Here is a 56492-nt window from a genome sequence, read left to right as displayed (position 1 = left end):
AAGACCGGCTAAGCTGAAGCTCCGCGCCGACCTAACAGCCACTCAAGAAGCCCCTCAGAGAAACAACCATGCTCACACGCCGCCACGTCCTCGCTTCCGCCCTCGCCGCACCCGCGATCGTGCGGTTTGGCATCGGAACCGCACATGCCGCGACCACGCTGAAGATTTCGCACCAATTCCCCGGCGGCACGATCGACAAGGGCGACTTCCGCGACCAGCTGTGCCGGATGTTCGCGGCCGAGGTCGCCAAGCGCTCGGGCGGCGATCTCACCGCCGAGGTCTATCCGAACTCGTCGCTGATCAAGACCAACGCCCAGTTCTCGGCGATGCGCAAGGGCGCGCTCGATCTCAGCCTCTATCCGATGCCCTATGCCGGCGGCGAATTGCCGGAGACCAATATCGGCCTGATGCCGGGTCTGGTCACGACCTACGACCAGGGCCTGCGCTGGAAGAAGGAGCCGGTCGGCAAGGCGCTCTCCGACTTCCTCGCCGACAAGGGCATTCTCTTGATCTCCTGGGTCTGGCAGGCCGGCGGCGTCGCCAGCCGCTCCAAGGCGATCGTGGCGCCCGAGGACGCCAAGGGCCTCAAGGTGCGCGGCGGCTCACGCGAGATGGACATGGTGCTGCAGACCGCCGGCGCCGCCGTGCTGTCGGTGCCCTCGAACGAGATCTACGCTGCGATGCAGACCGGCGCCTGCGATGCCGGCATCACCTCCTCCACCAGCCTGATCTCGTTCCGCCTCGAGGAGGTCGCGAAGTCGCTGACCTCGGGCGCCGGCGCCTCCTACTGGTTCATGCTGGAGCCGCTGATGATGTCGAAGGCGATCTTCGACAAGCTGCCGAAGAACCAGCAGGACATCATCCTCGCGGTCGGCGCCGAGCTCGAGGCGTTCGGCCGCAAGGGCGCGCAGGACGACGACGCCGAGGTCGCCAAGGTCTATGAGAAGGCCGGCGCCAAGGTCAGCGCGCTCGATGCCGCCACCGTCGGCAAGTGGCGCGACATCGCGCGCGACACCGCCTGGAAGGACTACGGCGCCAAGACGGCGACCGCTGCCAACCTGCTGAAGCTCGCAAGCGACGTCGCCGCATGATGCATGGTCCGGTCGCGGATCAGGCCGAAACCTCGAGCATGGCCACGGGCAATACGCCTGTGGCCCTGCTTGGGCGCGCGCTGTCCGTCTGCAACAACATCATCGTCGTGTTCGCAGCCCTCGCCTTGATCGCGGCCTGCGTGATCCTGAGCTACAGCGTGCTCGGCCGCGCCCTGTTCCACAGCCCGAACTACTGGCAGGACGAGGCCGCGGTGTTCCTGTTGGTCGGCGCCACCTTCATGACCTCGGCCTATGTCCAGAGCCAGCGTGGCCATGTCAGCATCGAGGCGTTCGTCGGCCTGCTCTCGGCCCGGGCCAACGGCATCAGGCTGTGGCTGGTCGATGTCGCGAGCTTCGCATTCTGCACCTTCTTCGCCTGGAAATCCTGGACCCTGGCGCACGAAGCCTATGTCGACGGCCAGGTGTCCAACTCGATGTGGTCGCCGCCGCTTGCCATCCCCTATGGGCTGATGGCGCTGGGCATGACGCTGCTCTGCGTGCAGCTGCTCTTGCAAATCCTCATTCCGCTGACAGGTGGCGCGCGCCGATGACCGTGTTTGGTATTGGCATCTCCTACGGACTTGCCACCCTGTTTGCGATGTTCTCCGGCATGCCGATCGCATTCGCGCTCGGTGCGGTCGCGGTCGTGTTCATGGCGATCTACATGCCGGCGGCCTCGCTCGATACGGTGACGCAGAACGTCTACGAGGAGATGGCCTCGATCACGCTGCTGTCGATCCCGCTGTTCATCCTGAAGGGCGCGGCGATCGGTAAATCGCGCGCCGGCCAGGATCTCTACTCGGCGCTGCACGCCTGGCTGCACCGCGTGCCCGGCGGCCTCGGCGTCGCCAACGTGTTCGCCTGCGCCCTGTTCGCGGCGATGGCCGGCTCTTCGCCTGCGACCTGCTCGGCGATCGGGTCGGCCGGCATTCCGGAGATGCGCAAGCGCGGCTATTCCGGTGGCTTTGCCGCGGGCATCATCGCCGCCGGCGGCACGCTCGGCATCCTGCTGCCGCCCTCGATCACGATGATCCTGTTCGCCGTCGCGGCCGAGAAATCGCTCGGGCGGCTGTTCCTCGCCGGCATCGGCCCCGGGCTGCTGCTGGTGTCGTTGTTCGGCTTCTACGCCGTGTTCCGCTTCCGCAAGGAATACGCGATGGCCAAGGCCGCCTATGAGGCGACCGGCAAGGACGCGGCGATCCTGCAGCGCGACGAGTTCACCATGGCCGAGCGATTCAGCGCGCTGCCGCGCGTGATCCCGTTCGTGCTGCTGCTGACCGGCGTGATGATCGCGCTCTATGGCGGCTACGCCACGCCGTCAGAGACCGCCGGCCTCGGCGGCCTGCTGGCGCTCGGGCTGATCGCCGTGATCTACAGCGTGTGGAAACCGAGCGACCTGTCGCCGATCCTGAAATCGACCATCCGCGAGTCCACCATGCTGATGCTGATCATCGGCATGTCGCTGCTCTATTCCTACGTGATGAGCTACCTGCACATCTCGCAGTCGGCCGCGGAAGCGATCGTCGCGATGCACTTGCCGCGCTGGGAGCTGCTATTTGCGATCCTCGTGATGGTGATCGTGCTCGGCTTCTTCCTGCCGCCGGTCTCGATCATCCTGATGACCGCGCCGATCATCCTGCCGCCGCTCCGCGCCGCCGAGTTCGACATCATCTGGTTCGGCGTCGTCATGACCATCGTGATGGAGATGGGCCTGATCCATCCGCCGGTCGGCCTCAACATCTTCGTCATCCGCAACGTCGCGCCCGACATCCCCCTGAGCGAGGTGATCTGGGGCACGCTGCCGTTCGTGCTGCTGATGATGTTCGCAGTGCTGATGCTGTGCTTCTTCCCGGAGATATCAACCTGGCTGCCGAACCTGGTGATGGGGCCGGACGGCGGGAGGTAAACCGTTTTCGGACGAACAAGGTAACGGTTCGCCTGAAGCAGCGCGTCAACCGGAGCTTCAGGCCGCCTCCTGCTCCCTCGCTGCCAGCGCCTTCTCGATCCGGCGGACCATCAACTCCGTCGGACGTCCCTCGCGCTGCAATCGGCGCAGCTCATTCCAGAGCCTGATGATTTCGCGGTCTCGCTCGGCGTCCATAGCGGCATTCTCCCGGGATACCCAATATGAACGAAACAAGAACAGAACTCAAGACCGCGCAACATGCGGTCGCGGGTGCTGGAACCAGGGCGACGCAGCGCGATTTGCTCCTTCATGAAAATGGCCAAAGCAATTCGCAAGCAGGCGCAGACCGCGGAACGGGTCGCAACCACGACGGCTGACGCCATCGTGGCCAACCAGATGCGCTCGCTTGCCCGCGCCTTCAGGAGCCAGGCCGATATCCTGAAAAAGAAAGAGAAGAAAAAGAAGAAGCAGTCTCGCCCGGGCTAGGGATAGCCGTCACCCGGCGTATCGACCTCGATGATATCGATCCGTGACACCGATTTGCTCTTCCGCAGCTCCTCGTAGGACGTCTCCGCGCTGAGGCAGAACAACGTCCTGCGGTCCGCGCCGCCGAGTGCACAGGCGAGCGCGCGGCGGCCCGGGAGTTCAATGCGCTCAAGCTCCGCGCCGTTGCGGTCGATCCGGACGAAGGCGTCCTCCGTGAACGAGGCGACCCAGACCGCCCCGTCGCGATCGAGGCAGATGCCGTCGGGATCGTTGACGCGACCGAACCGCCCCCGGAGACTCAACCCGCCGTCCGCGCCGATGTCGTAATCGGCAAGACCAGCGCCATCCATTTCCGCGACGACGAGCCGGCGGTGGTCGGAGGAGACGGCAATGCCGTTGGGAAACCGCAAGCCGTCGGCGACGACGCGGGCGCTGCCGTCGGGCATCACCAGGATGATCCGGCCGACCGCGCCGCGCCCCTCCGGCGGCGGCAGATTGAAGCCGAGATCGCCGACATAGGCACGTCCCTGCCCGTCGATGATCATGTCGTCGATCGTGCCGATCGCGACGTCGGAGAGGTCGGCATAGAGCGACAGCGCCCCATCGGAGAACCGCAGCAGCCGCTTCTTGAACATCGTCAGCACGACGATGTCGCCATTAGGCAGCACGCCGAGACCGCAGGGCGTGTCGTCGGTCACGACGGCATGCTCCTGCAACTCGCCCGATGTGCTGATGCTGAGCAGCGTCCGCGCCATGCAGTCGACGAACCAGAGCCGTCCTTGATGCCAGCGCGGGCCTTCGAAATAGCGGCCGCCATCGAGGATGGTTGTTGCCGCACTTCGATTCATGAGTCTTCCCCGTTCAGAATCTGATCCTGGCGGCTCGATCACTGCGGCGGTTCGTATCCGGCGAGCAACCTTACCAGCTCACTCTGTCGCGATGTGCCGGTCTTGCGGAACACGTTGTGAAGATGCGTCTTCACCGTCGCCTCCGTCAATCCCAGCAACTCGGCAAGCGCGCGCACGCCGCTCGCCTTCATCATGGCATCGAGCAGGCGAACCTCGCTCGCGGTGAGCTTGTAGAGCTTTGCCAGGGCCTCGAGCGGTGGCGGCGACGCCGGCGAGCTCCTGCGGACGAACACGGCGGCGATCGCGGAATGAACCGCTGCGCTACGTTGACGGTCGCCCGACGTCAGTGGCAGCACATGCGCAAACCATCGGCCATGCGGATCCGGCAGCAGCGGGATTGCCTGTGCCCGATCGCCTTGCATGCTATCGCCGACCTCGGCCGCCCCGAACAGATAACGAAGCCGCCTGTCGGCGTCCGCGTCCGTCGCAGCCAGCCCGCCGTTGCGCTCGCGGAGCAGCGTCTTCTCCGCCAACACCGATCGGCCGGCGTCGTTGGCAAAAACGATCCTTCCGCCGGTGCCTACAAGGAACACAGCGGAGTCGATCGTGTCGAGCGTTTCCGTGAGGACAGCGCTGGACGCCCTCGCCGTGTCGAACAACCTGGCGATCGAAACCGCCCGCTGGAAGTGTGGCACCACCAATGCGAACTTGCGCTGTACTTCGGCATCGGCGAAGCCGTCCTGATCATGCAGACGGACCGAGACGATCGAAGAATTGGTCGCTCCCTTTTCGAGGTTCGCCCCGAGAGCGTCGATCATCCTCTGCGGCTTCATCCATTCGTCATAGAAGCGGGTCTCAACCATCTCGTCGAACGGGACCATATCGTTGGATCGGTACACCTCGCCCACGTCGAAGAATGCCGCCGCTGGAAAGCAGGGATTGAGCGACAAATACGTCTCTAGATACAGCTTGGTGTAGTGCGCCTCTTCGTTGAACAGATGGAGCACCGCCGTGCGCTCCGTGGCGGTATCATGCCAGAACAGGGCTCCCGAGGAACCGCCAACGAACAGGCAGGCCCTCTCAAGAGCACGCGGCCAGAGGCCGGGATCCAATGAGGCGTCGTAAATGATGCCGATCACCTCTGAAAGAACTGCGGCTTCAGACGTCACGGCGTGGCTCTTATGACTTTCAAAACAAGCATGCGGGCATTCGCGCCTACACGTGGCTTATAGCGCGACGACGAAGGCGGTTGCGAGTCCATTTGCGCAGCAGCCCTTGCATTGTTCGGAGCAGCACAGCCCGCAACCGTTGCGTGTCGACGATGGGTGCAATCAGGCAACACCTGGCAGGCGAATCCGTAGATGCGATCCGATTTCAATCGAACGGTTGATGCGTCATCTGCAGTCCATCTCCACCATGATGCGCACAAGCTTGGTCGGAATGGGAACGATGGCATTCAAAAGACAGAAAAATATTGCGCGCAGAATGGCGAACAGGGAACCATCAAAGACGATGACGGCGATAGCCGCCACGACAATGCTATGTGCGACCAGTGTGATGGTGGGGTCACGTCCCGCCCAAGCGATTCATGCGGTCTGCTCTTTCGTGGATGGAGGCGAGCAAGACGTCCTCGTCGTCCAGGGCGACGACTGCTCTAGTCCATTCGATCCGTTTTTTGGCGGACCGCTGGCTCTCATAGATCCGGTTCACGCGGTGAAAGATGTGACGATCGACGGCACCACCACACTGGGCGGCGCGAGCAACATCAACGGCAACAGCACGTTCGCGGCCGGCTCGACGGCCACTTTCAACGGTGCCGCGGTGTTTAACGGCGGAGTGAAGCTGGCCAGCACGCTGAGCACGTCGGGCATCAGCAACACGGGCAACATCTCCACCGACACCCTGAGCACGACCGGGCTCGCCACGCTCAACTCACTCAGCGTAACCAACAACGCCAGCATCGGTGGCACTCTCAACGTGGCCGGACTTGCGACCTTCAATGGCGTCGTCAATCACGGCAACATCGCGACCGATACGCTGACGGCCACCACGTTGATCGCGGCACCGCTCGTCAATGCGACGACCTTGAACGCGACGACGGTGAACGCAACGACGATGAACGCAGCCACGGTAGCCGCGACCACCGTCAATGCAACCGACGTCAACGCAACCAACGTCAAGGCGACGACGGTCGCGGCCACGACGGTGAATGCATCGACCGTCAACGCAACCATGTCAAATATCGGCACGGCCAACGTGACCAGCGCCCTGCAGGTCGCCAGAGGCGCCGCCGTCAACATCGGCGGCAACAGGGTCCAGAATGTCGCGGCGCCGATCAGCGGAAGCGATGCAGCGAACAAGAGCTACGTCGATGCCAGCGTCGCCTCGCTTGGCGGACAGGTCGAACAGGCGCTGAGCGGCGTCAATACGCGGCTCGATGATATTGCGAGCCGCACCACCAAGGCCACCGCCGGCGTCGCGATGGCGTTTGCGATGGCCGGCGTCCCGACCGTGCTGCCGACCGAGCGCGTTGCCTTCACGATGAACTATGGCAACTTCCAGGGCCAGAACGGCGTTGCCATCAACGGGGCGGTCCGGCTCAACGACAACTTCCAGCTCACCGGCGGCGTCGGCTATTCGACCGCGCAAAGCCTTGTGGGTGCACGTGCCGGCCTGCGCGTCGGATGGTGAGGCTCGGTTCGGTCTGGCCGGTCGCGGGCGTCGCCGCGCTTGGCACGGGGCTAGTGGTGGCTGCGATGATGCCAACCGGTACCATCGCCCAGCCAGATCCGCCTGCTCCGGCTCCTACGCAACAGGCGGCGCCGATCAAGCCAGCGCCGGACAAGGCTTCCGCTGAGCGCACGCCGGCCAAGGTCCAGGTGCCGCTCGATCAGGCGCTGCTGCTGGTGCGCGCGACACTGCTGACGCTGAATGATGCCAACCGCTCCGGCAACTACGGTGTCCTGCGTGACCTCGCGTCACAGGATTTCCAGGCCCGTAACAGCTCGGCCGATCTGGCGCTGGTCTTCGCCGAAATGCGGCGAAGCAATTTGACCCTGTTCAGCGTGATGCTGCTGTCTCCGCAGCTCGCCGCTGCGCCGGAGATCGACGCCGAGGGGCGCCTGCGCATCTCCGGCTACGTGCCGACCAGTCCACAGCAGGTCAAATTCGATCTCGTCTACGAGTCCTCGTCGCGGCAGTGGAAGCTCCTCAACATCAATATCTCGACCACCCCCGCGCAGACGGCGAAGGCCGCCGACCAGGAACAGAAGCCGCAGGCGCGAAACCCAAAAGCTGTCTCACGACAGGTGGTGACACCGAAAGTTGCGCCCGCGAAGCCCTGATCGATAGGCCCGGGCCCGGAACCGTTCCTTCGGGATTGTCCGTAAAACCCCGGTTCCCGCGGGTTCCGCGTGTCACATTCCACATTTCGCCGTGTTTCCCTGTTGAGTTGCGGCAGCATTAACACTCGAGAATCGAGAGTAGTGATAATCTGCGGCGGTTGTGCCGCTGTATGACGCGTTCTGTTTGTGCCTCGTGGTTTCTCAGGGGGGACCAGGGAATGAACCGGTGCCTACGTCCGCTGGCGTGTTTCGCCACAGCTGCCGCGCTCGCGCTGCTTCCAGTCCAGGCGACCGCCAAGCCGCATCACCAGCATCAGGCCAAGAGCGGCGCCAAGAGCGGCCACGGTGACAAGAAGGCGCATGGCGCCAAGGCTAACTCCAAGGCTGCGCGCGAGAGCGGCTCCGGCAAGCGCCGGCACGCCAGACATGGCACCGACAAACGCAAATCCGCAAAGGCCAGATCAGCTCCGTCCAAATCGACCGAGACCAGCAAGGCGCCGGAACCGGAGAAGCCTGCCGGGCCGCAATTGTCGGGCGATCTTGCCAACGTCAGGGATGCAATCCTCGCCGCGCGCAGAGGCAAGACCAACGACGCGACCGATATCCAGGCGAAGATCACCGACCCGGTCGGGCGCAAGCTCGTCGAGTGGTACCTGCTGCGCCATTCGGAGTCGAATGCGCCGTTCAGCCGCTATGCGGCGTTCGTCTCGGCCAACCCGGATTGGCCGAGCGTCACGCTGCTCCGCAAACGGGCCGAAGCGCGGATGTGGCAGGAACGCAGCGATCCGGCCACAGTGCACGGCTTCACCCTCGATCAGCCAATCAGCGCCAAGGGCAAGTTCGCCCTCGCCCGTACGCTGCTCACTGAGGGCGACCGCGACGGCGCCACGCGGCTGGTGCGCGAGGCCTGGCGCTCGGAGGAACTGCTGGACCGTACCGAGAGCGACGCCTACGACGCATTCAAGGACCTGCTGACGCGCGACGACCATCGCGCGCGCATGGACAGGCGGATCGGCGCCAAGGATCTCGCCGGCGCCAGGCGTGCGGCCCAGCACCTCGGCAGCGATGAGCTCGCGATCGTGAAAGCCTGCGGCGCGGTCCGCGGGCAATCCAGCAAGGCGGAGGACACACTCAACGACGTGCCGGCGGACGCCCGCAGCGACCTCGGCTACACGCTGTGCCGCATCCAGTGGCTGCTCGCGAAGAACAGGATCGATGATGCGGCGCGCGTGACGATTGCGGCGGCGCCCGAGACGATGGCGCAGCAGGACACCGACCAATGGTGGCGCGAGCGCCGCATCCTTTCCCGCAAGCTGCTCGACCAGGGCGAGTACCAGGCGGCCTATGACGTGATCCGGGGCGCGGCGGCGCCGGACAATCCCTACTACCGGTCCGACATGCACTTCATGCGCGGCTGGATCGCGCTGCGCTATCTCGATGATGCCAAGACCGCGGCGGCGCATTTCGCACACATCGACGAAGGCCAGACCAACCCGACCGTGCTGGCGCGCGCCGCCTATTGGCGCGGCCGCGCTGCCGAGGCGCTCGGCAACTCCGCGGCGATGCGCGCCGACTACCAGGCCGCCGCGCGCTATCCGACCGCCTATTATGGTCAGTTGGCATTGGCCAAGCTCGGCCGCGATGGTGGCGTCGAGCTCCGCGCACCCTCGCCGGCGCCGGCGCCGGCAGCATGGCGGCCGATGAACGGGTTCGTGCCGCCGACATGCTCTATGCGATCGGCGAGCCCGACATCGTGCTCTACTTCGCAGCCGACCTCGCTGAGGAAAGCACCGACGTCGGGATGCTCGAGGCGCTCGGCGAACTCACCGGCCGTCACAACGATGCCCGAGCGATGCTGCAGATCGGCAAGATCGCGCTCGCGCGGGGCTTTGCCTTCGACCATTACGCCTTCCCGGTCATCGGCATCCCCAAGCACACCCCGATCGCGCCCGATATCGGACGCAGCATGACCTACTCGATCGCGCGCACCGAGAGCGCATTCGATCAGCGCGACAAGTCGGCGGCCAACGCCGTCGGCCTGATGCAGGTGACGCCCGAAGCCGGCCGCGACACCGCCAAGCGTTTCGGCGTCAGCTACGATTGGAGCAGGATGGTGTCCGATCCGGTCTACAACACCCAGATGGGCGCGGCCGAATTGAGTGCGCTGCTGGCGGAATACCGCGGCTGCCACATCATGACGTTTGCCGGCTACAACGCCGGCCGCGGCCGTGTCCGCGACTGGATCAAGGCCTATGGCGACCCGCGAGATCCAAAGGTCGATCCGGTCGACTGGGTGGAGCGGATTCCGATCTCGGAGACGCGCAACTACGTGCAGCGCGTGGTGGAGAATTTCGCCGTCTATCAGGCGCGGTTCGAGGACGCCGGCACGGCGGTCGTGGCAAGGAGCGGCGAGCACGTCGTGACGCAGGAGACCAACGCGGCGCCGGCGCAGTGAGATTCCAACGCGTGACGCCTGTCCCGCTGCGCGGCTAAAGCATATCCGCCGATACGCGAACCTCCTTGCGTGCAAAAAGCCACGACACACCTGCGACAAGGCAGGCGAATGCGATCCAGGCAATGATCGCGCGCGCCTCTCCCGGAGTGTCGATTCCGTAATGGTCGATGATAAGGACCGGAATCAGATACGCGGCCATGACGGTCCAAATGCTCCAGAACCCGGTTCGGGTCAGAACGAAATAGACCAGGCCGCCGTAAACGAATTGGCACGCCAGCGCAGCGGCCAGGACGATCAGGAACAGGCGAAGATGATCGGCCCAGTGCAAAACATGCACGCCTTCCGGGGGGGGGCGCCCAAGGCACCATCCAGCCTACAAAGGCGACCGCAAACGCGGTGCTGGACGCAAGCCACGCAAGCGCAAGATTCTTCATGAGCAATCCTCCTGCTCCGGAAGATCGACCGCCCTCACTCGACCTTCACATTGGCGGCCTTGATCATCGGCCACCACTTCGCGATTTCCGCCTTCTGCCAGGCGCCGAGTGCTTCCGGCTTCAGCTGGTCTTGCGGCGGCATCTGCAAGCCGAGATTTTCGAGCTGCTTCTTCACGGCGGGGTCACGCAGCGCCTGGATCGCAGCCGTGTTGAGCTTGGCCACGATCTCCTGCGGCGTGCCCTTCGGCACCCAGAGGCCGGACCACAGCGTCATGTGGAAGCCGGGCAGGCCAGCCTCATCGACCGTCGGGACTTCGGGCGCATTCGCGACCCGCTTGGAATCGGTGACGGCATAGGCACGGATGTTGCCGGCACGGACCTGGTTGATCGAGTTCGAGGTCTGATCGACGATGATGTCGATCTGGCCGGCGACGAGGTCGTTCAGCGCCGGCCCGGTGCCGCGATACGGCACGTATTGCAGCTTGATGCCGGAGACGTTCTCGAAATAGAGCCCGGCGATATGGCTGCCGCTGCCGGCGCCGGCGGTGCCTGCGGTCGGCGGCGCCGGCCGCGACTTCAACCACGCGAGCAACTCCTTCAGCGTCTTCGCCGGCACGTCGTTCTTGCTGACGATGATCATCGGATTGCTCGGCAGCAGCACGACCGGCTCGAGATCCTCGACGAGGTCGTAGCCGAGCTTGTAGATCGCGCCGTTCGCGACGTGGGTGCCGAGATGGCCGAACGAGACGGTGTAGCCGTCCGGCGCCGCGCGCACCGCGCGGCCGACGCCGATCGAACCGCCCGCACCGGTCACGTTCTCGATCAGGACCACCTCACCGAGCGACTGCTTCATCCGCTCGGCAAGAATGCGCGCCATGGCATCCGATGGACCGCCGGCAGCGAACGGCACGACGATGGTGATCGGGTGCGCGGGCCAGGTTTCCGCGTGTGCAGCGCCGACTAGCGTCACAAACGCGGCCAAAACAGCCCACAGGATTCGACGCATCATTCACTCCATCAAATGATACCGTCATTGCGAGGAGCGAAGCGACGAAGCAATCCATGGTTCAGCAAGCGGTGAGATGGATTGCTTCGCTGCGCTCGCAATGACGACTGCAACAACAGGTTAGAACTGCGAGAAGTCGATCGGCTTGTGCCGGTCGAGCGCGCGGGTCACCGGCGGCAGCGGGTATTTCAGGCCGCTGGCACAGTTGAACAGCATCACGCGGTCACCCTTCGAGACGCTGCCATCGGCAAGGCTCTCCTTGTAGGCCGCATAGGTCGCAGCGCCTTCGGGGCACAGCAACAACCCCTCCTCACGCGCGACCTCGTTGAGCGCGGCGCTGATCTTGTCGTCATCGACCGCGATCGCAAATCCCTTGCTCTCGCGCACCGCGCGCAGGATGAGGAAGTCGCCGATCGCCTGCGGCACGCGGATGCCGGAGGCGATGGTGTGGGCGTCCTCCCAGCGCGCCGCATGCTCGGTGCCGGCCTCGTAAGCGCGCACCATCGGCGCGCAGCCGGAGGCCTGCACCGCGACCATCCGCGGACGCTTCGAGCCGATGAAACCGATCTTTTCGAGCTCGTCGAACGCCTTCCACATGCCGATCAGGCCGGTGCCGCCGCCGGTCGGATAGAAGATCACGTCGGGCACGTCCCAGCCGAGCTGCTCGGCGAGCTCGAGGCCCATCGTCTTCTTGCCCTCGATCCGGTACGGCTCCTTCAGGGTCGAGGTATCGAACCAGCCGACCTTTGCCTTGCCCTCGCCGACGATCTTGCCGCAGTCGTCGATATAGCCGTTGACGCGATAGACGCTGGCGCCCTGCAGCTCGATCTCGCTGACATTCACCTCCGGCGTATCCGCCGGGCAGAAGATCGTGGTCTTGATGCCGCAGGAGGTCGCGTAGGCCGCGAGCGCCGCGCCCGCATTGCCGTTGGTCGGCATCGCCATGTGCTTGATGCCGAGCGCCTTGCCCATCGACACCGCCATCACGAGGCCGCGCGCCTTGAACGAGCCGGTCGGCAGCCGCCCCTCGTCCTTGACGATGATCTCACCGCCGCCGAGCTTGGCGCCGAGCCTCGGCAACCGGATCAGCGGCGTCGTGACTTCTCCAAGACTGACGATGTCCTGGCACTTGCGCACCGGCAGCAGCTCGCGGTAACGCCACAGGTCGGCCGGACGCTCGGCCAGCGCATCCTTGGTGAGCGCCTTCTTCACCCCCGCGAGGTCGTAGCGCACCAAGAGCGGCTTGCCGGCCTTGGAGAGATTGTGCACCTGGTCGGCCGCGTAATGATCGCCCTCCATCGCGCATTCGAGATGGGTCACGAAGGTCGGGCGTTCGATGGTGAGGTTGTCGTTGTCTTTCACGAGATTCTGTCCTTCTTGTTCTTCGTGATGTCTTCTCCGCCAGACCCGTCACCCTGAGGAGCGCGAAGCGCGTCTCGAAGGGCGACGAGCCCCGCTGCTCGATCCGGGCCGTGCATCCTTCGAGACGCTTGCTACGCAAGCTCCTCAGGATGACGGGACGGGAGTCAGATATTCAGCACGCGCCCGTAGGCGTCGAGCACCGCTTCCTTCATCATTTCCGACAGGGTCGGATGCGGGAACACGGTGTGCATCAACTCCTCTTCGGTGGTCTCCAGATTCATCGCCACGACATAGCCCTGGATCAGCTCGGTCACCTCGGCGCCGATCATGTGCGCGCCGAGCAGCTGCCCGGTCTTCTTGTCGAACACCACCTTGACGAGGCCCTGGTCCTCGCCGAGCGCGATCGCCTTGCCGTTGCCGACGAACGGGAAGCGGCCGACGCGGATTTCGCGGCCGCCTTCCTTGGCCTTGGCTTCCGTCAGGCCAACCGAGGCGACCTGCGGGTTGCAATAGGTGCAGCCCGGGATCATCAGCTTGTCCATCGGATGCGGATGCAGGCCCTTGATCGCCTCGATGCAGATCACGCCCTCATGCTCGGCCTTGTGCGCGAGCATCGGGGGACCTGCGACATCGCCGATCGCGTAGATGCCGGGGACGTTGGTCTTGCCGAGGCCGTCGATCACGATGCAGCCGCGGTCGGTCTTGACGCCGAGCTTTTCCAGCCCGAGGCCCTCGATGTTGCCGACCACGCCGACCGCCGAGATCACGCGCTCGAATTCCTTGGTCTGCGGCTGGCCCTTGCCGTCGTCGATGGTCGCGACCACGCTGTCGGCCTTCTTCTCGAGCTTGGTCACCTTGGTCGAGGACATGATCTTGATGCCCATCTTCTCGAAGCGCTTTCGCGCAAGACCGGCGATCTCGGCGTCCTCGACCGGGAGGATCTGCGGCAGCACCTCAACCACGGTGACGTCGGAGCCCATGGTGTGGAAGAACGAAGCGAACTCGATGCCGATCGCGCCGGAGCCGACCACCAGCAGCGATTTCGGCATCCGCTCCGGCACCATCGCCTCGAAATAGGTCCAGATCAGCTTCTTGTCGGGCTCGAGCCCGGGCAGCACGCGCGGCCGTGCACCGGTCGCAACGATGATGTGCTTGGCCTGGTAGGTGCCCTCGCCGCTCGCGCCCTTCGGCGCCTCGACCGCGGACTTCTTCACCGTGATCTTGCCGGGCGCGTCGATCGTGGCGTCGCCCCAGATCACCGTGACCTTGTTCTTCTTCATCAGGAAGCCGACGCCGTCATTGAGGCGTTTCGAGACGCCACGCGAGCGCTGCACGACCGCCTTCGGATCGAAGCTGACATTGTCCGCCGACAGCCCGTAATCCTTGGCGTGCTGCATGTAGTGATAGATCTCAGCCGAGCGCAGCAGCGCCTTGGTCGGAATGCAGCCCCAGTTCAGGCAGATGCCGCCGAGATAGGACTTCTCCACGATCGCGGTCTTGAAGCCGAGTTGCGCAGCGCGGATCGCGGTCACATAGCCGCCGGGGCCGGAGCCGATGATGATGACGTCAAAGGATGTGTCGGCCATGGCGGCTCCCGTTCAACTCAACGTGTGACGCCGCGCGCGCGGCTTCTTGCGATCAATGACCTGACCAGCCATTCGAGCCCGATCACCACAGCCATGATGGCCAGGGCCGTCAGCACGATCGGCTGGGCGATGTTCCGCGCCAGCTGTTCGCCGGCGAAGAACGCGGAGTGCAGGAAATCCAACCCGACCGGGTTGAGCACCAGCACGGCCGACAGCAGCAGCGAGATCCAGGGCCAGCGCGTGCGGGCCAAGCCGGCCATTCATCGGTACTCCTGCCATACCGCACCGAGAAATATGGTCCACACCAGCGCCAGCACACCGGCGCCGATCATCATCAACCGGAACTGGAACGTCGATATCAGGTCGCGGTTGACCGCGACGAGCAGCGCAACGGCGATGGCGGCGAGCAGAACGTACGGACCTGACATCGCGTACATGGCGGATGCCCGTCACACCATCATCATCACGGGGTTTTCGATCAGCTGCTTGAAGGCGCCGATCAGCTCGGCGCCGAGCGCGCCGTCGATCGCGCGGTGATCGCACGACAAGGTCACGCTCATGATGTTCGCGATCTCGATCTTGCCGCCGCGCACCACCGGGCGCTCCTCCGAGGTGCCGACCGCGAGGATCGAGGCGTGCGGCGGATTGATCACGGCGGTGAAGTGGTTGATGCCGTACATGCCGAGGTTGGAGACCGCGGTGGTGCCGCCCTGGTATTCCTCCGGCTTCAGCTTGCGGGCGCGGGCACGGGCGGCAAAATCCTTCATCTCGTTCGAGATGGTCGACAGCGTCTTGGTCTCGGCCTTGCGGATGATCGGCGTGATCAGGCCGCCCGGCATCGCCACCGCGACGCCGACGTCGGAATGCTTGTGCTTGAGCATGCCGCCCTCGGTCCAGCTGACGTTGCAGTTCGGGATCTTCTGCAGCGCGACCGCCATCGCCTTGATGACGAAGTCGTTGACCGAGATCTTGTAGAGCGGCTTCTTCTCCTTGTCCTTCGGCGCGGCGGCGTTGATCTCCTCGCGTGCGGCGAGCAGCTTGCCGATGTCGCAGTCGATGGTGAGGTAGAAGTGCGGGACGTTCTGCACCGAGGCGGTAAGACGCTGCGCGATGGTGCGGCGCATGCCGTCATGCGGCACGACTTCGTAAGAGCCCGGCTCGAACAGCGCCAGGATCTGCTTGTCCGACATCGACGGCGCGATGCTCGGCCCCGCCGCGGCGGGCGCAGCCGCCGGCGCCTTCAGCCCCTTGCCGGACTTGGCGTCGTCGACATCGCGCGCGATGACGCGGCCATGCGGACCGGTGCCGGCGATGCGGGAAAGATCGATGCCGGCTTCCTTTGCCAACCGGCGCGCCAAAGGCGAGGAAAACACGCGGGCATGGCCGTTGGCTTGCGCGGCGGGTGCCGCAGCAGGCTCTCGCGCCGGCGCTGCGGCCGGCGTCGGTGCAGCGGCAGGCGCGGCAGCGGCAGGTGCTGCCTGCGCGGCGGGCTTGGGGGCTTCGGCGGGCTTGCCAGCCGGAGCAGCGCCGGCTCCGGCGCTGGCTGCCGCCTTCACATCCTCGCCGTCGCCGGCCATGACCGCGATGACGTCGTTGACCGGCACGTCCTGCGTGCCCTCGGGCACCAGGATCTTGGCGATCGTGCCCTCGTCGACCGCCTCGACTTCCATCGTCGCCTTGTCGGTCTCGATTTCCGCGATCACGTCGCCGGACTTGACCTTGTCGCCCTCTTTCTTGAGCCACTTGGCGAGGTTGCCCTTTTCCATCGTCGGCGACAGCGCGGGCATGAGAATATTGATCGGCATTGTCAGTGACCTTGTTGCGACCGCGGTTTGGTTTGGCCCATGTCGGTCGGCCGGGCGATTTCGGCTTCGAACATCTCGACGATGCGCGCGAGCGCCTCGTCCTCGGTGTATTCGCTCTCGCGCGAATAGGCGCGCGCGGCGTGGCGGGCGATGTCGACGAGCATCAGCCCCCACATGTCCGGCTCCTCGAAGGCGCGCTGGAACGCGATCGACAGGCCGCCGTCGACCACAAAGGCGCGCAGCACCTCGACGGCGTCGTCGCGGCCCATCACGTCAGGCGGCAGCGGCTGCTCCTTGGGACCGGCCATCGGCGTTACCGGTAGGACACGGCCTTGGCGGCCGCGACCACCTCGGCGACGGAAGGCAGGGCAAGCTTTTCGAGATTGGCGGCATAGGGCATCGGCACATCCTTGCCGGAGACGCGCGTGACCGGCGCATCCAGATAGTCGAACGCATGCTCCATGATGCGCGCGGCAACCTCGGAGCCGACGCCGCTCTGCTGCCAGCCCTCCTCCACCGTGACCGCACGGCCGGTCTTCTTCACCGAGTTGATGATGGTCTCGGTGTCCATCGGACGGATGGTGCGCAGATCGATCACTTCGGCGTCGATACCTTCCTTGGCGAGCTCGTCTGCGGCCTTCAGCGCATACGACATGCCCATCGCCCAGGAGACGATGGTGACGTCCTTGCCGGCTCGCGCGATCCGCGCTTTGCCGATCGGCACGATGAAATCGGGCAGTTTCGGCACTTCGCCGGTGTGGCCGTACAGCACCTCGTTCTCGAGGAAGATCACCGGATTGGGATCGCGGATCGCGGCCTTGAGCAGACCCTTGTAATCGGCGGCCGAATACGGCGCGATCACCTTGAGACCCGGGATCTGCGAGTACCAGGCGGCGTAGTCCTGGCTGTGCTGGGCCGCGACGCGCGCGGCGGCGCCGTTCGGGCCGCGGAACACGATCGAGCAGCCCATCTGGCCGCCGGACATATAGAGCGTCTTGGCGGCTGAATTGATGATCTGGTCGATCGCCTGCATGGCGAAATTCCAGGTCATGAACTCGACGATCGGCTTCAGCCCGGCCATCGCCGCACCGACGCCGACGCCGGCAAAACCGTGCTCGGTGATCGGCGTATCGATCACGCGCCGCGCGCCGAATTCCTGCAACAGGCCCTGCGTCACCTTGTAGGCGCCCTGATACTCGGCAACCTCCTCGCCCATGATGAAGACGTCGCCATCGCGGCGCATCTCCTCGGCCATCGCATCGCGCAGCGCCTCGCGGATGGTCTGCGTGACCATCTCGGTGCCCGCGGGAATTTCCGGATCGGGCAGCGCCTCGCTGACCGGCGCGGCCGGCGCTTTAGCCGCCGGCTGCGGCGCTTCCGCCTTTGCATCTCCCCTGGCTTCGGCAGCAGGAGCCTCCGCGGCCTTCGGCTGCGGCGCCGCAGGCACCTTGGCGAGATCGGCGGCGCTTTCGCCATCGGCCAGGATGGTGGCGATCGGCGTGTTCACCGCGACATCGGCGGTGCCTTCCGGAATCAGGATCTTGCCGAGCGTGCCCTCGTCGGTTGCCTCGACCTCCATCGTCGCCTTGTCGGTCTCGATCTCGGCGATGACGTCACCGGACTTGATGGTCTCGCCTTCCTTTTTCAGCCATTTGGCGAGGTTGCCCTTCTCCATGGTGGGCGACAGCGCAGGCATCAGCACTTGAATGGGCATATCGGCTCCCGAAATCGGTCTTGAAATTCGTCTGCGCGGGGTGGGGTCAGCGGTAGATGTCGGTGTAGAGCTCGGACGGATCGGGCTCAGGATCGTGCTGCGCGAAGTCGGCGGCTTCGTTGACGATCTCGCGCACCTCGGCGTCGATCGCCTTCAGATCCTGCTCGCTCACGCCCGATGCCAGCAGCCGGTTGCGCACCTGCTCGATCGGGTCCTGGTCGTGACGAACCTTCTCGACTTCCTCGCGCGTACGGTACTTCGCGGGATCGGACATCGAGTGGCCGCGGTAGCGGTAGGTCTGCATCTCGAGGATCATCGGACCATTGCCGCCGCGGCACCATGCTGTGGCCTCATCGGCGGCGGCCTTGACCGCGCGCACGTCCATGCCGTCGACCTGCCTGCCGGGAATGTTGAAGGAGGCGCCGCGCTTGGAGAAATCCTGCTGCGCCGAAGCGCGCGACACCGAGGTGCCCATCGCGTAGCGATTGTTCTCGATCACGTAGATCACCGGCAGCTTCCACAGTTCGGCCATGTTGAAGCTTTCATAGACCTGGCCCTGGTTGGCCGCGCCGTCGCCGAAATAGGTCACGCTGACGTTATCGTTGCCGCGATAGTGATTGGCGAAGGCAAGGCCGGTGCCGAGCGAGACCTGTGCACCCACGATTCCGTGACCGCCGTAGAAATGCTTCTCCTTGCTGAACATGTGCATGGAGCCGCCCTTGCCGCGGGAATAGCCGCCGCGGCGTCCGGTCAATTCGGCCATCACCCCCTTGGCTTCCATGTCGCAGGCCAGCATGTGGCCGTGGTCGCGGTAGCCCGTTATGACCTCGTCGCCCTGCTTCAGCGCCATCTGCATGCCGACCACCACGGCTTCCTGGCCGATATAGAGATGGCAGAAGCCACCGATCGCACCCATGCCGTAGAGCTGACCGGCCTTCTCCTCGAAGCGCCGGATCAGGAGCATGTCCCGTAGTGCCTTGAACTCCTGCTCCTTGGAGAATTCGGGGGGAGAACCAGCCTTCTCCTGCCCTGATTCTTTTGCGACGGTTTTCTTGGGTGCGGCCATGGCAATTCCGGGTGAGAGAAGTCGGAGAAACCTCTCTAACCCAACTCAAATCGCCTTGGAAGGATTGCGTTGGCTCAATGGAATTTTGCTATGCCGCACTGCAGCGTGCCGCGACACTTTTGTGATAGCGCGCGAATGTTTTTGAAATTTGAGAACGCGTCAGTTCGACTTGTTGATCCGAACCAGATCACGCGGGTTGGCGTAGTCGAGCTGGAAGCGCGCGCGCTCGTCCAGCATGTCGGGATCGACCCGGTCCGACCGCAACAGCGACACCCGCTGCTCGCCCTCGGCGCGCTCCTTCTTCAATCGCGCGAGCTCCGAGGTCAGCGCGATGATTTCCTGGTCGAGCTCCTGCCGCGCGTTCAGACCGTATTTGCCGGTATAGGCGTTGACGCCGAAATAGCCGACCATCAGCGCCGCCAGCGTGTAGAGCGCGAGCCCGGTCAGAATCGATTTGAGGCGTGTGCGGGAAACCATGGCCGCGAAGATGCGGCCATGGGGTTAACGGAGTGCTAAACCAAAGCGTTTTCGAGCGAAGTGGATGCCGGTTCGCGTGAAGAAAACGCGTCAAACAAGGTCAGCCGTTCTGCTTTTCGATGAAGGCCGCGAAGGCGCTGAGATACTGCTGCAGCACGCCCTTGAGCGACTCCTTGGTCAGCTCGCCCTTGTCGTCGAAGGCATCGCCGACACCGTTGAGATAGGCTTCCGGCTGGCCGAGGATCGGACCGGAAATGCCCGGCAGGATGTTCTGCAGATGCTTCACCGCGCTGACGCCGCCGAGCGGCCCCGGCGAATTGCCGATGATGCCGATCGGCTTGCCGATAAACGAGCTCTTGCCGTAGGGTCGCGAGGCGACGTCGATCGCGTTCTTCAGCACGCCCGGGATCGAACGGTTGTATTCGGGGGTCACGAACAGCACGCCGTTCGAGTTCTGCAGCTTCTCGCGGAAGGCCAGCCAGTCCGCCGGCGGGGCGGCCTCGAGGTCCTGGTTGAAGAAGGAAATGCCCTCGAGGGTCGTCACGTCGAGCTTCAACGATGCCGGTGCGAGCTTGGCCAGCGCGTTGGCAATCTTGAGCGAGAAGCTCTGTTTGCGGATGCTGCCGACGATGGTGACGATGTTATAGGCCATAGCAATTTCCCCTCGGGTTGCGCGTGAAACGCGTGCACCCCACCTACCGGCGCGGCCAGAAAGATGCAAGTGCATGGATCGCCCAATTCCGGAAACGCAGCGTTCACGAAATTTGACCGAACGGCACTGAGACGGTCCTCGAGGGTTGGGGGCCACCGGAAAGAAAGCCCATCGGGCACGACCCGGAGGCCAATTGTCGACATGTTCCTCGAAACATACTGTGTGGCGATTCCCCGCACCATCCCAGCCGACCGAAGAGCGGGCAATGACAGAGCGCAAGACACGGGTTGCAATCCTGTTTGGCGGACGATCGGCCGAACATGACGTTTCGCGGGCGTCGGCGGCGAACGTGCTTCGCTCGCTCGATCCGGACCGCTATGAGGCCACGGCGATCGGCATCACCCGGGATGGCCGATGGATCGTTGCCGATGCGGGAAACGGCGCCGGTGCGGGTGGCGGCGCGCTGACCATTCCGGACCATGGGCCGCAACTTGCGCTGCTGCCGGGCGGACAGGGCCGCGTCGTGGTGCTTCAGGGACCGGCAGCGGCGCCGGCGGAATTGCCGGCGTTCGATGTCGTCTTCCCGGTCCTGCATGGCCCCAATGGCGAGGATGGCACGGTGCAGGGTGCGCTGGAGCTGTCCGACGTAGCCTATGTCGGCTCGCGCGTGATGGGCTCGGCGGCCGGAATGGACAAGGACGTCGCCAAGCGCCTGCTGCGCGAGGCGGGATTGCCGATCGTCCCCTTTGTCGCGATGTCGATCGCCGCCCCCGTCAGCTATGATGACGCGGTCAGCGCCCTCGGCTCGCAGGAGCTGTTCGTCAAGCCGGCCAACATGGGATCATCGGTCGGCGTGTCGAAGGCACGCAACGCGGCGGAGTTCGAGGCCGGCTGCAGACTGGCGTTCCGCTTCGACACCAAGATCCTGATCGAGCGCTGCATCGCGCCGATCCGGGAGGTCGAGTGCTCCGTGCTCGAGGATGCGGAGGGCCGCGTGCGTGCCTCGCAGCTCGGCGAGATCGTGCCGTCCGACAAGCACGGCTTCTACTCCTACGACGCGAAGTATCTCGATGCGGATGGCGCCCTGCTTCAGGTGCCCGCCGACGTCCCGCCTGCCGTGGCCGATCGCATCAGGGAGCTCGCGATCAAGACGTTCGCCGTGCTGGGTTGCGAAGGCATGGCGCGCATCGACTTCTTCCTGCACGGCGAGCAGGCGTTCGTGAACGAGGCGAACACCCTGCCCGGCTTCACCAACATCAGCATGTATCCGCGGCTGTGGGAGGCCAGCGGCCTGCCGCAATCCGAGCTGATGGACGTCCTGATCGGCCATGCCCTGGAACGTCATAAGCGCTCCAGGGCACTGGCATTCGAGCGCGAGTAACGCGCAACGGGCATTCGCAGCATCCGTAGCCCGGATGCAGCGAAGCGTAATCCGGAGCCACTCTCACTGCGGATGGACTGATCCCGGATTGCGCTCCGCTTCATCCGGGATACGGACTACGCTTGCTCCGTTACATGCCCTTGTTCGGATTGATCAGGAATTTCTCGCCGGTCGCGCGCTTGCCGTAGACGGCGATGTTGTCGAGCTGCAGGGTTTCCTGCAACGACACCACCTTGGTGTAGTGACTGGCGAAGGTGGTCTTCAACTCGGCAACCACCCGCTGGCGTAGCTTGTTGCCCGCCTCCGGACCGATCTTCATCAGGAACGGGAACAAGAGCCAGCCGCCGACGCCCCAGGCCATGCCGAAGCCGCGCGGCAACTCGATCGAGCGGGTGTCGAGGCTGCCGTAGACATAGACCTGCTTGTGCACATTCGAGCCGTAGCGGCTGTAGGCCTTGGCGGTCTTGTTGATCGCGGTCTCCATCGCGACCAGGATCTGGCCGGCGAGCTTGCCACCGCCGATCGCATCGAAGGCGATGGTCGCGCCGGTCTCGACCAGTGCGCCGGTGAGCTTGTCCATGAAGTCGGGCGCGCTGGAATCGACGATATGCTTGGCGCCGATCTTGTGCAGGATGTCGGCCTGCTCCTTGTTGCGCACGATGTTGACGAGGCCGATGCCGTCCTTGAGGCAGATCCTGTTCAGCATCTGACCGAGGTTCGACGCCGCCGCCGTGTGCACCAGCGCCTTGTGGCCCTCGCGACGCATCGTCTCGGTCATGCCGAGCGCGGTCAGCGGATTGACGAAGCAGGACGCGCCTTCCGCGGGCGTGGTGCCCTCGGGCAGCGGCAGGCATTCGTTGACACGCAGCGTGCGGTATTGCGCATACATCGCGCCACCGATCATCGCGACGGTCTTGCCCATCAGCGCTTTCGCCGCGTCCGACGAGCCGGTCCGGATCACGACGCCGGCGCCCTCATTGCCGACCGGCATCGACTCGTCGAGCCGAGCGGCGAGACCCGGCAACGCCGCTTCCGGCACGCGCGCGGTCACCACGGGCAATTCCTTGCTGCCGGAGACCTTGGCGGCCGACATGTCGGCCGGGCCGATCAAGAGCCCGAGGTCGGACGGATTGATCGGGGTCGCCTCGACCCGGACCACGACCTCGTCGGGACCGGGCTCGGGGGTCGGGACATTCACCAACGACAATTCCAGTTCGCCATCCTTCTTGAGCAGCGAACGCAGTTGCAGACCGTTCTTGCCGTCACTCATCCCGACCTCCCCTTTTGCGTTTTATTCAGTCCCGATCAATTGGGGCGCTAGGCCAGCGCCTTCAAGGCCGCCCTGCCGGCGTATTTCGCCTGGGTGCCGAGCTGCTGCTCGATCCGCAGCAGCTGGTTGTACTTGGCGGTACGGTCGGAGCGCGCCAGCGAGCCGGTCTTGATCTGCCCGCAATTGGTGGCGACCGCGAGGTCGGCGATCGTGGAGTCCTCGGTCTCGCCGGAGCGGTGCGACATCACGGCGGTGTAGCCGGCCTTGTAGGCCATCTCGATCGCCGCCAGCGTCTCGGTCAGCGTGCCGATCTGGTTGACCTTGACCAGGATCGAGTTGGCGCGACCGTGCTTGATGCCGTCGGCAAGCCGAGTGACGTTGGTGACGAACAGATCGTCACCGACCAGCTGGCACTTGTTGCCGATCGCATCCGTCAGCTCCTTCCAGCCGTCCATGTCGTCCTCCGACATGCCGTCCTCGATCGTCACGATCGGATAACGGCCGACGAGGTCGGCGAGATACTTCACCTGCTCCGAGCGCGAACGGGTCTTGTTCTCGCCGCCATAGACGTAGGAGCCTTCCTTGAAGAATTCGGTGGAGGCGCAGTCGAGGCCGAGCACGACGTCATCGCCCGCCTTGTAGCCGGCCTTGCCGATCGCGTTCATGACGAACTCGAGCGCGGCGTCGGCCGACGGCAGGTTCGGCGCGAACCCGCCCTCATCGCCGACATTGGTGTTGTGACCGGCCTTCTTCAATTCGCCGCGCAGCGTGTGAAAGATCTCCGAACCGCAGCGCAGTGCTTCGGCAAACGAAGTTGCGCCGACCGGCAGGATCATGAATTCCTGGAAGTCGATCGGGTTGTCGGCATGCACGCCGCCATTGATGATGTTCATCATCGGCACCGGCAGCGTCCGCGCCGAGGTGCCGCCGACATAGCGATACAGCGGCATGTCGAAGGATTCGGCGGCGGCCTTGGCGCAGGCCAGCGAAACGCCGAGGATGGCGTTGGCGCCAAGCCGGCTCTTGTTCGGGGTGCCGTCGAGCTCGATCATGATCTGGTCGATCGCGACCTGCTCCTCGACGGCCTGGTCGCTGAGCGCCTCGAAGATCTCGCCGTTGATGGCTGCAACCGCCTTCTCGACGCCCTTGCCGAGATAGCGCGACTTGTCGCCGTCACGGAGTTCCACCGCCTCATGGGCGCCGGTGGAGGCGCCCGACGGCACCGCCGCGCGACCGATCGACCCATCCTCCAGCACCACATCGACCTCGACGGTGGGGTTGCCGCGGCTGTCCAGGATTTCGCGGCCGATGATGTCGACGATGTCAGTCATGAAGTACCTCTTGTGGCAGTGAGGGGGTCGGATGGCGGTGCTTCTACCGCAATGCATCGAGGGGGAAAAGGCCGGGTGACGGGCGCCCCCGCATTGGATAAGAGGACGCCACGGAGACCCCTGATGGCAAAGAAATCCACCAAATCAACCACCTCCCCCGGCCTGCAACTCGGCCGTGCGGTGGAATGGCCCGACGCGCCGGAAAAGGCGCAGCTCGACCGCGTGCCCAACCCGCAGGCTGGTACCGATTATCTGGTGCGCTTCACGGTGCCGGAATTCACCTCGATCTGCCCGGTAACGGGCCAACCGGATTTCGCGCATCTGGTGATCGACTATGTGCCCGGCCGCTGGCTCTTGGAATCCAAATCGCTGAAACTGTTCGCCGCGAGCTTCCGCAACCATGGCGCCTTCCACGAGGATTGCACGGTCATGATCGGCAAGCGGATCTCGGACGAGATCAAGCCGAAATGGCTGCGCATCGGCGGCTATTGGTATCCACGCGGCGGCATCCCGATCGACGTGTTCTTCCAGACCGGCCGCTCGCCGAAGGGCCTCTGGGTTCCGGATCAGGGCGTCGCGACCTATCGTGGCAGGGGTTAGGTTGGGCGCTACCCACCTTCGCACTGAATTAGTCGGACAAGACGCCGTCTTTCCTAGATCCGTCATTTGGAGCAACGAAGAAGCTGCGCATCGATCCAAAGCCCCTAACCTCAACCGCCTGGCGCTCTTCGAACCTAAAGAAATCTCTCACCCGCCAATACGTCGCTTCAGATATGTGCACGCGGTTCGGCTCGCTAACCGACTCAAGCCGGCTCGCTAAGTTTACAGTGCGTCCCCAATAGTCGTAGGTCATCTTGTGGCGCCCAATCACGCCACCGATCGTAGATCCGGTATGGATCCCAACTCGAATTTGCAACGGATAGCCGGTCTTTTCTGCGACGCGCCTCACGATATCAATGGTATGCAAGGCGAATTCGACCATCGCCTTCGCGTGGTTTACCGAGCTGGCTGATTTCCCGGCAATGGCCATGTAGGCGTCACCGATTGTCTTGACCTTCTCGACTCCATATTGGTCAGCCGCTTCGTCGAATTCTGTAAAGATCATGTCCAGGATTTCGAGGACGTGCTTGGGGGCAAGGTGCTCTGTCAGAGTCGTGAATCCAACCAGGTCCGAAAACAGCAGTGTAACTTCGCCAAACGCTTCAGCACTCCTAGTAGCCTGATCAGCGACCAAATTCAGGGGGATGTAGGAGGACAAGAAACTAGAGAGCTTATTGCGCTCCTTCTCCTGCAGAATGTGCCGGGCGAACTCCTCACGCGCGAAGCGCTCGCGCCCATAACTCGTAAAGATGAGGATCAGAAAAATAAGAGTCAGGTTGAAAAGGTAAGAAGAAACTTCGGCGAACTCGATTTTCGTGAATGCGGAAACACCTCCTCCGTAGACTAGAATGATTATCGCGCCAACGGCACAAGACCAACCGACACTTATCGGAAACAAGCCAATACAGAAGACAAGGATCAACGCGAAATTGAGCGCGCTCGAACCTGAGGACAGATAATAGGGATTTCCCTCGCCGTACTCGAGAAGCTGTTTGATCGCAAGCAAGCTTGCCGCGGCGACAAAAAAGAGCAGGCAAAGATTTGGCCAGCGGCGAAACGCAGGCGTGAATGTTAGAGCGAAAAAGCCCAGCAAGATGGGGATGGCTACCATGAACCGGAAGCGCGTCAGTTCGACCGAGTTGGTGTTCGTGGCCGAATCCCAGACGCCGAATGCGCCCCAGAGCAATGCACTAAAAGCTATTGCATTTGCGGTGAACCGAGCGGTCCGCGCCTGACGATCACGCTGATATTCAAGCTCGAACGCAGCATCATCGAACCGCAAATCGAGCCAAACGGCTGCTTGAGCGAAACGACCAGCGATAAAACTCGCCATATTCCCTCGCAATATCAATGAAAGCCTACAAAATTGCTTCTCCGATATTCCGAAATCCGTCCTGGCTGGCAAACGTCAATCGAACCATTCCTGCTTATGCCCAGGCCAACAATGTCCAATGCCCCTGGACTATGACGCAAGCCGCTCAGCACAACAAGTCGGGGGGCAGGTCAGCTATCGGGCAAATGCCGTCGATTATTGGCGGGACTCGCGATTTCCACTTCGCTCCAGAAACCGGTGCCTGCGAACGCCCGATCTGGAGGATACGCTAAGGCTCTATGGCCGGTCGCGCGGCAGCATCCCGATCGATGTCTTCTTCCAGACCGGGGCCTGCCGAGGGCCCCTGGTGTCCGATCAAGGCCGTCGCGACGTATCGAGGACGAGGCCATACAGCCTCTGGCACATTCGCCGCGCCCGCTTGTCCTTCGAAGCCGACGTAGTTGGATGGCGTCGGCAAGAGAACAGGCTTCAATGCGCAATCTCAAAGTGCCGCTCCGGTTGACACCGCTGCTGTTCTACGGCCTTTCTGTCCCCATTGTTCGCTATGCCTATCCGATCGCCGCCAAGGCCTACAATGATCTATGTTCAAGCCAAGGCATGACCTTTGGTGAAGGATTGTCGGCCAGCCATCTCGGTATCGCGCTCGTCATTGTCTCACTTCCGCTATTCTTGGCCCGTGGCAACGCCTTGGTCCTGGCGAACCTCACCATAGGCTTGGTCACGATTTGCGGTGCCGGATCAGTTCTGCACACAGCGGCAAACACCCCTACGAATGCTTCACGCAAGCCGGAACCTATGAGGATCACACCTCAGGCCTCGATGGTCTCGAACTCTGGTTCAGTTTCGCCAGCTTGCTTTCTTACGCTTTGCTGGTGATTGATCTCGCGATCTGGAGCGTCAGAAAATTGATTGCATCCAACGGACGCGCAGAGAACCGACGCAATCCAACTCCATCTCCTGACAATACCGGGTTAGGCCCATCCCGCCATCGAGAGTGGTGAACTTGCGATCTCCGCTTTAGCAAGACCGCCTCGCGCCAAATGAATTCGTACGACACTGCGGCATATTCTTGAAACTTGTGAGGCAAGGTTCCGCGTAGCGGTTTGCGCCAGCGCGAAAGCGATTGAACAACAACAAGGATTCCTGACTCACGAAATGTTCCGCGAACCCCAGAAAATTTGCGCGGCCAATCGTCACATACGCGTCGTCGGTCAGGTGTCTTTTTGCGCTCCTCAACTCATCCTCAGGGAGCATCGAAATGGTTACGATCAGCGGAATGAAAACTTTCGCGTCGGGCACGGCGGTTGACGCAACAGCTCCGGACTCCATTACGACTGCGAACGGGACGATCTTCGTCGAATACGGCAATGGTGCAGACTCGACCGGCGCCGGCGGCTCAAGCACGATCGTGCAGTATGACAAGAACGGTAAAGTCGAACACAGCTATACGATCGCCGGATCGGTCGATGGTCTGAAGTACAATCCATACACCGGGGAGATCTGGGCGCTTCAGAACCAGGACGGAAACTCCACGCTCACGCTGATCGATCCCCTTACCCACAAGGTGACCGGCCCGTTGAGCTTCGCCGATCCATCCGCGACGCGCGGCTATGACGACGTCGTCTTCAAGGGCGACAAGGTGTTCCTGAGCTACACCAATCCGAACGGAGCCGGCGATCCGACGCTCGTCGAACTGCTCAACGGCGACCATCCGAGCGGGACATTGCTGACATCGACCATTCTGGCCGACGGTGCGACCGGCTTCAACACGGTCACGGGCGCCACCGAAGTGGTCCCGCAGTCCGATCCGGATTCACTCAAGCTCGCCCCCGACGGCGACCTGATCTTCACCGACGGCGCCGACGGTACCATCATCGATGTCCAGCATCCCGGGACGGCCAGTCAGGCGATCGCGTTCACGACGATCAAGGGCATTCCAGCCGGCTCCGTCGGCAATTCCGGCCTCGATGACGTAATCAAGCCCGGCGCGACGGCCGGCACGTTCTACCTGACCGATACGAAGACCGGGAACGTCTATTCGTTTCACGCGAGCGGCCTCAACACCAACGACTATTACGCGTCGGTTGCGAGCCTCGGCGGGTTCGGCCAGGTCGATCCGACGACCGGCGTCTTCACGCCGCTGGTCACGGGAGCGAACTTTTCCGCCGCGCACGGCCTGATCTTCGTTCCGGACAAGAATGCGCGCCCGATGGCGCATGTGGATTCGATCGCGACATTTGCCGCTCCCCCGAACGGGGTGACCGGACTGGATTCGATCACCATCGCGAACAAGTACGTGTTCGTCGAATACGGCAATGGCGTCGACTCGACCGGCGCCGTGCCGGGCGACAGCACGATCATCCAGTACGATCGCGCGGGACACTTCGTCCACGCTTATTCGATCGCAGGATCGGTCGATGGGCTGAAGTACAATCCCGAAACCGGAATGGTCTGGGCATTGCAGAACCAGGACGGCCGCTCGTCGCTGTCGCTGATCGATCCCAACACGCAGACGGTCACTGCGCATTTCGACTATGCCAACCCGTCGACCTCGCGCGGCTATGATGACGTGGTGTTCAAGGGCAACGAGGTGTTCCTCAGCTACACGAATCCGACCGGCAACGGTGATCCGACCATCGTGAAGCTCCTGAACGGCACGAACCCCAAGCCTGGCGACCTGCTCACCACCACTCCCGTGCTGCTGGACGGCGCCGTGGGTTACGATACCGTGACCGGCAAGATGGTGGTGGTGCCGCAGGCCGACCCGGATTCGCTGAAGCTCGCCGCGAACGGCGATCTGATCTTCTCCAGCGGCGACGACGGTGCGATCATCGATATCCAGAATCCGGGCACTTCCCACCAGGCCATCGCGTTCACTCCGATCCAGGGAATTCCCGCCGGCTCGGTGGGGAGCGCCGGTCTCGACGACGTCATCAAGCCGACCGCGACGTCGGGCACCTTCTACATTTCGGACGCAAAGGACGGCCACGTCCTGACGGTGCATGCGAGCGGCCTCAATCCCAACGACTACTATGCCTCGGTCGGTTCGCTCGGGGCGTTCGGCCAGGTCGACGAGAACACCGGTGTCTTCACCGCACTGGTGTCGAGCGAGAATGCACCAGGCTTCAGCTTCGGTTCGCCGCACGGCGTTGCGTTCGTCCCCGACAAGAACGCGGCGCCATTTCCCGAGATCAGTGCGGTCAAGACCTTCCAGGCCCCGCCCGACGGGGCGTCCCAGCCCGACTCCATCACAACCGCGCACGGCTCGACCTTTGTCGAATACGGCAATGGCGCCGATTCGACCGGCGCCGGAGGCTCCAGCACCATCGTGCAATACGACAAGCACGGCGACGTGGAATTCACATACTCGATCACGGGATCGGTCGATGGCCTGAAATACAATCCCACGACCGGTGATATCTGGGCACTCCAGAATCAAGACGGCAATCCCACCCTCACCTTGATCGATCCGGAGACGCATGCGGTCTCCGCGCCGCTCAGCTACGCCGATTCGAGTGCGAGCCGCGGCTATGACGACGTGGTGTTCAAGGGCGACAAGGTGTTCCTGAGCGAGACCAACCCCGTCAATTCCGGCGATGCAACCGTGGTCCAGCTCCTCAACGGCGATCATCCGTCTGGCGCGTTGACGACCAAGCCCATTCTTGAATTTGGCGCTACCGGTCTGGACACCGTGACCGGCAAGACCGAGGTCGTGCCGCAGAACGATCCGGATTCGTTGAAGCTCGCCCCGAACGGCGACCTGTTGCTGTCGAGCGGCGACGACGGGACCATCATCGACATCAAAAATCCCGGCACGACCCACCAATCGGTGTCGTTCACGCCGATTGCGGGCGTCGGCGCCAAGGCCGGTCTCGACGATGTCATTGAAACCGGTGCCAAGTCGGGTACGTTCACGTTGACCGATACGGCCACCGACAAAGTCTTCTCGTTTCACGCGACCGGCCTGAACCCCGACGATTACTACGCCTCGGTCGGCAGCCTGAAGGCGTTCGGCCAGGTCGACCCGACCACCGGTGCCTTCACGCCGCTGCTGTCGGCCGACAATGCGCCCGGCTTCGACTTCAGCTCTCCGCACGGCGTCAGCTTCACGCCCGACCCGTCTCCTGCGGCCGGTCATGTCGCGACATCGGCGCACGCCGATAGCTTCGTGTTTGCCGATGGCGGCAACAACGCTGGCGCCGCAGCCGGCACGCCCCAGCCGTTCTCATTGGAAGGCCCTTCACATGCAGAGCAGCTTGCGCAACTTGCTTCCGACGTCTCGCACAGCAGTTCGGATTGGCTGCATGAGACTGCAATGCAGTATGTGGCGATGGGGCACGATGCCTTCCATCTGACCTAGCGATCGCGCATTTCGGAACGGTGCTGCGGGGACGCGGACAGCTCCTCGCAGCCGCGCTCAGGAGCCGGCATGCGCGTCAGCGGGTGCACGCTGCTTGAGGAATCGGGCACAGATGAAGCCAAGTACGACCATCACGGCGGCGGCCGAGACCAGCGTCGCGGTCTTGCCGGCGTGTTGAAGACCAAAACCGTAGGCGATCGGGCCGACGGTCTGGCCCATGAAAAAGAAGAACGAGTGCAGCGACAGCGCGGTGGCGCGGGCTTCGACCGACAGTTCGCTGGCGAACACCTGCAGGCAGCCGTGGATCATGTAGAAGCCGAGGCCCATCACCAGCAAGCCCGCCATCTGCAATTTCCAGTGCGGGCCGAAGGCGACGCCGACCAGTTGAATCGCGACCAGCGTTGCACCGACGATCATCATGCCCCTCACCCCGATCAGCGGCAGCAGGCGGGCCACCGTTAGCGTGTAGAGCAGCCCGCCGATCGCAAAGCCTGCGATCACGATGCCCGCGATCGACAGCGAGGTCTCGCCGAGTTCGAACAGGAACGAGGCGATGAAGGGAAACAGCCCGAGCACGCAGCAGCCTTCGATGAAAACCGCCGAATAGCAGATCCGCGCGTTCGGGTTGGTGAAGATGGTGCGATAGCCGTGGCGCAGCGCCTTCAGGCTGGTGCGCGGCGGACGGTTCAGCGCAGCGCCGCGGAAGCCGGCCCCAACCGCCAGCGCGACGATGATCACAAGGCTGCCGAGCACTGCGAGCACGCCGCGCCAGCCGAGCAGATCGCCGATCAGCCCCGAAGCGGTCGCGCCGAGCAGATTGCCGGTCATCGAGCCCGCCAGCGTCCGTCCGATCGCGAGCTGCCGCTTGTCTGGGCCGACCAGATCGCTGGTCAGCGACAGCGCCACCGGAAACACGCCGCCGGAGCCGATGCCGGCGAGGATGCGGGTCACGAACAGCATCGGGAACGAGGTCGAGAGCGCGCCGAGGATGTTGGCGACGCCGAGCAGTCCGAGGCAAATCGTCATCAGCCGCGCCTTGCCGAATAAGTCGGCAGCGGCGCCGATCGCCGGCTGCACCGCGGCAAAGGTGAACGCGAACACTGCGGCAAAGCTCGCCGCGGTCGCGATGCTGACGCCGAAATCATCCGCGACATGCGGCAGCACCGGATCGAGCGCGCGCACCGACAGGCTCGCCGCGAAGGTCGCCAGCGTGATGACGTTGAGGGCCGGCGGCATGCCGCTGGTTGCGGTCATGTCGTCGTCACCCCGGTCAGGCTGCGGTCTTGGCCAGCGCGTCGAACTGCATCAGCCGCTTGACGAGGGATTCGAAGTCGCGCAGCGGCACCATGTTGGGGCCGTCGGACGGCGCGTGGTCCGGATCGGGATGGGTCTCGATGAACACGCCGGCGACGCCGACCGCGACCGCCGCGCGCGCCAGCACCGGCACGAATTCGCGTTCGCCGCCCGAGGACGTGCCCTTGCCGCCGGGCTGCTGCACCGAATGGGTGGCATCGAAGATCACCGGTGCGCCGGTGGTGCGCGCAAGGATCGGCAGCGCGCGCATGTCGGAAACCAGCGTGTTGTAGCCGAACGACGCACCGCGCTCGGTGACCAGCACATTGGCATTGCCGGCGCCGGTGAACTTGCTGACCACATTCGCCATGTCCCACGGCGCCAGGAACTGACCCTTCTTGACGTTGACGACCTTGCCGGTCGCCGCCGCCGCCAGCAAGAGATCGGTCTGCCGGCACAGGAAGGCCGGGATCTGCAGCACGTCGACCGCCTGCGCCGCCTCGGCGCACTGGTCGGGTTCATGCACGTCGGTCAGCACGGGCAACCCGAGCGACGACCGAATCTCGGCGAAGATCGGCAGCGCCTGCTTCAGCCCGATGCCGCGTGCGGCCGATGCGCTGGTGCGGTTCGCCTTGTCGAACGAGGTCTTGTACACCAGGCCGATCTTGAGCCGCGCCGCGATCTCCTTCAGCGCGGACGCCACTTCAAGCGCATGCGCGCGGCTCTCGAGCTGGCAGGGACCGGCGATGATCGAGATGGGCAAGGCGTTGCCAAATTTGGCCGATCCGACGGCAACGATCGGCGCGGCGGCTAGCGCGGAAACCTGATTGGTCAAAATGCTGCATCCTTTCGCCGGCGACCATGCAATCCCGCGCCGGAGGGATCAAGCCATCCGGCACGATGAGGGGGTTGCGCTGACGCCGTGGGTGCGCCGTGCTATCACAATCCTGCCCCAACCGCCCCTATAGACTGGCGCGGAACAGATTCCCATGAGGAACGACATGCGCCCTTCGCTTGTGATCGTAGCCGCGGCCGCCTCGGCGATGCCGGGCCTCGCCTATGCCCAGGCCAGCAGCCAGCCCGGGGTCGTCACCAGCGGCGCCAACGGCGTCACGGTCAACGGCAAGCCCGCCGCGCGCAGCGGCGACACCACCAGCAATGGCGGCCCGCTCGTTGAAGGCGTGCCCAATGTCCTGATCAACGGCAAGCCGGCGGTGGTCATGGGCGACCGCACGCATTGCGGCGGCAAGACGACCTCCGGCAGCCACGGCGTCTTCATCAACGGCAAGCCGATGGTGACCCAGGGCGATCAGACCTCAGGCTGCCCGCAACAGTAGCGCTGCGGCGTTTCGCCAGCGGCCAAAATATCGAAAACAACCCCATGCAAAGGAGCTGGCGGCCAGCGGCGTTCGACAAGGCAGCTTGACCCGTCGGGCAAATCAGGGATATATTTCCAATATTCCGAAATCGCGCAACCGCGCCTCGCCCACCAGGCCGCCGCATATGGCGTACGCGATCACGTTTGCCCTGAAGCGACGAAGCAATCCAACGCGCGCATATGCGGTGCCAATGGATTGCTTCGCGGAGCCTGTCATCGGGCGCGCATTCGCGCGCCCCGTTGGCTCGCAACGATGGCAGCCCGCACTACTTGACCGCTGAGAACGACGTCGGCACCAGAAGCTGGTTTTCGATGGTGAGAACGATCTGGCCGTCCTCCTCGGACTTGGCGCGCCCGGCGATCCATTCCGGATCGGTCGTGAACGCGGTCCATTTCTTCTCGCGCTCGGCGAGCGATTCCCAGGCCAGCAGGTAGGTCAGGTCCTGGTTGGATTCACCGACCAGCGTCGTGAAGAAGCCGGCCTGCCTGATGCCGTGCTTGTCCCACAGCTTCAGCGTGATGGTCTCGAAGCGCTTGAGCAGCGCCGGCAGCCGGCCCGGCAGGCAACGATAGACGCGGGTCTCGTAGATCATTGGCAGTCCTCCCGATTTGTTGTGCGGGCCGTTATAGCCAGCGGGTTCCGGACTGTCTTGAGGGGGCCACAACATGGCACCCCTGCTCGCATGGGGCGGCCATTACCGCAATGTTGTTGCAATGTTACTTGCCCTAATACCGGACGTTCGGGATCTGGATCCAAGAGCACATGCGGATATTGCTGGTTGAGGACGAGGCCGAGATGGCGGCGGCGTTGGCGCAGGCGCTGAAGGGCTACGACATGGTGGTCGACCATGTGCCGAGCCTCGCCGAGGCCGAGGAGGCGATTTCCGCCGACGTCCACGGCGCAGTGCTGCTCGACCGCCAACTTCCCGACGGCGACGGCCTCACGCTGATCCCGAAGCTGCGCGCCAAGGCCGACGGCGTTCCGATCATCGTGCTGACCGCGCGCGGCGACCTCGCCGACCGCATCACCGGGCTCGACAGCGGCGCCGACGACTATCTGGCCAAGCCGTTCGCGGTCGAGGAGCTGTTGGCGCGGCTGCGTGCCGTGCTGCGCCGTCCCGCCGGCCTGCAGCTCGAGATCATCAAGGCCGGCCGCATGGCGTTCGATTGCAGCCATCGCGAGGCCAGCGTCAATGGCCGCCCGCTCGACCTGCCGCGCCGCGAGCTTCTGGTGCTGGAGACGCTGCTGCGCCGCCTCGGCCGCACCGTGCTGCGCGCGACCCTCGAGGAAGCCGTGTACAATTTCGAGGACGAGATCCAGTCGAACGCGCTCGACGCCCATGTGTCGCGGCTGCGGCGCAAGCTGGCCGATACCGACGCCGGCGTCGAGATCCACAGCATCCGCGGCGTCGGCTACCTGCTCAAACAGGTGTCATGAGCGAATCCGCCGATCACTATTGCCTGCGCTCGCAACTGAGCTGGCGGCTGGTCGCGCTGCAGGCGCTGCTGCTTGCCATGCTGATCGTTTGCCTGATCAGCGCATTGTGCGTCACCGGCTTCCTGATCGTCCCGCGCGATGAGGATCACGTCATTTCCATCGTGCAGAACGCGGTCGCGCGTGATGGGCAGGGCGATTTGGTGTTGCGCTCGACGGCTGAACTCAAGCAGCTTCGCGAGACCACGCCGGACCTCTGGTTCCTGGTGCGCGACCGGCAAGGCCATTCGTTATCGGAAGGCGCAGTGCCGTCCGAATTTGCTCGGATCGGTGATGCACTCGACCAGATCAGCCAGGCCAGGCTCGGCTGGCAGATGTTCGAGGACGATCCGCGCAAGCCGCCGGCGCGGCTGAAACGCGTCAATTCCGACGCCGGCCCGGTGCAGGTGCTCACAGCCACGCAAGGGCCGACGTCGAGCGTCAAGACAGCACTCGCCACGACGCTGGCGTTCCTTGCCGTTGCCCTGCCCGGCCTGCTCCTGATGGCGTGCGCGACGTTCATCGCAACGCCGATGGTGGTGAAGCGCGCTTTCGCCGGCCTCGACACCGCAGCCGATCAGGCGCGCCGGATCGATTTCCGCCAGCGCGGCAGCCGGCTGTCGGCCGACCACCTGCCGCTCGAGGTCGCGCCGCTGGTGACCGCCGTCAACGATGCGCTGACGCGGCTCGATGACGGCTATTCGCGCCACCAGCGCTTCGTCGCGGACGCCGCCCACGAATTGCGCACCCCGATCGCGATCCTCAACACGCGGCTGGAGTCGCTGCCCGCGGGCCCTGAGAAAACCCGCCTCCTCGAGGACTCCGCACGGCTTGCGACGCTCGCCGAGCAGCTGCTCGACATTCAGCGCTTCGACCAGTGCCGCAATCCCTTTGGACGCGTCGATCTCGTCGCGGTCGCGCGCAGCGTCGCCGCTGATCTCGCACCGCTCGCGATTGCGGGCGGTTACGAATTGTCGCTCGATAGCGCCGCCGACCACGTCGAAACGCTGGGCGACCGCGCCGCGCTGGAGCGTGCGCTGACCAATCTCGTGCAGAACGCCATCCAGCATGGCGGCCGCCGCGGCACCATCACCATCCATGTCGGCAGCGCCGCGACGGTCGATGTGACCGACGAAGGCGACGGCATTCCGAAGCATGAGCGCACGCGGATCTTCGATCCGTTCTACCGGCTCGCACCGCTTGACCGCGGCGCCGGCCTTGGTCTGAACATGGTACGCGAGATCGCTAGGCTGCATGGCGGTCACGTCTCCGTGCTCGACGGACCGAAGGGCGGCGCGTGCTTCCGTCTTACATTGCCGCCGGCACCCTTCGCATCGTAACTCGCAATGTTCTCGCAATGCAGCTCCCGCAAACAAGGCGTCACGCTTCGCCGATGAGTCGAAGCGCCGCGACACTTTGCTGGGAATCCCAATGTCACATGATCTCCTTTCTTTCTTCACGGCATGGATGGCCGCCCCCGGCCGCGTCGGCGCGATCGCGCCTTCGGGTGCTGCGCTCGCCGAACTGATCACGCGCGACATCAGCGCCAACACCGGTCCGGTGCTGGAGCTCGGTCCTGGAACGGGCGCCTTCACCTACCAGCTGCTGAAGCGCGGCGTGCGTCAGCAGGATCTGACGCTGATCGAATACGGCTCGGATTTCATGCGGCTGTTGCAGCTGCGCTTTCCCGGCGCGCGCGTGCTGTGGATGGATGCCGCGCGGCTGGCCTCGGAACGGCTGTATGACGGCGCGCCGGTCGGCGCCGTGGTCAGCGGACTGCCGCTGCTCAACATGTCGCCGCGCAAGGTGATCTCGATCGTCGGCGGCGCATTCAGCTACATGCGTCCCGGCGGCGCGTTCTACCAATTCACCTATGGGATGCGCTGCCCGATACGGCGGCCGATCCTCGACCGGCTCGGCCTGCGCGCCACGCTGGTCGATCGCGCCATCCTCAACGTGCCGCCCGCCGCCGTCTACCGGCTGACGCGGCGACCGCAGTACAAGCTGCTGACGCGTGACGTCACACCGGCGGCCGGCACCAACGTTTCACCGATCAAGAACGAACGCCAGGCGAGCGAGGACTGCGCCGTGTAACGGCGCAGCTGACCGCCGTTACATCAGGCGGCTCTGCTTCGCCGCCGCCTCGATGAAGGACGCGAACAGCGGATGCGGCTCGAACGGCCGCGACTTCAGTTCGGGATGGAACTGGACACCGATGAACCAGGGATGGTCCTCGTACTCGACGATCTCGGGCAGCACGCCGTCGGGCGACATGCCGGAGAAACGCAGGCCGTGCTGCTCGAGCCGATCCTTGTAGGCGGTGTTGACCTCGTAGCGGTGACGGTGCCGCTCGGAAATCTCGGTCGCGCCGCCATAGACCTGCGAGACGCGGCTGCCGCGGTTGAGCGCCGCGGGATAGGCGCCGAGCCGCATCGTGCCGCCGAGGTCGCCGGTCTGCGAGCGCTTCTCGAGCTCGTTGCCGCGCAGCCATTCGGTCATCAGGCCGACCAGCGGCTCCTCCGTCGGGCCGAATTCGGTCGAATTGGCGTTCTCGATGCCGACCAGATTGCGCGCCGCCTCGATGACAGCCATCTGCATGCCGAAGCAGATGCCGAAATACGGCACGTCGCGCTCGCGCGCGAACTGCGCCGCGCGGATCTTGCCCTCGGCGCCACGCTGGCCGAAGCCGCCGGGCACCAGGATGCCGTTGACGTGCTCGAGGAACGGCGCCGGGTCCTCGTTCTCGAACACCTCGCTCTCGATCCAGTCGAGATTGACCTTCACCTTGTTGGCGATGCCGCCATGCGAGAGCGCCTCGATCAGCGATTTGTAGGCGTCCTTCATGCCGGTGTACTTGCCGACGATCGCGATCGTCACGGCGCCTTCCGGATTGCGGACGCGCTCGTTGATCACGTGCCAGCTCTGCAGCGCCGGCGGAATCTTCGCCGTGATGCCGAACGCGGCCAGCACCTCGTCGTCGAGGCCGGCGGCGTGATAGGCCTCGGGCACCGCGTAGATGTTGTCGACGTCGCGCGCCTCGATCACGGCGCTCTCGCGCACGTTACAGAACAGGCCGAGCTTGCGCCGCTCTTCCTTGGGGATTTCGCGGTCGGTGCGGCACAGCAGGATGTCCGGCTGGATGCCGATCGAGCGCAGCTCCTTCACCGAGTGCTGCGTCGGTTTTGTCTTGAGTTCGCCGGCACTTGGAATGTACGGCAAAAGCGTCAGATGAATGTAGACGGCGTGATCGCGCGGCAGCTCGTTCTTGAGCTGGCGGATCGCCTCGAAGAACGGCAGGCCCTCGATGTCGCCGACCGTGCCGCCGATCTCGACCAGCACGAAATCGTACTCGTCATTGCCCGACAGCACGAATTCCTTGATCGCGTTGGTGACGTGCGGGACCACCTGGATGGTGGCGCCGAGATAGTCGCCGCGGCGCTCCTTGGTGATGATGTCCTGATAGATGCGCCCGGTCGTGATGTTGTCGGCCTTGGTGGCCGGACGACCGGTGAAACGCTCGTAATGGCCGAGATCGAGATCGGTCTCGGCGCCGTCGTCGGTCACGAACACTTCGCCGTGCTGATACGGCGACATCGTTCCGGGATCGAGGTTGAGATAGGGATCGAGTTTACGAAGGCGGACCTTGTAGCCCCTAGCCTGCAGCAAAGCGCCGAGCGCCGCTGAAGCCAGACCCTTGCCGAGCGAGGAGACCACGCCGCCGGTGATGAATATGTACCGCGCCATGGGACTTTACCTTTAAGCCGACTCCACCGATTCGCAAAACGAATCGGCTGTTCCCGGCAAACAAACCACCGGGCTGTGGGTTACGTTAAATTACGAGCGATTTCAGACTATTGATGGGTATTCCTGATGCAGGATGCCAGCGGTGCATCCTGCATGGCCACCCTGCTTTATTGCGACCGAGGCGCCTGCGGGCCGCTCGGGGCCTGCTGGCCCTGCTGCTCGTCGGTCTTCTTCAGCGAATCGAGGATGCCGCCGGAGGTCGGGGGCGTCAGCGGCGCGCCGCCGGCCGGCTGGGTCTGCGCCGGTGCGCCGGTGCCGATGATCGAGCTCGGCTTGCGGTCGTAGCCCGCGTACCAGGACAGAAACAGGCTGGTCAGGAAAAAGCCGGCCGCGAGGATCGCGGTGGTCCGCGACAGCAGATTCGCGGTGCCGCGGCTCGACATGAAGCCGGCGCCGCCGCCCATGCCGAGGCCGCCGCCTTCGGATTTCTGCAGCAACACGGCGCCGATCATGACGGCGACGATCATGAGATGAATGATGATAACGACAGTCTGCATCGCAAGCCTTCCGTCACAAGCCGCCAAGCGGCCAGACAAACGGCGCTATCGGCTTTGCGGGTTTTCGTGAAGTCGCGCCCTGTTACACGATTGCACCGGGCATTGTCACCCCCGAGATAGTCGCATCGGCTGACATCACAAGCGATGCCGATCGCGCTTCCTCGGGGCCTTGATCGCAACCGCTACATTCTATTATAATTGACGTATGGATACTTTAGTGGACGATCTGAGCCAACGCCTGGCGCAACGGATCAGGCTCGAACGCGACGGCCGGGGCTGGTCGCTGGCCGAGCTTGCCGAACGCGCCGGCGTCTCGAAGGCAACCATCAGCAAGATCGAGCGCGCCGAAGTCAGTCCCACCGCGGTCGTGCTGGTGCGCCTCGCTTCGGCCTTCGACCTCACACTGGCCGGCCTGATGCTGCGCGCCGAGGGCCATGGTGAGCAGCTGTCGCGCGCCGCCACGCAGCCGCTCTGGCGCGATCCGGAAACCGGCTATCTGCGCCGCCAGGTGTTCAGCCGTCCCGATCATCCGGTCGAGCTGGTGCGGGTCGAGCTGCCGCCGAAGCAATCCGTGACCCTGCCCGCCTCGTCCTACGCCCATATCCGCCAGCTGGTCTGGGTGCTGAGCGGCAGCCTCGTCATCACCGAAGGCGGCGCACGCAATGTGCTAGCGGCCGGCGATTGCCTCGGCTTCGGTCCGCCGGCGAAACCACCTTTGCCAATGAGAGCAACGCCGGATGCACCTACGTGGTCGCCCTGGCCCGGAGCTGATGCATGTCGCAGTTTTCCATCAAGCCGCTCGCCGACGCGCCCGGGATTCGCGGCGCGCTCGGCGAATTGTTGATAGAGACCGTCGCCAGCGGCGGCTCGGTGAGCTTCATGCATCCGCTGGCGCCGGAGGATGCTGATGCATTCTGGAAGGATTCGCTCGGCGCTGCGGCGCGCAGCGAGCGAGTAGTGCTCGGCGCGTTCGACGGCAATGATCTGATCGGCACCGTGACGCTGCAATTGAAACTGCCGCCGAACCAGCCGCATCGCGCGGAAATCGCAAAAATGATGACGCGCGTCGCCCATCGCCACCGCGGCGTGGCGACCGCCTTGCTGCGTGCCGCCGAGCAGATTGCGATCACGCATGGGCGCACGCTGCTGGTGCTCGACACCGCCGAAGAGGAAGGCGCCGGGCCGCTTTACGAGCGGCTGGGCTTTCAGCTCACCGGCCTCATCCCGGATTACGCGCTGAAGCCGCATGGCGGCCTCACCGGGACGATGATCTACTGGAAGCGGATTGGGGCGGCAGCGGCCTGACTTGCAACTGCCAATCCCGTCATCCTGAGGTGCAAGCCTTGCGGCGCACTTGCGCCGCGGGGCGAGCCTCGAAGGATGCACGGCCACCAGCCGGGCCGTCGACCCTTCGAGACGCGCGCGTTGCGCGCTCCTCAGGGTGACGGTGTGAAACTGGGCGACGCTGCCTAGCAGCCCGCGGCGATCGCCAGGAAGTCCGACGCCTTCAGGCTGGCGCCGCCGACCAGCGCGCCGTTGACATTGGCGACGGCCATCAGCTCGGCGGCGTTCGACGGCTTCACCGAGCCGCCATAGAGGATCCTGATCTTGTTTCCCTCGCCCTTGAAGCGATCGGTGAGCTGTCCCCGGATAAACCTGTGAACTTCCTCGACATCCCCGGCTGTCGGGGTCAGGCCGGTGCCGATCGCCCAGACCGGCTCATAGGCCACCACCAGATTGGCCGCGGTCGAGCCGTCGGGCAGCGAGCCCGCAAGCTGGGTGCCGCAGATATCGAGCGTCTTGCGGGCGTCGCGCTGCTCGCGCGTCTCGCCGATGCAGACGATCGCGGTCAGTCCGGCGCGCCAGACGGCCTCCGCCTTCTGCCGAATCAAGGCGTCGGTCTCGCCATGGTCGGCGCGCCGCTCGGAGTGGCCGACGATGATGGCGACCGCGCCGAGATCCTTGAACATCTCCGCCGAGAGGTCGCCGGTATGGGCGCCCGAAGCCTTCGGATGGCAGTCCTGGGCGCCGACGGCGACCTTCGAGCCGCGCGCCTTGTCGGCAAAGGCCCCGACCAATGTCGCCGGCGGACAGACCAGGAGATCGGCCTTCCCGGCGACGTCGCCGGCGCCGGCCAGCATCGCGTCGAACTCGGCAAAAGAGGATTTCAGGCCGTTCATTTTCCAGTTGCCGGCGATCAGCGGCCGGATGGCGTCGGTCATGTCGGATTTCCCATCATTCAAGCGTCCCCTGCGCTATCAGAGCCGGGCGGCGACTTCCAGAGCGCGGCTTCGTGCCTGCTGACCGCTTCAATCCGCCCCGTTACCCATGGTTGCGGGGGGGCTTCGGCCACTTTATAAGCGTTTTCAATTCGGTGACGCCCTGCTGCCGGACAAAAAGTCCCGACTTTTGGTCCCATTTGGGCACGACCCGGTTCCCCTCCTGTAAAACAAGTTGGACCCATGCTTCGAGGAATGCGGAAAGCCTCATCAAACTGGCTCGGCAAGACGATTATGGCCGTGGTGATGGGCGTTTTGATCGTCAGTTTCGGAATTTGGGGCATTGCCGACATTTTCAAGGGGTTTGGCCAGTCGACCTTCGCCAAGGTTGGCGGGACCGAGATTTCGGCCGAGCAGTTCCGCCAGATCTATACCGACCGCCTGCAGCAGCTTGGCCGCCAGTTCGGCCGTCCACTGACGCCGGACCAGGCCCACGCCTTCGGGATTGATCGCCAGGTGCTGCAGCAGACGCTCGCCGAGGCCGCGCTCGATGAAGAAGCACGCCGCATGGGCCTCAACCAGTCCGATGCCGAGGTGCTGCGCACGATCTACAACGATCCGAACTTCAAGGGCCTCAATGGCCAGTTCGATCCGCAGCGCTTCCAGTCCGTGATCCGCAACTTCGGCTACACCGAGGGCCGCTACATCGCCGAGCAGCGCCGCGTCGGCCTGCGGCGGCAGATCGCCGGCACCATCTCGTCCGGGATCGAGCCGACCAAATCGATGGTCGAGGCGCTGACCCGTTTCCAGAACGAGCAGCGCTCGATCGATTACGTCACGCTCGGCGCCGCGCAGGCCGGCACCATCGATCCGCCCTCGCCCGAGGCGCTCGCCGCCTATTTCGAGGACCACAAGGTTCAGTTCCGGGCGCCCGAATACCGCAAGATCTCTTTCGTCGCGATCACGCCGGAGGAAATCGGCAAATGGGAAACGGTGTCCGACGAGGATGCCAAGAAGCTCTTCGAGGAGCGCAAGGACCGGCTCAGCACGCCCGAGAAGCGTGAGGTCTCGCAGATCGTGTTTCCGGACGCCGGCGAGGCGCAGGCCGCCCGCGCACGCATCGCCTCCGGCACTTCGTTCGACGACATCGCCAAGGAGCGCAAGCTCAATCCTGCCGACGTCAATCTCGGCCTGGTCGCAAAGTCGGCGATCCTCGATCCGGCCGTCGGCGATGCCGCTTTCTCCCTCCCCTCGGGCGAAGTCAGCCAGCCGGTCCAGGGCCGCTTCGGCATCGCGCTGGTCAAGGTCGACAAGATCGAACCCGGCGTGACTCCGACCTATGAAAGCATGGCGCAGCAGGTGAAGAACGAGATCGCGTCCGAACGCGCCCGCACCAAGGTCGCCGAGCTGCGCGACAAGATGGAAGACGAGCGCGGCGGCGGTTCCAGCGTGATCGACGCGGCACAGAAGCTGAAACTGAACGCCGTCACGATCGACGCGGTAGATCGCTCGGGCCGCCTGCCGAACGGCCAGGTCGCGTCAAGCATCCCGCGCGGCCTCGACGTGGTGTCGCAGGCCTTCAACAGCGACGTCGGCGTCGACAACGACCCGATCCAGTTCAACAACGGCTATGTCTGGTACGACGTGCTCGGCATCACGCCGTCGCGCGAGCGCACCCTCGACGAGGTCCGCGACCAGGTCGAGGCGAAGTGGCGCGAGGACCAGATCTCCGCCAAGCTGCGCGCCAAGGCGACCGAGATGGTCCAGAAGCTCGACAGCGGCGCCAAGCTCGCCGACGAGGCGGCCGCTGCCGGCGTCAAGGTCGAGACCGCCGCGAATTTCAACCGCGAGGCCTCCCTGCCCGGCGTGCCGGCCGGCGTGATCGCCGCCGCGTTCCGCACCGCCAAGGATGGCGACGGGCAGACATCGACCGCCGGCGGCAGCCAGTGGGTCGTGTTCCGCGTCACCAATGTGACGGTGCCGCCGGTCGACTTCGCCTCCGACGCAGCCAAGCAGCTCACCGAGGCGCTGCGGCGCTCGATGAGCGACGAGCAGGTCGCACAGTATGTCAGCAGGATCGAGTCCGACATCGGCGTGACCGTCAACCAGGCAGCCTTCGCACAGGTGACAGGCGCAAATAATTGAGCATGATCCGGACAGCGCGACGGCGCGCTGTCCGCAGATCAAGCTCCAACGACAGACCCTGGGCCAGCGAATGGACGACCTGAAATCGATCATCGGAAAAGTCGCTACCGGCGCCACGCTGACGCGTGAAGAAGCGGCGTCCGCCTTCGACAGCATGATGTCGGGCGAAGCCACGCCCTCGCAGATGGGCGGGCTGTTGATGGCGCTGCGGGTGCGCGGCGAGACCGTCGAGGAGATCACCGGCGCCGTCACCGCGATGCGCGGCAAGATGCTGCCGGTGAAGGCGCCGGCCGAGGCCGTCGATATCGTCGGCACCGGCGGCGACGGCTCCGGCTCGGTCAACGTCTCGACCTGCGCGGCGTTCATCGTGGCCGGCGCCGGCGTGCCCGTCGCCAAGCACGGCAACCGCGCGCTGTCGTCGCGTTCGGGCGCTGCCGACGTCCTGGCCTCGCTGGGCGTCAAGCTCGATCTGACCCCGGCGCAGGTCGGACGCTGCGTCGCGGAGGCCGGCATCGGCTTCATGTTCGCGCCCGCGCATCATCCGGCGATGAAGAATGTCGGCCCGACCCGGGTCGAGCTCGCCACCCGCACCATCTTCAACCTGCTCGGACCGCTGTCGAATCCGGCCGGCGTCAAGCGGCAGATGGTCGGCGTATTCTCGCGGCAGTGGGTGCAGCCGCTGGCGCAGGTGCTGAAGAATCTCGGCTCGGACAAGGTCTGGGTGGTGCACGGCTCCGATGGCCTCGACGAGATCACCCTCACCGGTCCGACCTTCGTCGCAACGCTGGAGAACGGCGAGATCAGGACGTCAGAGGTGACGCCCGAGGAGGCCGGCCTTGGCCGCGTCGACGGCGAGGCGCTGAAGGGCGGCGATGCCGACGCCAATGCGATCGCGCTCTCCAGCGTGCTCCAGGGCAAGCCGAGCGCCTATCGCGACGTCGCCCTGCTCAACGCCGCCGCGGCGCTGATCGTGGCCGGCCGCGCCAAGGATCTCAAGGAAGGGGTTGCGATCGGCACCCAGTCGCTCGACAGCGGCGCGGCCGCTGCGCGGCTCAAGCATCTGATCGCGGTGTCCAACGGCTGAGAGTACAGAGATGTCCGACATCCTGACCAAGATCGAGGCTTACAAGCGCGGGGAGATCGCCGCTGCGAAGCGCGCGCGCCCGCTCGCTGACGTCGAGGCCCAGGCGAAATCGGCCTCGGCCCCGCGCGGCTTCGTCCGCGCGCTCAAAGACAAGCATGCACGCGGCGACTATGCGCTGATCGCGGAAGTGAAGAAGGCCTCGCCCTCGAAGGGACTGATCCGGGCCGATTTTGATCCGCCCGTGCTCGCGAAGGCCTATGAGGCCGGCGGCGCGGCGTGCCTGTCAGTGCTGACGGACGCGCCCTCGTTCCAGGGCCATCTCGACTTCATGGTCGCGGCCCGCGCGGCGACCAACCTGCCGGTGCTGCGCAAGGACTTCATGTTCGACACCTACCAGGTGGCGGAGGCGCGCGCCCATGGCGCCGACTGCATCCTGATCATCATGGCCGCGCTCGATGACGCGGCGGCGAAGGAGATCGAGGACGCCGCGCTGTCGTATGGCATGGACGTGCTGATCGAGATCCACGACCGCACCGAGCTCGACCGTGCGCTGAAACTTCGCTCGCCGATGATCGGCGTCAACAACCGCAATCTGCGCACCTTCGAGACCACGCTCGCGACCAGCGAGGCGCTGGCACCGCTGATCCCGCGCGACCGCCTGATGGTCGGCGAGAGCGGTATCTTCACGCCTGACGATCTCGCCCGCCTCGAGCGGGTCGGGATGTCGACCTTCCTGGTCGGCGAAAGCCTGATGCGCCAGCAGGACGTCACTGCGGCGACACGCGCGCTGCTGACGCGGCAGGCCTCGCCGCGCGCCACCGCAACGCGCTGACGCGATGGCGCGGAAGTCCAAAGCCAAGAAGACCCAGACCGAGCCGGCCGCTCCGGCACCGCCCTCACCCATATCGACGCCAAGGGCGACGCGCGCATGGTCGACGTCTCGGCGAAGCCGGCGACCGAACGGACCGCGGTCGCCGAAGGCCGCGTCCTGATGAGCAAGGCCACGCTGGCGCTGATCGAGTCGGGGCAAGCCAAGAAGGGCGACGTGCTGGCGACCGCGCGGATCGCCGGCATCATGGCGGCGAAACGGACCTCGGAGTTGATCCCGCTCTGCCATCCGCTGGCGCTGACCAAGGTCACGATCGATATCGTAACCGACCGCAAGCTGCCCGGCTGCATCGTCCGCGCCAGCGTCAAGGTAACCGGGCCGACCGGCGTCGAGATGGAGGCGCTGACCGCGGTTTCGGTCGCGTGCCTGACGATCTACGACATGATCAAGGCGGTCGAGCGCGGCGTGCGCATCGAAGGCATTCATCTGATCGAGAAGATCGGCGGCAAGTCCGGGCACTATCGCGCCGGCGATTGATCGCAACGGGCGCGCATCGCGGGACTGACAGCTTCAGCTGATCTACCTGTCGGCCGGACGAGTCTCTATCCCCGTCATCCTGAGGAGCGCGAAGCGCGTCTCGAAGGATGCATGGCCCGGCTGCTGGCCGTCGATCCTTCGAGACTCGCTCCGCTCGCACCTCAGGATGACGGTGACAGAGCCGAGCGCAGTCCAACCGCCAATGCCCGCAACCATTCGTTAACCAACCTCGCTAACCGGTGCTCCATTTCGTTTGGATACGACTTTCGCGGGGCCGGAGGTGCGCGAAACCTACTTCCGGGTGAAACGCCTGGAAGCGATAGCGACACATGAATCCAAACGGCAGCGCCTCGTTCAACATCACCTCGGTGATCGGCAGCGGTCCGATCCGCTGGCTGATCCTCGGCGGCGCCGTGCTGATGGCCGCGATCGCGATCGGCGCCACCCTGATGGCCGAGAATTTTCGCGAGCGCGCCCTGCACAACAGCGAGCGCGAGCTGGAGAACACCGTGCTGCTGCTGGCGCGGCATTTCGACCAGCAGCTCGACGATCTCGAAGTGGTCCAGCGCGACCTGATCGCGTTCATGCACGACAACGGGATCGCGACGGTTGAGAACTACAAACGCCGGATGTCGTCCGCCGACATCCATGCGATGCTGAAGTCCAAGATGGATGCGCTGTCCAATGTCGGCAACCTCAACGTGTTCGACGCCGACGGCGTGCTGATCAACAGCTCGGGCGCCTGGCCGCTGCCGCAGGTCAGCATCGCCGATCGCAGCTATTTCCAGATCTTCAAGTCGAGCCCCTACTCGCCCGACATGCAGGTCGCGCCGGTGGTCAGCCGCGTCAACGGCAGCTGGACCAACGTCATCGTCCGCAAGGTCACCGGCCCGCACGGCGAATTCCTCGGCGTGGTCGGCCGCGGCATCGAGCCGGCGACTTTCGAGAAATTCTTCTCCACGGTCGCACTTGGCGAAGGCGCCGCGATCGCGATGCACCATCGCGACGGCACGCTACTGGCGCGCTATTCCCATGTCGAGGAGCTGATCGGGAAGAACTTCCGCAACGGTCCCGCCCAGCAGCAGCAGGTGTTCGAGCTGCCGCAGAGCACCGCGCGGCTGACCAGCCCGGTCGACGGCAAGGACCGCCTGGTGTCGTCGCGGGCGCTGACCAAATTCCCGATCGTCGTGGTCGCCACGACCACCACGGAAGCGGCGCTCGCCAACTGGCGCGAGCAGATCGGCATGCTGATCGCGGTGACCGCCGCATCCGTGCTGGCGATCGCGATCCTGCTGACGCTGGTGGTGCGCAAGATGGTGCAGCAGCATCGCGCCCAGCAGCAGCGCCTGACGCTGGAGAAGCTCCGGCTCGACACCGCCGTCAACAACATGACGCAGGGGCTGTTGCTGTTCGATGCCGCGCAGCGGCTGGTGATCTGCAACAAGCGCTATATCGAGATGTACGGATTGTCCGCCGACGTCATCCAGCCCGGCTGCAGCTTCCGCGACGTCATCGTGCATCGCCACCTGACCGGCTCGTTCCAGGGCGACGTCGAACGCTACGTCAACCTCGTGCTGCGCGACGTCGGCGTCCGCAACACCATGGTGATCGCAACGCCCGACGGACGCTCGATCCAGGTCGTCAACGAGCCGCTGGCCGACGGCGGCTGGCTTGCGACCCATGAGGACGTCACCGAGCGCCGCCGCACTGAGGAGCGCATCACGCATCTTGCCCACTACGACGCGCTGACCGACTTGCCGAACCGCGCGCTGTTCCACGAGGAGATCAAGCGCGAGCTGACGCATGTCACGCCCGACAGCCAGCTCGCGGTGCTCTATATCGACATCGACGAGTTCAAGGGCGTCAACGACTCGCTCGGCCAAATGGTCGGCGATGAACTGCTCAAAATCGTCGCGCGAACGCTGAGCGGCGTGATCGGCGACGGCGATTTCGTGGCGCGGCTCGGCGGCGACGAATTCGCGATCGTGCAGACCGACGTGAAGAGCGAGCTCGAGGTCAGCGACCTCGTCGCGCGCATCTACGAGGTGATCCGCTCGCCCTATCAATGCCTCGGCCACCAGGTCACGACCGACGCCAGCATCGGCATCGCGCTGGCGCCGAAGGACGGCACCGATCTCGACCAGATCATGAAGAACGCCGACCTGGCGATGTATGCGGCGAAGTCGGCCGGCCGGCGCGTCGCGCGCTTCTTCGAGCCGGCGATGGACGCCGACGCCCGCGCCCGCCGCGAGCTCGAGATGGAGCTGCGGCGGACCATCGCCGCGGGCAGCGGCCTCGAAGTGTATTACCAGCCCTGCGTCGACCTGCGCAGCAACGAGATCACCGGCTGCGAGGCGCTGGTGCGCTGGCGCCATCCCGTGCGCGGCATGATCTCGCCGGCCGAGTTCGTGCCGATCGCCGAGGAGACCGGCCTGATCAACCAGCTCGGCGAATGGGTGCTGATGACGGCCTGCAAGGAGGCCGTGAACTGGCCCGATCACATCAGGCTCGCGGTCAACGTCTCGCCGGTCCAGTTCCGCAGCGGCACGCTGGCGCTGAAGGTGATCGCAGCGCTCGCAGCATCCGGCCTGTCAGCCGGCCGGCTCGAGCTCGAGATCACCGAGGCCGTGCTGATCCGCGACGATGAGACCGCGCTGGCCGCACTGCACCAGCTCCGCGCCATCGGCATCCGGATCGCGCTCGACGATTTCGGCACCGGCTATTCGTCGCTGAGCTATCTGAAGCGCTTCCCGTTCGACAAGATCAAGATCGACCGCTGCTTCGTCACCGACATCGCCGACCCGCAAGGCTCGGCCGGCATCGTCGAGGCCGTCGTCAACATCGCGGCCGAGCGCAGCATGACGACGACGGCGGAAGGCGTCGAGACCGCGCAGCAGCAGCAATTGCTGCGCGAGCTCGGCTGTTCGGAGATGCAGGGCTATCTGTTCAGCGCGCCGAAGCCGGCCGCCCAGATCCGCGAGCTGCTGGCGGAACATCGCCGCGGCCCGGCTGCGGGCATGGGCGCCACGCGCCGGCGCAAGCCTGTCGCCGGCGCGGCGTAAGCTTTTTGGGAGACGTGGTGTAGCCCGGATGAAGCGAAGCGCAATCCGGGGACTTTGCAGCCCCGATGGACCGCTCCCGGATTTCGCGGAGCCTGTCATCGGGCGCGCGTTCGCGCGACCCGTTGGCTCCATCCGGGCTACGGGGGGGGCTCAAGCTCTAGTTCGGCACCGGCCGCTTCTGCGCGGCCTTGGTGTCGGCATTCTTGGCGTCGGCATTCACCGTGACGCCGCGCAGCTGGTTGAACGCTGCCGCCAGCGCCTTGTCGTTCTTCTCGTCCGGCGGCACGTAGGATTGCGAGCCGGTCTGCTCGGCGCCCTCGGCGGAGAGATGGCCGCGCATCGACGCCTCGCCCTTGATCTCGGAGCGGGTCTTGAACTCGTCCGGCACGTCCTGCAGCACCTCGATGTCGGGCTTGATGCCAAGCGCCTGGATCGAATGGCCTGACGGCGTGAAATAGCGCGCCGTGGTCAGCGCCAGCGCGCCATTGCCGGCGCCGAGCGGAATGATGGTCTGCACCGAGCCCTTGCCGAACGAGCGGGTGCCGATCAGCGTCGCGCGCTTGTGGTCGTGCAGCGCGCCGGCCACGATCTCCGAGGCCGAGGCCGAACCGCCATTGATCAGCACGACGAGCGGCTTGCCCTTGGTCATGTCGCCGCCATGGGCGGTGAAACGCTGGGTCTCTTCCGGATTGCGGCCGCGGGTCGAGACCACCTCGCCGCGCTGCATCAGCGTCGAGGTGACCGAGACCGCCTGGTCGAGCAAGCCGCCCGGATTGTTGCGGAGGTCGACGACGTAGCCGGCGAGCTTGTCCTGCGGGATTTCCTTCTGGATCTCGCCGATCGCCTTGCGCAGGCCCTCGGTGGTCTGCTCGTTGAACGAGGTGATGCGGACATAGCCGATGTCGCCGCCCTCGACGTGATACTTCACCGGGCGGACGCGGATGATCTCGCGGGTGATCGACACCTCGATCGGCTTGTCGGCGTCCTTGCGGACGATCTTCAGCCGGATCGAGCTGTTGGGTGCGCCCTTCATCTTGTTGACGGCCTGGTCGAGCGTCAGGCCCTGGATCGAATCATCATCGATCGAGGTGATCACGTCGCCCGACATGATGCCGGCGCGCGAGGCCGGCGTGTCGTCGATCGGCGCCACCACCTTGACGAAGCCGTCCTCCATCGTGACCTCGATGCCGAGCCCACCGAACTCGCCATGCGTGGTCTCCTGCATCTCCGCCCAGCCCTTCTCGTTCATGTAGCGGGAGTGCGGATCGAGCGAGGAGATCATGCCGTTGATCGCGCCCTCGACGAGCTTGGAGTCCTCGGGCTTCTCGACGTAGTCGGTCTTGACCTTCTCGAACACCTCGCCGAACAGATTGAGCTGCGAATAGGTGTTGTCGGAATGCGCGGCGGCATTGGCGACGGCGAACAGATGCGCCCCCTGCGGCGAGGCCACGAGCAGGGTGAGACACGCTCCCGCAACCGTCCCGAGGAAGAAGCCAACATGTTTGCGCATTATCCGTGATCCCTTCGCTAGCGGCCGGCAACGTTTCGCAACATACGGCCCACCTCACCCCGACGCGGGGCACCACACAACGGCTTTTTGGTCGGATCAAGGCCGCCCCGCCACCGGACCATTACGGTCCTGTCACGATGCCTCGGTCAGCGCCAAATCAACAACTTAGTCAGCCCCCAGTCAGCCTCAAGTCAGCTCCCGGTCGGCCTCTGGCCCAGCCTCCCGCAACCCGTTCTGCCAGGTCGACGGCCGGGTCCCGAACCCGCGCTTGGCCCGGGTGCCCAACCAATAGCCAAACTGCGGAGGAACATTGCGAAATGGCCCTTCAACCCCGAGTTTCAATGCCGCATCCATCGGCCAGTTGGGGTTATTGAGGATTTCACGGCCGACCGCGATCAAATCTGCTTGTTTATCACGCAGGATCTGCTCGGCCTGGTCACCATGGATGATCAGGCCGACCGCCATGGTCATGATATCGGCATGGGCGCGGACATATTCCGCCATCGGCACCTGATAGTTGTATTTGATCTCCTTGCCGAGGATCGGCGCCATCTCGCTGATTCCGCCCGACGAGCAGTCGATCACATCGACACCCCTGGGCTTCAGGATCGCCGCCAGCCGGGCGCTCTGCTCCGGACCCCAGCCGGCATTGTCCTCGACCGAGAGCCGCACGAACAGCGGCTTGTGATCCGGCCAGTGCGCGCGCACCGCCTCGGTCACCTCGATCAGGAAGCGCATCCGGTTGGCTTCCGAGCCGCCATATTCGTCGCTGCGCTGGTTGGAGCGCCCGGAGAGGAATTCGTGCACGAGATAGCCGTGGGCGCCGTGCAATTCGAGCACCTCGAAGCCGGCCTCGTGCGCGCGCCGCGCCGCCTGCCCCCAGGCCGCGACGAGGTCCTTCACCTCGTGCGTTTCCAGCGCCCGCGGCACCGGCCAGCGCTCGCTATGGGCGATCGCGCTCGGCGCAACCGGCGTCCAGGCATCCCAATCCTCGATCTCGGCGCTGCGTTCGAGCGGACGGTCGCCCTCCCAGGGGCGGCTCGCCCGCGCCTTGCGGCCGGAATGACCGAGCTGGATGCCGGCGACCGCGTTCTGCTGCTTGATGAAGCCCGCGACACGGCTGAGCGGCGCGATGAACTTGTCGTCCCAGATGCCGAGATCGCCGATGGTGCCGCAGCCGCGGCGCTCGACCTTGGTCGATTCGACGATCACGAGACCGGCGCCGCCGGCGGCGAATTTGCCGGCATTCATCAAATGCCAGTCGGTCGGAAAGCCCTTCTCTGCCGAATACTGGTGCATCGGCGGCACCACGATGCGGTTCTTCAGCGTGACGCCGCGGATGGTCATCGGCGAAAACAGCAGCATGTCGGACATCGCTTCCTCGCAGAACGTCGTTACCCGGCGCGCCGGGCCGATCTTGGTTTTCCCAGCGACGATATACGCGCCGCGCGATGGCCGATAGAGGCACGCCGTGGCCACGCGCGTTCGTCGAAATTGTCTGTTCCACCGCATCGAAACTATCGCGCGCGGAGGAAATCATGATCGCCGTGCGCGTTGTCTCTGGCAACCCGAAGGAGGAAACTCATGAGGACCAGCACAATCGCGTTGTTCATCGCCGGTGTCGTGGCAACCGGCCCGATGATCACGGGACAGGCGACCGCCCAGAACCTGCAAAACGAGGCCGACAAGGGCGCCAAGACCCGTAACTCCGGCGAATCCGGCTATGTCGGCAGTCAGGACAGACCCGGCGCGGCCGCAACGGCTCCGGGACGCCCTGATACCGCCGCAGGGTCCACGGATGCCGCGACGTCTCCCAGTGCGCAAAATTCCGGAACCGGGATCAGCGGCGCGCCGGGCAACAAGAACGGACCGGCAGCAAAGCAGGGCACCGTGGGTTCGAACTCGCAAAACCAGCATGTCCGGGAGCAGGATCCGTCAAACATCAAGGGACTGCCCGGCAACAAGAGCGGTCCGCCTGAAAAGCGCTAGCATTGCGCCATTGCTGACCGGATACGCGTGAAGCGGGACAGGGTCGGCGGAACGCGCCGGACCGGATCGGCGCAGTCTCGCAACGCGCTGCTGATCGGAGCTGCTGTCATCTATTGAGCGGGTTTCCGGTTCGCCGACACGTCCGTCGGGCAATTCGCGCCGCATGCAATCGCTTTCTTCTGGTCGCCGACGCGCCACACCAGAAGCGCGACCAGGACAATGATGGTGATGGTGAGCTTGGCCAATGTGTCGTGATTCAATTTCAGCTCCGAACAACAATCGGCATAACCGGGAAAATCAGTGGCACGCAGAATATGGTCCCGGAGGCCTTTGAAGGCGGGTACCGGACCCGAATTCTAATCGGATTGATCGACGTCATCATGATACGAGCGCGGCGCGACCTGCAACCTTCTCGGCCTGCATGGCAGCACGGCACAGCCGCGGATGGTTGGAACATTCGCCGCCGTGTGCCGTTCAGTCGCCGTGCTCTGAATCATTGCCCCAGAGGCACACAACACCTCCTGCGGCCCCAGTCGTCACGCTGGGGCCGTAAAATCTTCGAGTTCCACGCCCCCCTGAGAGCATGGTAGACGGAGTGCGCAGTGATCTTGCGGGAACCGCGCGTCAATGACGTGACGTCAAGGCGCCGATCCCTAGCCCAAATGGGCTATCCGCATGACCAACGTCAGATCCGCGCGAGGCTGGCCGCGCCCGCGGCGATCGCGTCGTTGAAGCTCGTGTCCCAGAATTTTCCGACCTCGGCGCGCGCGTCGAGCACGCCGAGCTTGAGGAAGGTGTCGGCGACCTTCTGGTGGGTGTTCGGCACGTCAGGCGTCACGCCGGCGAGCGAGAAGTCGTCGCTGCGGCGCGCGAACTGGTCGAGAATGTCCTGCAACGGCAGATGAGTCTCCGCCACCTGCGCGGCCGCATAGACCGGAAAATTCTTGTTGGCGAACGCATAGGCGCGCTGGATCCGCAACAAGAGGTCGCTCACCGCCGCGTGGCGCAGCGGATCATCGACCGCCCTGGGGTTGGCGTAGATCGGGAAATTGCCCGAGAGATAACCGACGCCGGTCTTGAGCAGGCGCGCGCCCTGCTTGGCGATGGCGAGCTGCCCGTTGTAGCCGTAGATCGCCCAGGCATCGAGCTTGCCGGAGGCGAACGCCGTGTAACCGTCAGACGGTGTCAGGTTGATGGCCTCGATATCGCCGAACGCAAAGCCTGCTTCCTCGAGCTGCTTGGCCAGGAAATAATGCGCCGTCGTCGCGCGCACATAGCCGACGCGTTTTCCCTTGAGGTCGGCGATCGAATGGATCGGCGCATCCTTCGCCGCCACCGTGACCTGGATGTTGAGATCCTCATGGGTGACGGCGATGAAGCGCACCTTGGCATTCTGGCGCGCGGCGAACATCGCCGGAATCTCGCTGCCTGATCCGATGTCGAGCGCGTCGCCGTTCAGCGCCTCGATATGGAGCACGCCATTGTTGAGCTCCTTCCATTCGATCCTGTACGGCGTCTTGTCCTCGCCGGCTGCCTGCAGCAGCGGCCGCCAGCCGCCCTTGTAATACGCGACGCGCAGCGTGACACCGCCGAGATCGGCGCCCGCCCCCGCCCCTGTTTGGGCGCGCACACCGCCAGCGACCAGACTTCCGGCGAGCACGCCAAGCGCAGAACGTCGAGAGAGGGAAAATGGCGCGGTCAACGGCCTGCTCCTGATCAGCAATCACAACGCTGCAAGCTTAGGAGAAAATTCGCCGATGTATATGAGACGCTATTTCGTTTTTCGCAGCGCGCACGAAAAGCCGTTCCAAGGATTGATGGCTTGGCGCGGTGATCCGTTTTCCGGTCGCGTCATTGGCCAAACGTAGAACCAGGCTGCACCCGCGTCGCACAGTGCGCAGGATGGGTAGAGCGGAGCGAAACCCATCACTCATCCCGCGGCCCGAATGATGGGTATCGCTTCGCTCCACCCATCCTACTCCGCGCTACTTCGCGACCTCATACACATCAGGATCGTAGCTCGAGCTCGGATTCTTGAACGCACTCCGCAGCGCCGGCGACATCGGGACGTTGTAATTGATGCCCTTCGGCGGGGTCGGCGCTTCCAGCCACTTCTTGTACATCACCTCGATCTCGGGGCTCTTGTAGAGCTCCGCCGTGGCGCGGTCGGCGAGCGCCTTGAACGGCGCGTCCTCCCGGCGCAGCATGACGCCGAACGGCTCCGCTTTCGAGAACGCCTCCTCGCTGATCATGTAGAGCGCCGGCTCCTTCGATCGCGCAATCGCGACCGCGAGCTGGACGTCGTCGAGCGCGTAGGCCTGGGCGCGATCGGTGTCCAGCATCAGGAAGGCCTCGGCCTGGTCCTTGGCCGGCAGAACGTTGATGCCGAGCTTGCGCTCGGTATTGACCTTGACGAGCTGCGTGAGGTTCACCGAGCCGGCAACGGCAGTGACCGATTTCCCCTTGAGGTCATCGATCGTGTTGATCCCGAGGGATTTCTTGGCGGCAAAACGCGTCGCGCTCAGGAAGTGCGTGTTGGTGAAGGTCACCTGCTTCTGGCGATCCGCGCTGTTGGTGGTCGCCGAACAGTGCAGATCGATCGTGCCGTTGACCATCAGGGGGATGCGGTTCGACGAGGTGACGGGAAGGTAGTCGACCGCGATGTCCGGCATGCCGAGCTCCTGCTTCACGGCATCGACGATCCTGAGGCAGATATCGAGCGCAAAGCCGATCGGGCGCGCGTTGTCGTCGAGATAGCTGAAGGGAACGGACGCTTCCTGAAAGCCGAGCGTGACCTTCCTGGTCTCCTTGATCTTCTGCAGCGTGCCCGACAACTCCTCGGCTGCCACGGGGCTCGCGGCGAGCGTGAGAGCGAAAAGGACGGCGGGCAAGCGCATCGGCGGCTCCTGTGCGGTGATCAGACGGCGTTGATAACCCACGCACAGGCCCGGCGATAGACGACGACGTGTCTAACAGCTATCGCGCTTTGCTATAGTCCGTCTGCCGTTCGCCGAACGCTGTCGCCGGCAGGGCTAGCGCTGCGCCCCACCCTCGAGCAGGCGGTCGCCGATCAGATGGATCGCGCCGCGGGTCCAGGAATAGTCGGCGCCCATCCGCAGCCCGCTATCGCCGCGTGAGACGACTGCGCCGCTGCGGGCGTCGCGCACCTGGAAGCCGACGGTGTATTCGGTCCGGCTGACCCGCCTGATCACGCCGATCAGCGATTGATCGGCGCCGAGCTGTTGCGCGACCGCGGCCTCGCAGCCGTTGCAGTCGCGCAGTGCGCGCGCCTTGACAGGCTCCGCGGTCGCGCCGGTGGTATCGACCAGGCGATAGCGGCCCGACTGCGCAAGCCGGTCACGCACGCCGCTGGTCACATCGGCCAGATAGGCCGCATCGGAGCCGGCAAGACCGGACGCGGGTGCCGCGGAATTATCCTCGAGCTCGAACTCGAACACCGCAAGCCCGATCGGCGCTGCGGCCGTGGCCTGTGCCGGCGCCAGCGCGGCCGCAAGGGCAGCGCGCACCTCGCGCGACACGAACATCCGCGCGTGGTCCCACGCCTCGTCATTGTCGCCCCGAAACGTGTAGAGCTTTTCGTACAGGACACGGCTCGCGCCGACGTCGATCACCGCGACCTTGGCCCATTGGATCAGCGTGCTCATCTTCTGCACGCCGCCGACCACCTTGATCTGCGCCTCGCCTGCGGGCGCGCCGACGGGACCAGGCGATAGCGCGGCTCTGCGGCCACATCAGCGCGCAGCGCGGCCATGAATGCATCGAGCCGCTTCTGATGCGCGGCGGTCTGATCGATCACCTCGCCCGAGGTGTCGAGATAGCTGAAATCGTCGATGCTGACGCCGAGCGAGGATGCCTGCGCGGCGGCGGCTTCGGCGCGAGGCGGACAAGGTCCGGCCAGGAGGCCGGTCAACGCGAGGGCGTACAAGACGAGGCGGGACTGGCGCATGATCCGGGCCTTTCAGGTGCTGGTGCTGGCGGGTCGACCGCAGGTCTAGGGCGGCCACCTCCGCACCGCAGCGGAGCGTCTCCCGGCCGGTGCCGGGAAAATTTCACGACCGCGGTTCGCACCCACCGCGGCGCTTCTCGACCCGTCCATTCTGCCGTTTAATGCGCATGACGGCCCTGCCCGCAACGGGCGCCGAA

The 56492-nt window shown here is 64.6% G+C and carries 51 protein-coding genes and 3 pseudogenes; 23 read left to right on the top strand and 31 right to left on the bottom strand.

Annotated features, from left to right (window positions below; all coding sequences use genetic code 11):
- Positions 1–68: 68 nt before the first annotated feature.
- The 3 genes from AKN84_RS04950 to AKN84_RS04940 are packed head-to-tail and all read left to right on the top strand — an operon-like array spanning position 69 to position 2997.
- On the top strand, positions 69–1091 hold the full coding sequence (locus AKN84_RS04950) for a TRAP transporter substrate-binding protein (RefSeq protein WP_050419654.1): 1023 nt from the start codon (positions 69–71) through the stop codon (positions 1089–1091).
- Between the two features lie 38 nt (positions 1092–1129).
- The gene (locus AKN84_RS04945) at positions 1130–1642 is read left to right on the top strand and encodes a TRAP transporter small permease (protein WP_430649886.1); all 513 of its coding nucleotides are present in this window, start codon (positions 1130–1132) and stop codon (positions 1640–1642) included.
- Entirely contained in the window at positions 1639–2997 is a 1359-nt protein-coding gene (locus AKN84_RS04940) for a TRAP transporter large permease (protein WP_050419653.1), read from the top strand. The genes AKN84_RS04945 and AKN84_RS04940 overlap by 4 nt, the downstream gene beginning before the upstream one ends.
- Before the next feature lie 57 nt (positions 2998–3054).
- Here the strand turns inward: AKN84_RS04940 and AKN84_RS47175 are convergent, their stop codons facing one another.
- Positions 3055–3192 carry a hypothetical protein gene (locus AKN84_RS47175; RefSeq protein WP_157863247.1) on the bottom strand — a complete coding sequence of 46 codons (138 nt, stop codon included), beginning with the start codon at positions 3190–3192 and terminating at the stop codon, positions 3055–3057.
- Between the two features lie 63 nt (positions 3193–3255).
- Between AKN84_RS47175 and AKN84_RS44570 the strand changes: the two genes are divergently transcribed.
- Positions 3256–3483 carry a hypothetical protein gene (locus AKN84_RS44570; protein WP_128970445.1) on the top strand — a complete coding sequence of 76 codons (228 nt, stop codon included), beginning with the start codon at positions 3256–3258 and terminating at the stop codon, positions 3481–3483.
- Here AKN84_RS44570 and AKN84_RS04935 read toward each other — a convergent pair.
- Positions 3480–4331, bottom strand: a complete 852-nt coding sequence (locus AKN84_RS04935) for an SMP-30/gluconolactonase/LRE family protein (RefSeq protein WP_050419652.1) — start codon at positions 4329–4331, stop codon at positions 3480–3482. The genes AKN84_RS44570 and AKN84_RS04935 overlap by 4 nt on opposite strands.
- A 38-nt stretch (positions 4332–4369) precedes the next feature.
- Entirely contained in the window at positions 4370–5470 is a 1101-nt protein-coding gene (locus AKN84_RS04930) for a helix-turn-helix transcriptional regulator (protein WP_244484928.1), read from the bottom strand.
- A 250-nt stretch (positions 5471–5720) separates the two neighbouring features.
- On the opposite strand from AKN84_RS04930, the gene AKN84_RS04925 reads away from it, so the two are divergent.
- The 3 genes and pseudogenes from AKN84_RS04925 to AKN84_RS04915 all read left to right on the top strand — a co-directional run bounded on the left by AKN84_RS04925 (position 5721) and on the right by AKN84_RS04915 (position 10130).
- Positions 5721–7022 carry a YadA-like family protein gene (locus AKN84_RS04925; protein WP_128970444.1) on the top strand — a complete coding sequence of 434 codons (1302 nt, stop codon included), beginning with the start codon at positions 5721–5723 and terminating at the stop codon, positions 7020–7022.
- 53 nt (positions 7023–7075) lie between these two features.
- Positions 7076–7675, top strand: coding sequence for a hypothetical protein (locus AKN84_RS04920; protein ID WP_193399628.1), 600 nt, complete (start codon positions 7076–7078; stop codon positions 7673–7675).
- Between the two features lie 218 nt (positions 7676–7893).
- Positions 7894–10130, top strand: a pseudogene (locus AKN84_RS04915) (lytic transglycosylase domain-containing protein).
- A gap of 34 nt (positions 10131–10164) precedes the next feature.
- On the opposite strand, the gene AKN84_RS04910 reads toward AKN84_RS04915, so the two are convergent.
- The 12 genes from AKN84_RS04910 to AKN84_RS04860 form a co-directional block, all read right to left on the bottom strand.
- Positions 10165–10458 carry a hypothetical protein gene (locus AKN84_RS04910; RefSeq protein WP_128970443.1) on the bottom strand — a complete coding sequence of 98 codons (294 nt, stop codon included), beginning with the start codon at positions 10456–10458 and terminating at the stop codon, positions 10165–10167.
- Between the two features lie 140 nt (positions 10459–10598).
- Positions 10599–11570: a tripartite tricarboxylate transporter substrate binding protein BugD gene (locus AKN84_RS04905; protein WP_050419794.1), complete on the bottom strand. Its 972-nt coding sequence runs from the start codon at positions 11568–11570 to the stop codon at positions 10599–10601.
- Between the two features lie 120 nt (positions 11571–11690).
- Positions 11691–12932: a threonine synthase gene (locus tag AKN84_RS04900; RefSeq protein ID WP_050419648.1), complete on the bottom strand. Its 1242-nt coding sequence runs from the start codon at positions 12930–12932 to the stop codon at positions 11691–11693.
- A 164-nt stretch (positions 12933–13096) separates the two neighbouring features.
- Positions 13097–14518, bottom strand: a complete 1422-nt coding sequence (lpdA, locus tag AKN84_RS04895) for a dihydrolipoyl dehydrogenase (RefSeq protein WP_050419647.1) — start codon at positions 14516–14518, stop codon at positions 13097–13099.
- Between the two features lie 17 nt (positions 14519–14535).
- A complete protein-coding gene (locus AKN84_RS04890; protein WP_050419646.1) occupies positions 14536–14778 on the bottom strand; it encodes a hypothetical protein in 243 nt (80 codons plus the stop codon).
- Positions 14779–14955, bottom strand: a complete 177-nt coding sequence (locus tag AKN84_RS47955) for a hypothetical protein (RefSeq protein ID WP_165445499.1) — start codon at positions 14953–14955, stop codon at positions 14779–14781.
- Positions 14956–14967: 12 nt separating this feature from the next.
- Positions 14968–16323, bottom strand: a complete 1356-nt coding sequence (locus tag AKN84_RS04885; protein ID WP_050419645.1) for a pyruvate dehydrogenase complex dihydrolipoamide acetyltransferase — start codon at positions 16321–16323, stop codon at positions 14968–14970.
- 2 nt (positions 16324–16325) lie between these two features.
- Positions 16326–16631, bottom strand: a complete 306-nt coding sequence (locus AKN84_RS04880; RefSeq protein ID WP_021079261.1) for a DUF5076 domain-containing protein — start codon at positions 16629–16631, stop codon at positions 16326–16328.
- Positions 16632–16636: 5 nt separating this feature from the next.
- Positions 16637–18037, bottom strand: coding sequence for a pyruvate dehydrogenase complex E1 component subunit beta (locus AKN84_RS04875; protein WP_050419644.1), 1401 nt, complete (start codon positions 18035–18037; stop codon positions 16637–16639).
- 46 nt (positions 18038–18083) lie between these two features.
- Positions 18084–19103 (bottom strand): pyruvate dehydrogenase (acetyl-transferring) E1 component subunit alpha, encoded by a 1020-nt coding sequence (gene pdhA / locus AKN84_RS04870; RefSeq protein WP_050419643.1) that lies wholly within the window; start codon positions 19101–19103, stop codon positions 18084–18086.
- A gap of 159 nt (positions 19104–19262) precedes the next feature.
- Positions 19263–19580, bottom strand: a complete 318-nt coding sequence (locus AKN84_RS04865; protein ID WP_021079258.1) for an FtsB family cell division protein — start codon at positions 19578–19580, stop codon at positions 19263–19265.
- Between the two features lie 100 nt (positions 19581–19680).
- Positions 19681–20232, bottom strand: a complete 552-nt coding sequence (locus AKN84_RS04860) for an NADPH-dependent FMN reductase (RefSeq protein ID WP_050419642.1) — start codon at positions 20230–20232, stop codon at positions 19681–19683.
- Positions 20233–20497: 265 nt separating this feature from the next.
- On the opposite strand from AKN84_RS04860, the gene AKN84_RS04855 reads away from it, so the two are divergent.
- On the top strand, positions 20498–21613 hold the full coding sequence (locus tag AKN84_RS04855; protein WP_050419641.1) for a D-alanine--D-alanine ligase family protein: 1116 nt from the start codon (positions 20498–20500) through the stop codon (positions 21611–21613).
- Between the two features lie 130 nt (positions 21614–21743).
- On the opposite strand, the gene AKN84_RS04850 is transcribed toward AKN84_RS04855, so the two are convergent.
- Both AKN84_RS04850 and eno read right to left on the bottom strand, forming a co-directional pair.
- Positions 21744–22883 carry a zinc-binding dehydrogenase gene (locus tag AKN84_RS04850; protein WP_050419640.1) on the bottom strand — a complete coding sequence of 380 codons (1140 nt, stop codon included), beginning with the start codon at positions 22881–22883 and terminating at the stop codon, positions 21744–21746.
- Positions 22884–22930: 47 nt separating this feature from the next.
- Positions 22931–24214, bottom strand: coding sequence for a phosphopyruvate hydratase (gene eno, locus AKN84_RS04845; RefSeq protein WP_050419639.1), 1284 nt, complete (start codon positions 24212–24214; stop codon positions 22931–22933).
- Between the two features lie 123 nt (positions 24215–24337).
- On the opposite strand from eno, the gene queF reads away from it, so the two are divergent.
- Positions 24338–24814 carry a preQ(1) synthase gene (gene queF / locus AKN84_RS04840; RefSeq protein WP_050419638.1) on the top strand — a complete coding sequence of 159 codons (477 nt, stop codon included), beginning with the start codon at positions 24338–24340 and terminating at the stop codon, positions 24812–24814.
- A 28-nt stretch (positions 24815–24842) separates the two neighbouring features.
- Here the strand turns inward: queF and AKN84_RS04835 are convergent, their stop codons facing one another.
- Positions 24843–26147 (bottom strand): adenylate/guanylate cyclase domain-containing protein, encoded by a 1305-nt coding sequence (locus AKN84_RS04835; protein ID WP_050419637.1) that lies wholly within the window; start codon positions 26145–26147, stop codon positions 24843–24845.
- A gap of 471 nt (positions 26148–26618) precedes the next feature.
- Here AKN84_RS04835 and AKN84_RS44565 point away from each other — a divergent pair, with 471 nt between their 5' ends.
- Both AKN84_RS44565 and AKN84_RS04830 read left to right on the top strand, forming a co-directional pair.
- On the top strand, positions 26619–27023 hold the full coding sequence (locus tag AKN84_RS44565) for a hypothetical protein (protein ID WP_128970442.1): 405 nt from the start codon (positions 26619–26621) through the stop codon (positions 27021–27023).
- 400 nt (positions 27024–27423) lie between these two features.
- The gene (locus AKN84_RS04830) at positions 27424–30507 is read left to right on the top strand and encodes a hypothetical protein (protein WP_050419636.1); all 3084 of its coding nucleotides are present in this window, start codon (positions 27424–27426) and stop codon (positions 30505–30507) included.
- A gap of 57 nt (positions 30508–30564) precedes the next feature.
- On the opposite strand, the gene AKN84_RS04825 is transcribed toward AKN84_RS04830, so the two are convergent.
- Together AKN84_RS04825 and kdsA are read right to left on the bottom strand one after the other, a co-directional pair.
- Positions 30565–31761 carry an MFS transporter gene (locus AKN84_RS04825; RefSeq protein ID WP_050419635.1) on the bottom strand — a complete coding sequence of 399 codons (1197 nt, stop codon included), beginning with the start codon at positions 31759–31761 and terminating at the stop codon, positions 30565–30567.
- 16 nt (positions 31762–31777) lie between these two features.
- A complete protein-coding gene (gene kdsA, locus AKN84_RS04820; protein WP_050419634.1) occupies positions 31778–32635 on the bottom strand; it encodes a 3-deoxy-8-phosphooctulonate synthase in 858 nt (285 codons plus the stop codon).
- A 166-nt stretch (positions 32636–32801) separates the two neighbouring features.
- Between kdsA and AKN84_RS04815 the strand changes: the two genes are divergently transcribed.
- A complete protein-coding gene (locus tag AKN84_RS04815) occupies positions 32802–33137 on the top strand; it encodes a PAAR domain-containing protein (protein ID WP_050419793.1) in 336 nt (111 codons plus the stop codon).
- A gap of 307 nt (positions 33138–33444) precedes the next feature.
- Here the strand turns inward: AKN84_RS04815 and AKN84_RS04810 are convergent, their stop codons facing one another.
- Complete coding sequence (locus tag AKN84_RS04810; RefSeq protein ID WP_050419633.1) at positions 33445–33771, bottom strand: NIPSNAP family protein; 327 nt, start codon at positions 33769–33771, stop codon at positions 33445–33447.
- Between the two features lie 170 nt (positions 33772–33941).
- On the opposite strand from AKN84_RS04810, the gene AKN84_RS04805 reads away from it, so the two are divergent.
- The 3 genes from AKN84_RS04805 to AKN84_RS04795 all read left to right on the top strand — a co-directional run bounded on the left by AKN84_RS04805 (position 33942) and on the right by AKN84_RS04795 (position 36746).
- The gene (locus AKN84_RS04805) at positions 33942–34616 is read left to right on the top strand and encodes a response regulator transcription factor (protein ID WP_050419632.1); all 675 of its coding nucleotides are present in this window, start codon (positions 33942–33944) and stop codon (positions 34614–34616) included.
- Positions 34613–35992: a sensor histidine kinase gene (locus tag AKN84_RS04800; RefSeq protein ID WP_050419631.1), complete on the top strand. Its 1380-nt coding sequence runs from the start codon at positions 34613–34615 to the stop codon at positions 35990–35992. Before AKN84_RS04805 ends, AKN84_RS04800 begins: the two co-directional genes overlap by 4 nt.
- A 91-nt stretch (positions 35993–36083) precedes the next feature.
- Positions 36084–36746, top strand: a complete 663-nt coding sequence (locus AKN84_RS04795; RefSeq protein ID WP_050419630.1) for a class I SAM-dependent methyltransferase — start codon at positions 36084–36086, stop codon at positions 36744–36746.
- Between the two features lie 18 nt (positions 36747–36764).
- On the opposite strand, the gene pyrG is transcribed toward AKN84_RS04795, so the two are convergent.
- Both pyrG and secG read right to left on the bottom strand, forming a co-directional pair.
- Entirely contained in the window at positions 36765–38396 is a 1632-nt protein-coding gene (gene pyrG / locus AKN84_RS04790; RefSeq protein WP_050419628.1) for a CTP synthase, read from the bottom strand.
- A gap of 167 nt (positions 38397–38563) precedes the next feature.
- Positions 38564–38953 (bottom strand): preprotein translocase subunit SecG, encoded by a 390-nt coding sequence (secG, locus tag AKN84_RS04785; RefSeq protein WP_050419627.1) that lies wholly within the window; start codon positions 38951–38953, stop codon positions 38564–38566.
- A gap of 205 nt (positions 38954–39158) precedes the next feature.
- On the opposite strand from secG, the pseudogene AKN84_RS04780 reads away from it, so the two are divergent.
- A pseudogene (locus tag AKN84_RS04780) lies at positions 39159–39724 on the top strand (helix-turn-helix domain-containing protein).
- A 3-nt stretch (positions 39725–39727) separates the two neighbouring features.
- Positions 39728–40258 (top strand): GNAT family N-acetyltransferase, encoded by a 531-nt coding sequence (locus tag AKN84_RS04775; RefSeq protein ID WP_050419626.1) that lies wholly within the window; start codon positions 39728–39730, stop codon positions 40256–40258.
- Positions 40259–40422: 164 nt separating this feature from the next.
- On the opposite strand, the gene tpiA is transcribed toward AKN84_RS04775, so the two are convergent.
- The gene (gene tpiA / locus AKN84_RS04770) at positions 40423–41175 is read right to left on the bottom strand and encodes a triose-phosphate isomerase (RefSeq protein WP_050419625.1); all 753 of its coding nucleotides are present in this window, start codon (positions 41173–41175) and stop codon (positions 40423–40425) included.
- A 240-nt stretch (positions 41176–41415) separates the two neighbouring features.
- Between tpiA and AKN84_RS04765 the strand changes: the two genes are divergently transcribed.
- From AKN84_RS04765 to AKN84_RS04745, 5 genes are all read left to right on the top strand, one after another.
- On the top strand, positions 41416–43317 hold the full coding sequence (locus AKN84_RS04765; protein ID WP_050419624.1) for a peptidylprolyl isomerase: 1902 nt from the start codon (positions 41416–41418) through the stop codon (positions 43315–43317).
- A gap of 70 nt (positions 43318–43387) precedes the next feature.
- Positions 43388–44401, top strand: coding sequence for an anthranilate phosphoribosyltransferase (gene trpD, locus AKN84_RS04760; protein ID WP_050419623.1), 1014 nt, complete (start codon positions 43388–43390; stop codon positions 44399–44401).
- Between the two features lie 10 nt (positions 44402–44411).
- Positions 44412–45233, top strand: a complete 822-nt coding sequence (trpC, locus tag AKN84_RS04755) for an indole-3-glycerol phosphate synthase TrpC (protein WP_050419622.1) — start codon at positions 44412–44414, stop codon at positions 45231–45233.
- Between the two features lie 96 nt (positions 45234–45329).
- Positions 45330–45767, top strand: coding sequence for a cyclic pyranopterin monophosphate synthase MoaC (moaC, locus tag AKN84_RS04750; protein ID WP_244484927.1), 438 nt, complete (start codon positions 45330–45332; stop codon positions 45765–45767).
- Positions 45768–46096: 329 nt separating this feature from the next.
- The gene (locus AKN84_RS04745) at positions 46097–48829 is read left to right on the top strand and encodes a bifunctional diguanylate cyclase/phosphodiesterase (protein WP_050419620.1); all 2733 of its coding nucleotides are present in this window, start codon (positions 46097–46099) and stop codon (positions 48827–48829) included.
- A gap of 157 nt (positions 48830–48986) precedes the next feature.
- Here the strand turns inward: AKN84_RS04745 and AKN84_RS04740 are convergent, their stop codons facing one another.
- Together AKN84_RS04740 and AKN84_RS04735 are read right to left on the bottom strand one after the other, a co-directional pair.
- Positions 48987–50339: a S41 family peptidase gene (locus tag AKN84_RS04740; RefSeq protein ID WP_050419619.1), complete on the bottom strand. Its 1353-nt coding sequence runs from the start codon at positions 50337–50339 to the stop codon at positions 48987–48989.
- Positions 50340–50525: 186 nt separating this feature from the next.
- Complete coding sequence (locus tag AKN84_RS04735) at positions 50526–51818, bottom strand: NADH:flavin oxidoreductase/NADH oxidase (RefSeq protein WP_244484926.1); 1293 nt, start codon at positions 51816–51818, stop codon at positions 50526–50528.
- Positions 51819–52145: 327 nt separating this feature from the next.
- On the opposite strand from AKN84_RS04735, the pseudogene AKN84_RS48750 reads away from it, so the two are divergent.
- Positions 52146–52328: pseudogene (locus AKN84_RS48750) on the top strand (hypothetical protein); the annotation flags it as partial.
- A 110-nt stretch (positions 52329–52438) separates the two neighbouring features.
- On the opposite strand, the gene AKN84_RS49910 reads toward AKN84_RS48750, so the two are convergent.
- The 5 genes from AKN84_RS49910 to AKN84_RS50270 all read right to left on the bottom strand — a co-directional run bounded on the left by AKN84_RS49910 (position 52439) and on the right by AKN84_RS50270 (position 56295).
- A complete protein-coding gene (locus tag AKN84_RS49910; protein WP_283805488.1) occupies positions 52439–52573 on the bottom strand; it encodes a hypothetical protein in 135 nt (44 codons plus the stop codon).
- A 440-nt stretch (positions 52574–53013) separates the two neighbouring features.
- Positions 53014–54030, bottom strand: a complete 1017-nt coding sequence (locus tag AKN84_RS04725) for an ABC transporter substrate-binding protein (protein ID WP_244484925.1) — start codon at positions 54028–54030, stop codon at positions 53014–53016.
- A gap of 283 nt (positions 54031–54313) precedes the next feature.
- Positions 54314–55225, bottom strand: coding sequence for an amino acid ABC transporter substrate-binding protein (locus AKN84_RS04720; protein ID WP_050419616.1), 912 nt, complete (start codon positions 55223–55225; stop codon positions 54314–54316).
- Positions 55226–55360: 135 nt separating this feature from the next.
- Entirely contained in the window at positions 55361–55993 is a 633-nt protein-coding gene (locus tag AKN84_RS04715; protein WP_347337298.1) for a DUF3280 domain-containing protein, read from the bottom strand.
- Entirely contained in the window at positions 55990–56295 is a 306-nt protein-coding gene (locus tag AKN84_RS50270; protein WP_347337297.1) for a hypothetical protein, read from the bottom strand. The genes AKN84_RS04715 and AKN84_RS50270 overlap by 4 nt, the downstream gene beginning before the upstream one ends.
- Positions 56296–56492 lie beyond the last annotated feature (197 nt).

The organism is Bradyrhizobium tropiciagri, assembly GCF_001189845.1.
Lineage (GTDB): Bacteria > Pseudomonadota > Alphaproteobacteria > Rhizobiales > Xanthobacteraceae > Bradyrhizobium > Bradyrhizobium tropiciagri.
Note: the sequence above shows the minus strand (reverse complement) of the source record. Positions and strands in the feature narration are given on the sequence as shown.

Bases quoted from the DNA above. Each gene is read 5' to 3' on its own strand.
- AKN84_RS04890 (WP_050419646.1), bottom strand. From the start codon at position 14,778: ATGGCCGGCTTGGCCCGCACGCGCTGGCCCTGGATCTCGCTGCTGCTG.
- AKN84_RS04945 (WP_430649886.1), top strand. From the start codon at position 1,130: ATGGCCACGGGCAATACGCCTGTGGCCCTGCTTGGGCGCGCGCTGTCC.
- AKN84_RS47175 (WP_157863247.1), bottom strand. From the start codon at position 3,192: ATGGACGCCGAGCGAGACCGCGAAATCATCAGGCTCTGGAATGAGCTG.
- AKN84_RS04860 (WP_050419642.1), bottom strand. From the start codon at position 20,232: ATGGCCTATAACATCGTCACCATCGTCGGCAGCATCCGCAAACAGAGC.
- moaC (WP_244484927.1), top strand. From the start codon at position 45,330: ATGGTCGACGTCTCGGCGAAGCCGGCGACCGAACGGACCGCGGTCGCC.
- AKN84_RS47955 (WP_165445499.1), bottom strand. From the start codon at position 14,955: ATGTACGCGATGTCAGGTCCGTACGTTCTGCTCGCCGCCATCGCCGTT.
- lpdA (WP_050419647.1), bottom strand. From the start codon at position 14,518: ATGGCCGACACATCCTTTGACGTCATCATCATCGGCTCCGGCCCCGGC.
- AKN84_RS44565 (WP_128970442.1), top strand. From the start codon at position 26,619: ATGCGCAATCTCAAAGTGCCGCTCCGGTTGACACCGCTGCTGTTCTAC.
- AKN84_RS04775 (WP_050419626.1), top strand. From the start codon at position 39,728: ATGTCGCAGTTTTCCATCAAGCCGCTCGCCGACGCGCCCGGGATTCGC.
- AKN84_RS04825 (WP_050419635.1), bottom strand. From the start codon at position 31,761: ATGACCGCAACCAGCGGCATGCCGCCGGCCCTCAACGTCATCACGCTG.
- AKN84_RS04795 (WP_050419630.1), top strand. From the start codon at position 36,084: ATGTCACATGATCTCCTTTCTTTCTTCACGGCATGGATGGCCGCCCCC.
- AKN84_RS50270 (WP_347337297.1), bottom strand. From the start codon at position 56,295: ATGCGCCAGTCCCGCCTCGTCTTGTACGCCCTCGCGTTGACCGGCCTC.
- AKN84_RS04940 (WP_050419653.1), top strand. From the start codon at position 1,639: ATGACCGTGTTTGGTATTGGCATCTCCTACGGACTTGCCACCCTGTTT.
- AKN84_RS04835 (WP_050419637.1), bottom strand. From the start codon at position 26,147: ATGGCGAGTTTTATCGCTGGTCGTTTCGCTCAAGCAGCCGTTTGGCTC.
- AKN84_RS04810 (WP_050419633.1), bottom strand. From the start codon at position 33,771: ATGATCTACGAGACCCGCGTCTATCGTTGCCTGCCGGGCCGGCTGCCG.
- AKN84_RS04925 (WP_128970444.1), top strand. From the start codon at position 5,721: ATGCGTCATCTGCAGTCCATCTCCACCATGATGCGCACAAGCTTGGTC.
- AKN84_RS04715 (WP_347337298.1), bottom strand. From the start codon at position 55,993: ATGAGCACGCTGATCCAATGGGCCAAGGTCGCGGTGATCGACGTCGGC.
- tpiA (WP_050419625.1), bottom strand. From the start codon at position 41,175: ATGACCGACGCCATCCGGCCGCTGATCGCCGGCAACTGGAAAATGAAC.
- pdhA (WP_050419643.1), bottom strand. From the start codon at position 19,103: ATGGCCGCACCCAAGAAAACCGTCGCAAAAGAATCAGGGCAGGAGAAG.
- trpD (WP_050419623.1), top strand. From the start codon at position 43,388: ATGGACGACCTGAAATCGATCATCGGAAAAGTCGCTACCGGCGCCACG.
- AKN84_RS04950 (WP_050419654.1), top strand. From the start codon at position 69: ATGCTCACACGCCGCCACGTCCTCGCTTCCGCCCTCGCCGCACCCGCG.
- AKN84_RS44570 (WP_128970445.1), top strand. From the start codon at position 3,256: ATGCGGTCGCGGGTGCTGGAACCAGGGCGACGCAGCGCGATTTGCTCC.
- AKN84_RS04865 (WP_021079258.1), bottom strand. From the start codon at position 19,580: ATGGTTTCCCGCACACGCCTCAAATCGATTCTGACCGGGCTCGCGCTC.
- eno (WP_050419639.1), bottom strand. From the start codon at position 24,214: ATGACTGACATCGTCGACATCATCGGCCGCGAAATCCTGGACAGCCGC.
- AKN84_RS04745 (WP_050419620.1), top strand. From the start codon at position 46,097: ATGAATCCAAACGGCAGCGCCTCGTTCAACATCACCTCGGTGATCGGC.
- pyrG (WP_050419628.1), bottom strand. From the start codon at position 38,396: ATGGCGCGGTACATATTCATCACCGGCGGCGTGGTCTCCTCGCTCGGC.
- AKN84_RS04815 (WP_050419793.1), top strand. From the start codon at position 32,802: ATGCGCCCTTCGCTTGTGATCGTAGCCGCGGCCGCCTCGGCGATGCCG.
- queF (WP_050419638.1), top strand. From the start codon at position 24,338: ATGGCAAAGAAATCCACCAAATCAACCACCTCCCCCGGCCTGCAACTC.
- AKN84_RS04905 (WP_050419794.1), bottom strand. From the start codon at position 11,570: ATGCGTCGAATCCTGTGGGCTGTTTTGGCCGCGTTTGTGACGCTAGTC.
- AKN84_RS04805 (WP_050419632.1), top strand. From the start codon at position 33,942: ATGCGGATATTGCTGGTTGAGGACGAGGCCGAGATGGCGGCGGCGTTG.
- AKN84_RS04720 (WP_050419616.1), bottom strand. From the start codon at position 55,225: ATGCGCTTGCCCGCCGTCCTTTTCGCTCTCACGCTCGCCGCGAGCCCC.
- AKN84_RS04875 (WP_050419644.1), bottom strand. From the start codon at position 18,037: ATGCCCATTCAAGTGCTGATGCCTGCGCTGTCGCCCACCATGGAGAAG.
- trpC (WP_050419622.1), top strand. From the start codon at position 44,412: ATGTCCGACATCCTGACCAAGATCGAGGCTTACAAGCGCGGGGAGATC.
- AKN84_RS04765 (WP_050419624.1), top strand. From the start codon at position 41,416: ATGCTTCGAGGAATGCGGAAAGCCTCATCAAACTGGCTCGGCAAGACG.
- AKN84_RS04830 (WP_050419636.1), top strand. From the start codon at position 27,424: ATGAAAACTTTCGCGTCGGGCACGGCGGTTGACGCAACAGCTCCGGAC.
- AKN84_RS04880 (WP_021079261.1), bottom strand. From the start codon at position 16,631: ATGGCCGGTCCCAAGGAGCAGCCGCTGCCGCCTGACGTGATGGGCCGC.
- AKN84_RS04855 (WP_050419641.1), top strand. From the start codon at position 20,498: ATGACAGAGCGCAAGACACGGGTTGCAATCCTGTTTGGCGGACGATCG.
- AKN84_RS04885 (WP_050419645.1), bottom strand. From the start codon at position 16,323: ATGCCGATCAATATTCTCATGCCCGCGCTGTCGCCGACGATGGAAAAG.
- AKN84_RS04740 (WP_050419619.1), bottom strand. From the start codon at position 50,339: ATGCGCAAACATGTTGGCTTCTTCCTCGGGACGGTTGCGGGAGCGTGT.
- AKN84_RS04800 (WP_050419631.1), top strand. From the start codon at position 34,613: ATGAGCGAATCCGCCGATCACTATTGCCTGCGCTCGCAACTGAGCTGG.
- AKN84_RS04935 (WP_050419652.1), bottom strand. From the start codon at position 4,331: ATGAATCGAAGTGCGGCAACAACCATCCTCGATGGCGGCCGCTATTTC.
- AKN84_RS04850 (WP_050419640.1), bottom strand. From the start codon at position 22,883: ATGAGTGACGGCAAGAACGGTCTGCAACTGCGTTCGCTGCTCAAGAAG.
- secG (WP_050419627.1), bottom strand. From the start codon at position 38,953: ATGCAGACTGTCGTTATCATCATTCATCTCATGATCGTCGCCGTCATG.